The organism is Pseudoalteromonas sp. 19-MNA-CIBAN-0066, assembly GCF_040308705.1.
GTDB lineage: Bacteria > Pseudomonadota > Gammaproteobacteria > Enterobacterales > Alteromonadaceae > Pseudoalteromonas > Pseudoalteromonas nigrifaciens.
The window spans coordinates 1-57,671 of record NZ_JBEONZ010000014.1; the positions used below are offsets into that span (position 1 = coordinate 1).

The 57,671-nt window shown below is 38.8% G+C and carries 47 protein-coding genes, 5 tRNA genes, 1 other RNA gene and 1 pseudogene (1 of these 54 running past the window's edge); 11 read left to right on the forward strand and 43 right to left on the reverse strand.

Going from position 1 to position 57,671, the window contains the following annotated elements; all coding sequences use genetic code 11:
* Nucleotides 1-268 precede the first annotated feature (268 nt).
* The 11 genes and pseudogenes from AAEZ18_RS09830 to AAEZ18_RS09880 form a co-directional block, all read right to left on the reverse strand.
* The gene (locus AAEZ18_RS09830; protein ID WP_350594098.1) at nucleotides 269-2,170 is read right to left on the reverse strand and encodes a SurA N-terminal domain-containing protein; all 1,902 of its coding nucleotides are present in this window, start codon (nucleotides 2,168-2,170) and stop codon (nucleotides 269-271) included.
* A gap of 171 nt (nucleotides 2,171-2,341) precedes the next feature.
* Nucleotides 2,342-2,650, reverse strand: a pseudogene (locus AAEZ18_RS09835) (HU family DNA-binding protein); the annotation flags it as partial.
* A 170-nt stretch (nucleotides 2,651-2,820) separates the two neighbouring features.
* Nucleotides 2,821-5,181, reverse strand: a complete 2,361-nt coding sequence (gene lon / locus AAEZ18_RS09840) for an endopeptidase La (protein ID WP_350594099.1) — start codon at nucleotides 5,179-5,181, stop codon at nucleotides 2,821-2,823.
* A 149-nt stretch (nucleotides 5,182-5,330) separates the two neighbouring features.
* Complete coding sequence (gene clpX / locus AAEZ18_RS09845; protein WP_011328719.1) at nucleotides 5,331-6,614, reverse strand: ATP-dependent protease ATP-binding subunit ClpX; 1,284 nt, start codon at nucleotides 6,612-6,614, stop codon at nucleotides 5,331-5,333.
* A gap of 132 nt (nucleotides 6,615-6,746) precedes the next feature.
* Nucleotides 6,747-7,364 carry an ATP-dependent Clp endopeptidase proteolytic subunit ClpP gene (clpP, locus tag AAEZ18_RS09850; protein ID WP_011328720.1) on the reverse strand — a complete coding sequence of 206 codons (618 nt, stop codon included), beginning with the start codon at nucleotides 7,362-7,364 and terminating at the stop codon, nucleotides 6,747-6,749.
* A gap of 164 nt (nucleotides 7,365-7,528) precedes the next feature.
* Nucleotides 7,529-8,833: a trigger factor gene (tig, locus tag AAEZ18_RS09855; protein ID WP_011328721.1), complete on the reverse strand. Its 1,305-nt coding sequence runs from the start codon at nucleotides 8,831-8,833 to the stop codon at nucleotides 7,529-7,531.
* A gap of 456 nt (nucleotides 8,834-9,289) precedes the next feature.
* Nucleotides 9,290-9,366: transfer RNA gene (locus AAEZ18_RS09860), tRNA-Pro, on the reverse strand.
* Nucleotides 9,367-9,430: 64 nt separating this feature from the next.
* A tRNA-Pro gene (locus AAEZ18_RS09865) sits at nucleotides 9,431-9,507 on the reverse strand.
* 15 nt (nucleotides 9,508-9,522) lie between these two features.
* Nucleotides 9,523-9,598, reverse strand: a tRNA-His gene (locus AAEZ18_RS09870).
* 23 nt (nucleotides 9,599-9,621) lie between these two features.
* A tRNA-Arg gene (locus tag AAEZ18_RS09875) sits at nucleotides 9,622-9,698 on the reverse strand.
* Between the two features lie 116 nt (nucleotides 9,699-9,814).
* A tRNA-Pro gene (locus tag AAEZ18_RS09880) sits at nucleotides 9,815-9,891 on the reverse strand.
* A 345-nt stretch (nucleotides 9,892-10,236) separates the two neighbouring features.
* Here AAEZ18_RS09880 and folD point away from each other — a divergent pair.
* On the forward strand, nucleotides 10,237-11,091 hold the full coding sequence (gene folD, locus AAEZ18_RS09885) for a bifunctional methylenetetrahydrofolate dehydrogenase/methenyltetrahydrofolate cyclohydrolase FolD (protein WP_011328722.1): 855 nt from the start codon (nucleotides 10,237-10,239) through the stop codon (nucleotides 11,089-11,091).
* Nucleotides 11,092-11,179: 88 nt separating this feature from the next.
* On the opposite strand, the gene cysS is transcribed toward folD, so the two are convergent.
* Nucleotides 11,180-12,559 carry a cysteine--tRNA ligase gene (cysS, locus tag AAEZ18_RS09890; protein WP_309216312.1) on the reverse strand — a complete coding sequence of 460 codons (1,380 nt, stop codon included), beginning with the start codon at nucleotides 12,557-12,559 and terminating at the stop codon, nucleotides 11,180-11,182.
* Nucleotides 12,560-12,714: 155 nt separating this feature from the next.
* Here cysS and AAEZ18_RS09895 point away from each other — a divergent pair, with 155 nt between their 5' ends.
* Both AAEZ18_RS09895 and AAEZ18_RS09900 read left to right on the forward strand, forming a co-directional pair.
* Entirely contained in the window at nucleotides 12,715-13,206 is a 492-nt protein-coding gene (locus AAEZ18_RS09895; RefSeq protein ID WP_011328724.1) for a peptidylprolyl isomerase, read from the forward strand.
* 112 nt (nucleotides 13,207-13,318) lie between these two features.
* Nucleotides 13,319-14,059: a UDP-2,3-diacylglucosamine diphosphatase gene (locus tag AAEZ18_RS09900; protein ID WP_011328725.1), complete on the forward strand. Its 741-nt coding sequence runs from the start codon at nucleotides 13,319-13,321 to the stop codon at nucleotides 14,057-14,059.
* Nucleotides 14,060-14,067: 8 nt separating this feature from the next.
* Here AAEZ18_RS09900 and miaE read toward each other — a convergent pair whose 3' ends face one another.
* Entirely contained in the window at nucleotides 14,068-14,844 is a 777-nt protein-coding gene (gene miaE / locus AAEZ18_RS09905; protein WP_350549806.1) for a tRNA isopentenyl-2-thiomethyl-A-37 hydroxylase MiaE, read from the reverse strand.
* 223 nt (nucleotides 14,845-15,067) lie between these two features.
* On the opposite strand from miaE, the gene AAEZ18_RS09910 reads away from it, so the two are divergent.
* Nucleotides 15,068-15,667: a Yip1 family protein gene (locus AAEZ18_RS09910; protein ID WP_011328727.1), complete on the forward strand. Its 600-nt coding sequence runs from the start codon at nucleotides 15,068-15,070 to the stop codon at nucleotides 15,665-15,667.
* A gap of 93 nt (nucleotides 15,668-15,760) precedes the next feature.
* Here the strand turns inward: AAEZ18_RS09910 and purF are convergent, their stop codons facing one another.
* The 10 genes from purF to fabB form a co-directional block, all read right to left on the reverse strand.
* The gene (gene purF / locus AAEZ18_RS09915; protein ID WP_089368566.1) at nucleotides 15,761-17,287 is read right to left on the reverse strand and encodes an amidophosphoribosyltransferase; all 1,527 of its coding nucleotides are present in this window, start codon (nucleotides 17,285-17,287) and stop codon (nucleotides 15,761-15,763) included.
* Between the two features lie 18 nt (nucleotides 17,288-17,305).
* Entirely contained in the window at nucleotides 17,306-17,800 is a 495-nt protein-coding gene (locus AAEZ18_RS09920) for a CvpA family protein (protein ID WP_041454502.1), read from the reverse strand.
* A 195-nt stretch (nucleotides 17,801-17,995) separates the two neighbouring features.
* Nucleotides 17,996-18,625: an SPOR domain-containing protein gene (locus AAEZ18_RS09925; protein ID WP_179808016.1), complete on the reverse strand. Its 630-nt coding sequence runs from the start codon at nucleotides 18,623-18,625 to the stop codon at nucleotides 17,996-17,998.
* 11 nt (nucleotides 18,626-18,636) lie between these two features.
* Nucleotides 18,637-19,902: a bifunctional tetrahydrofolate synthase/dihydrofolate synthase gene (gene folC / locus AAEZ18_RS09930; protein ID WP_086998467.1), complete on the reverse strand. Its 1,266-nt coding sequence runs from the start codon at nucleotides 19,900-19,902 to the stop codon at nucleotides 18,637-18,639.
* Nucleotides 19,903-19,927: 25 nt separating this feature from the next.
* Entirely contained in the window at nucleotides 19,928-20,803 is an 876-nt protein-coding gene (accD, locus tag AAEZ18_RS09935; protein WP_011328732.1) for an acetyl-CoA carboxylase, carboxyltransferase subunit beta, read from the reverse strand.
* A 154-nt stretch (nucleotides 20,804-20,957) separates the two neighbouring features.
* Nucleotides 20,958-21,752 carry a tRNA pseudouridine(38-40) synthase TruA gene (gene truA / locus AAEZ18_RS09940; RefSeq protein ID WP_011328733.1) on the reverse strand — a complete coding sequence of 265 codons (795 nt, stop codon included), beginning with the start codon at nucleotides 21,750-21,752 and terminating at the stop codon, nucleotides 20,958-20,960.
* 149 nt (nucleotides 21,753-21,901) lie between these two features.
* Entirely contained in the window at nucleotides 21,902-25,906 is a 4,005-nt protein-coding gene (locus AAEZ18_RS09945; RefSeq protein WP_350549584.1) for a FimV/HubP family polar landmark protein, read from the reverse strand.
* Nucleotides 25,907-26,254: 348 nt separating this feature from the next.
* A complete protein-coding gene (locus tag AAEZ18_RS09950; protein WP_011328736.1) occupies nucleotides 26,255-27,271 on the reverse strand; it encodes an aspartate-semialdehyde dehydrogenase in 1,017 nt (338 codons plus the stop codon).
* 45 nt (nucleotides 27,272-27,316) lie between these two features.
* The gene (locus AAEZ18_RS09955; protein ID WP_179808019.1) at nucleotides 27,317-28,438 is read right to left on the reverse strand and encodes a 4-phosphoerythronate dehydrogenase; all 1,122 of its coding nucleotides are present in this window, start codon (nucleotides 28,436-28,438) and stop codon (nucleotides 27,317-27,319) included.
* 109 nt (nucleotides 28,439-28,547) lie between these two features.
* Nucleotides 28,548-29,759, reverse strand: a complete 1,212-nt coding sequence (fabB, locus tag AAEZ18_RS09960; protein ID WP_011328738.1) for a beta-ketoacyl-ACP synthase I — start codon at nucleotides 29,757-29,759, stop codon at nucleotides 28,548-28,550.
* 181 nt (nucleotides 29,760-29,940) lie between these two features.
* Here fabB and mnmC point away from each other — a divergent pair, with 181 nt between their 5' ends.
* Together mnmC and AAEZ18_RS09970 are read left to right on the forward strand one after the other, a co-directional pair.
* Nucleotides 29,941-31,950: a bifunctional tRNA (5-methylaminomethyl-2-thiouridine)(34)-methyltransferase MnmC2/FAD-dependent 5-carboxymethylaminomethyl-2-thiouridine(34) oxidoreductase MnmC1 gene (mnmC, locus tag AAEZ18_RS09965; protein ID WP_011328739.1), complete on the forward strand. Its 2,010-nt coding sequence runs from the start codon at nucleotides 29,941-29,943 to the stop codon at nucleotides 31,948-31,950.
* Nucleotides 31,951-32,032: 82 nt separating this feature from the next.
* Nucleotides 32,033-32,668: an SDR family oxidoreductase gene (locus tag AAEZ18_RS09970; RefSeq protein WP_011328740.1), complete on the forward strand. Its 636-nt coding sequence runs from the start codon at nucleotides 32,033-32,035 to the stop codon at nucleotides 32,666-32,668.
* A gap of 5 nt (nucleotides 32,669-32,673) precedes the next feature.
* Here AAEZ18_RS09970 and AAEZ18_RS09975 read toward each other — a convergent pair whose 3' ends face one another.
* A complete protein-coding gene (locus AAEZ18_RS09975) occupies nucleotides 32,674-33,432 on the reverse strand; it encodes a sulfite exporter TauE/SafE family protein (protein ID WP_089368574.1) in 759 nt (252 codons plus the stop codon).
* A gap of 595 nt (nucleotides 33,433-34,027) precedes the next feature.
* On the opposite strand from AAEZ18_RS09975, the gene gltS reads away from it, so the two are divergent.
* Nucleotides 34,028-35,242, forward strand: coding sequence for a sodium/glutamate symporter (gene gltS / locus AAEZ18_RS09980; RefSeq protein ID WP_350594103.1), 1,215 nt, complete (start codon nucleotides 34,028-34,030; stop codon nucleotides 35,240-35,242).
* Nucleotides 35,243-36,104: 862 nt separating this feature from the next.
* On the opposite strand, the gene AAEZ18_RS09985 is transcribed toward gltS, so the two are convergent.
* The 11 genes from AAEZ18_RS09985 to rnt form a co-directional block, all read right to left on the reverse strand.
* The gene (locus tag AAEZ18_RS09985) at nucleotides 36,105-36,524 is read right to left on the reverse strand and encodes a hypothetical protein (protein WP_250653644.1); all 420 of its coding nucleotides are present in this window, start codon (nucleotides 36,522-36,524) and stop codon (nucleotides 36,105-36,107) included.
* 5 nt (nucleotides 36,525-36,529) lie between these two features.
* Entirely contained in the window at nucleotides 36,530-37,798 is a 1,269-nt protein-coding gene (locus AAEZ18_RS09990; protein ID WP_250653643.1) for an AAA family ATPase, read from the reverse strand.
* Between the two features lie 268 nt (nucleotides 37,799-38,066).
* On the reverse strand, nucleotides 38,067-38,822 hold the full coding sequence (locus tag AAEZ18_RS09995) for an FRG domain-containing protein (RefSeq protein WP_250653642.1): 756 nt from the start codon (nucleotides 38,820-38,822) through the stop codon (nucleotides 38,067-38,069).
* 84 nt (nucleotides 38,823-38,906) lie between these two features.
* Complete coding sequence (locus AAEZ18_RS10000) at nucleotides 38,907-39,722, reverse strand: hypothetical protein (RefSeq protein WP_250653641.1); 816 nt, start codon at nucleotides 39,720-39,722, stop codon at nucleotides 38,907-38,909.
* Between the two features lie 314 nt (nucleotides 39,723-40,036).
* Entirely contained in the window at nucleotides 40,037-40,612 is a 576-nt protein-coding gene (locus tag AAEZ18_RS10005) for a YagK/YfjJ domain-containing protein (protein ID WP_250653640.1), read from the reverse strand.
* A gap of 280 nt (nucleotides 40,613-40,892) precedes the next feature.
* The gene (locus tag AAEZ18_RS10010) at nucleotides 40,893-41,207 is read right to left on the reverse strand and encodes a hypothetical protein (RefSeq protein WP_250653639.1); all 315 of its coding nucleotides are present in this window, start codon (nucleotides 41,205-41,207) and stop codon (nucleotides 40,893-40,895) included.
* Complete coding sequence (locus AAEZ18_RS10015; protein ID WP_008111294.1) at nucleotides 41,204-41,467, reverse strand: helix-turn-helix transcriptional regulator; 264 nt, start codon at nucleotides 41,465-41,467, stop codon at nucleotides 41,204-41,206. The genes AAEZ18_RS10010 and AAEZ18_RS10015 overlap by 4 nt, the downstream gene beginning before the upstream one ends.
* A 141-nt stretch (nucleotides 41,468-41,608) precedes the next feature.
* A complete protein-coding gene (locus tag AAEZ18_RS10020) occupies nucleotides 41,609-42,355 on the reverse strand; it encodes a hypothetical protein (protein WP_350594107.1) in 747 nt (248 codons plus the stop codon).
* Between the two features lie 7 nt (nucleotides 42,356-42,362).
* Nucleotides 42,363-43,598, reverse strand: a complete 1,236-nt coding sequence (locus tag AAEZ18_RS10025; RefSeq protein ID WP_350594109.1) for an integrase domain-containing protein — start codon at nucleotides 43,596-43,598, stop codon at nucleotides 42,363-42,365.
* Nucleotides 43,599-43,773: 175 nt separating this feature from the next.
* Nucleotides 43,774-44,130: a transfer-messenger RNA gene (gene ssrA / locus AAEZ18_RS10030) on the reverse strand.
* Nucleotides 44,131-44,305: 175 nt separating this feature from the next.
* Nucleotides 44,306-45,004 carry a ribonuclease T gene (gene rnt, locus AAEZ18_RS10035; protein ID WP_350594110.1) on the reverse strand — a complete coding sequence of 233 codons (699 nt, stop codon included), beginning with the start codon at nucleotides 45,002-45,004 and terminating at the stop codon, nucleotides 44,306-44,308.
* Nucleotides 45,005-45,211: 207 nt separating this feature from the next.
* On the opposite strand from rnt, the gene AAEZ18_RS10040 reads away from it, so the two are divergent.
* Nucleotides 45,212-46,090 carry a flagellar protein MotY gene (locus AAEZ18_RS10040; protein ID WP_086998494.1) on the forward strand — a complete coding sequence of 293 codons (879 nt, stop codon included), beginning with the start codon at nucleotides 45,212-45,214 and terminating at the stop codon, nucleotides 46,088-46,090.
* Between the two features lie 10 nt (nucleotides 46,091-46,100).
* Here the strand turns inward: AAEZ18_RS10040 and AAEZ18_RS10045 are convergent, their stop codons facing one another.
* On the reverse strand, nucleotides 46,101-46,991 hold the full coding sequence (locus tag AAEZ18_RS10045) for a DMT family transporter (protein WP_350594111.1): 891 nt from the start codon (nucleotides 46,989-46,991) through the stop codon (nucleotides 46,101-46,103).
* Between the two features lie 220 nt (nucleotides 46,992-47,211).
* Here AAEZ18_RS10045 and AAEZ18_RS10050 point away from each other — a divergent pair, with 220 nt between their 5' ends.
* Nucleotides 47,212-48,414, forward strand: a complete 1,203-nt coding sequence (locus tag AAEZ18_RS10050; protein WP_080516816.1) for an aromatic amino acid transport family protein — start codon at nucleotides 47,212-47,214, stop codon at nucleotides 48,412-48,414.
* A 195-nt stretch (nucleotides 48,415-48,609) separates the two neighbouring features.
* Nucleotides 48,610-48,975: a hypothetical protein gene (locus tag AAEZ18_RS10055; protein ID WP_041454510.1), complete on the forward strand. Its 366-nt coding sequence runs from the start codon at nucleotides 48,610-48,612 to the stop codon at nucleotides 48,973-48,975.
* 72 nt (nucleotides 48,976-49,047) lie between these two features.
* Here the strand turns inward: AAEZ18_RS10055 and AAEZ18_RS10060 are convergent, their stop codons facing one another.
* Nucleotides 49,048-51,234 (reverse strand): TonB-dependent receptor, encoded by a 2,187-nt coding sequence (locus tag AAEZ18_RS10060; RefSeq protein WP_350594113.1) that lies wholly within the window; start codon nucleotides 51,232-51,234, stop codon nucleotides 49,048-49,050.
* Between the two features lie 385 nt (nucleotides 51,235-51,619).
* Between AAEZ18_RS10060 and AAEZ18_RS10065 the strand changes: the two genes are divergently transcribed.
* Entirely contained in the window at nucleotides 51,620-52,210 is a 591-nt protein-coding gene (locus AAEZ18_RS10065; protein ID WP_011328777.1) for a LuxR C-terminal-related transcriptional regulator, read from the forward strand.
* Here AAEZ18_RS10065 and AAEZ18_RS10070 read toward each other — a convergent pair.
* The 6 genes in view from AAEZ18_RS10070 to AAEZ18_RS10095 are tightly spaced (at most 56 nt apart) and all read right to left on the reverse strand, a layout consistent with a single transcriptional unit that may run on beyond the window.
* On the reverse strand, nucleotides 52,200-53,051 hold the full coding sequence (locus AAEZ18_RS10070; RefSeq protein ID WP_179807440.1) for a hypothetical protein: 852 nt from the start codon (nucleotides 53,049-53,051) through the stop codon (nucleotides 52,200-52,202). The genes AAEZ18_RS10065 and AAEZ18_RS10070 overlap by 11 nt on opposite strands.
* The gene (locus AAEZ18_RS10075) at nucleotides 53,041-55,446 is read right to left on the reverse strand and encodes a fimbria/pilus outer membrane usher protein (RefSeq protein ID WP_179807441.1); all 2,406 of its coding nucleotides are present in this window, start codon (nucleotides 55,444-55,446) and stop codon (nucleotides 53,041-53,043) included. Before AAEZ18_RS10075 ends, AAEZ18_RS10070 begins: the two co-directional genes overlap by 11 nt.
* A gap of 5 nt (nucleotides 55,447-55,451) precedes the next feature.
* On the reverse strand, nucleotides 55,452-56,177 hold the full coding sequence (locus AAEZ18_RS10080) for a fimbrial biogenesis chaperone (RefSeq protein WP_257025467.1): 726 nt from the start codon (nucleotides 56,175-56,177) through the stop codon (nucleotides 55,452-55,454).
* Nucleotides 56,177-56,875, reverse strand: a complete 699-nt coding sequence (locus tag AAEZ18_RS10085; protein WP_179807442.1) for a fimbrial biogenesis chaperone — start codon at nucleotides 56,873-56,875, stop codon at nucleotides 56,177-56,179. The genes AAEZ18_RS10080 and AAEZ18_RS10085 overlap by 1 nt, the downstream gene beginning before the upstream one ends.
* A 56-nt stretch (nucleotides 56,876-56,931) precedes the next feature.
* Nucleotides 56,932-57,408, reverse strand: a complete 477-nt coding sequence (locus AAEZ18_RS10090; protein WP_179807443.1) for a hypothetical protein — start codon at nucleotides 57,406-57,408, stop codon at nucleotides 56,932-56,934.
* A 51-nt stretch (nucleotides 57,409-57,459) separates the two neighbouring features.
* Nucleotides 57,460-57,671, reverse strand: partial view of a hypothetical protein gene (locus AAEZ18_RS10095; RefSeq protein ID WP_179807444.1) — the end only. 259 nt of this gene lie beyond the right edge of the window; only the last 212 of its 471 coding nucleotides appear in the window; the start codon falls outside the window, past its right edge; the stop codon is at nucleotides 57,460-57,462.

Here is a 57,671-nt window from a genome sequence, read left to right on the forward strand (position 1 = left end):
GCGATAGCCATGTGACACCCTGCTTAATTATTGCACTAAAAAGAGCATAGTTAATTACACTGATATTACAAATATTAAGGTGGGTGTCTGCATTAAAAATATTTCAACTGCAAACCTAAATACCAAATTCGGTTAATCACTTACTGATATCTGGCACCTTCTTTTAGTAATAACTGCTCTTACTCATAACTACTTTTCCTAATAGCTGCTTTTTTACAAACAAAAAAGGCGCTTTAAAAAGCGCCTTTTAATTATTTTATTACGAATTTTACTCTGCGGCTTGCGCTACATTTGGTAAGTTAATTTTCGCTTGAGCTTTTAATGACTCAATAAACACCATGTAGTTTTTGTTTGCTTGTGCCATGGTAATGTTTTGCTGAATTTGTGGGTCAATATCATCTGCAACTTCAGCGTTCGTTACCGATTTAAGCGCAACAATCGCAGCATCACCATTATTTAAATTAACTAGCTCAACGATTGCTGAATCAGTTGGGTGAGCCATTTTAAATGTTTGCGTCACAATAGCTGGCGAAACAGTATAGCTCTGACGCGTTAACTGCGCTTCTTGGCGAACTGTTAGGTTTTGCTCAGCGGCAACGTCATTTAAGCTCTTGCCTGCTTGTACTTCTGCAAAGAGTGTACGGGCTTTTTCTTTAGCAAGCGCTGATGTTTTCTCGTTAACTAAGCTGGCTTTAATTTGCTCGCTTACATCGCTTAGTGCTTTAGTGGCAGCTGGCTCATGTTCATTAACACGCACCACAATAACATGCTCATTACCTAACTCAATCAGCTCTGAGTTTACTTTATCTTCAAGTAAATCAACTGATGTTAATGCTGTAATAACTGCAGGGCTGTTTAACGGCTCTGGTAGCTCATTTAGCGCTACAAGTGGAGTAGACTTAATCTCTACACCCGCGGCTTCTGCTGCATCAACTAAGCGGTCTGAAATTTCAAACGCAAGCGCGGCCATTTCTGTTTGCTTTTCGTAAAATGCATCTACTTTTTCAGCTTTTTCTAGTTCTGCACGTAAATCTGCTTTTACATCATCGTAGGCTTTTACTTGCTGTGCCTGTAGGTCGGTTAGTTTAATAATGTGGTAACCAAATTCTGATGCTATAACGTCTGAGTAGTCACCTTTATTTTCGAGCGCAAATGCTGCGTCTTCAAAAACAGGATCCATTACATCACGTTCTATCCACTCTAAATCGCCACCCATTTCGCCACTTACAATATCATCAGACGATGATTCTGCTAGCTCGGCAAAATCAGCACCTTGATTTAATTGCGCTAATAAAGACTCTGCTTTTGCTTTAGCTGCATCATCGTCTTCACTGTTATCAATTAAAATATGCGAAACACGACGCTTTTCAGGCTCAACGTATTGCGCTTTACTTTGTTCGTAATAGGCTTTTACGTCATCTTCAGTTACTGAAGCAGCTGTAATGTCTTGCGCTTTTAGCTCTATGTAATTAACCGATAAACGCTCAGGAGATAAAAACTGGCCGCTATTTAATTCATAGTAATCAGCTATTTCTTGCTCACTCACTACAACACTGTCTTGCATTGCTTCTTTATTAACTACTAGGTAGTCAATGCTGCGCGTTTGTTGTTGTAGAGCAATGGCACTCTCAAGTTCATTTTTTAGCGCAAAATCACTTCCCGCAACAGCAGATACAAGCTGGCTGCGTGTCATGTCTTTACGTAAGTACTCGCGAAATGAGTCTGGTTGAAAGTTCATTTGACGAATAACTTGCAAGTAACGGTCGTTGTTAAAGCTTTCACCAATTTTAAAATAAGGTAATTCTAAAATGGTTTGTCTTACACTTTCATCGCTTACACGAAGGCCTAACTCTGCCGCTAGTTGAGTTTGCAGTTCTTGTTGTACTAAACGGTCAATTACACCTTGGCGTATTTGCGCCATGTAATTTGGATCGGCTGCAATTTGGGTAAAGTATTCACCAAACTGTTGCTCTAATCGGCCTCGTTCATTTTGAAACGCACGATTAAATTCGGTTTGACTAATTTTAATACCATTTACTTCAGCAACAGGTTGTTCTGTGGTTTGACCTAGGTAACTACCAATTCCTGCTAAAGCAAAAGATAAAATCACGGCGCCTAAAATTACTTTGGCTATAGGTCCTTGCGAACCTTCTCTGATTTTCTCAAGCATTTGTTTATCTCTTTTCTGAGCAAGGTTTTTACCTTGTCATATGTAAAAAAAGCGTATCTTACCAGATACGCTTTTTCACTTGAAGTAACTGGCGGTAAAGTTACTTAATTCATCTTCTGTGGTCATTAAGTATTTTTACACTCGCCACAACTAATGTGTTTAAAACAGTGATTAGTTTACTGCGTCTTTTAGTGCTTTACCTGCTTTAAATGCAGGGATAGTTGCAGCAGCAATTTGAATTGTTTCGCCAGTTTGTGGGTTACGGCCTGAACGTGCAGCACGGTCACGAACTGAAAAAGTACCAAAACCAACAAGTGCAACTGAGTCGCCTTCTTTAAGTGCGCCAGTAACTGATTCGATAAATGAATCTAGTGCACGACCTGCAGCCGCTTTAGAAATGTCAGCATCAGCTGCGATTTGATCGATTAATTGAGATTTATTCACAATATCATCCTCTTTAATTGTTGTTATCAAGAGCGATTGTTTTTTACTAACATCACTGTTTTGAAAATTTAGAGCAAACTATTATGCTCATACGATTATATTTTTCTTAAGCCTAGTAACCATAAGGGCTAGGCTTGAAAACCAGTGCTTAACTTATCATACCGTTTAGATTTGAAAAGCCCCTAAAAGCACTTTTTTAGCGTTTTTTATCGGTTTTTCGGCGTTTCGACTGAAAAACTATCAACTGGGTGCACTAAAGCAAGTTTTAATACTTCATCAATCCATGTAACTGGGTGAATATCGAGGCCAGCCAATACGTTGTCTGGGATCTCTTTTAGGTCACGTTCGTTAATTTTTGGAATAATAACCGTTTTAATACCGCCGCGATGCGCTGCTAATAATTTCTCTTTTAAGCCACCAATTGGTAGTACTTCACCACGCAATGTAATTTCGCCTGTCATGGCAACATCGGCACGTACCGGATTACCCGTTAAGCTCGACACTAAACCAGTTACCATAGCAGCACCTGCACTTGGACCATCTTTAGGCGTTGCGCCTTCAGGTACGTGTACATGAATATCGCGCTTTTCATAAAAATCACTGTTAATACGAAACTCTTCCGCTCGGTTTCGTACTACTGTCATGGCTGCTTGTATCGACTCTTGCATTACATCACCTAATGAGCCGGTATAGCTAAGCTTACCTTTACCTGGTACTGCAGCGCATTCAATAGTTAGCAAGTCGCCGCCCACTTCAGTCCATGCAAGGCCGGTAACTTGGCCAATACGGTCGCCGTCTTCTGCTTTACCGTAATCAAAGCGCTGCACCCCTAAAAAGTCCTCTAGGTTGTGCTCATCGATAGTGACTGTTGTGGTGTCTTTTTCGATTAAAATATTTTTAACCGCTTTACGACATAGTTTAGATATTTCGCGCTCTAAATTACGTACACCCGCTTCACGCGTGTAATAACGAATAATACCGGTAATGGCACTATCGGCTATCTCAATTTCATGCTCTTTTAAGCCATTACGCTTAACTTGCTTGGTAATTAAGTGCTGTTTAGCAATATTTAGTTTTTCATCTTCGGTGTAACCCGACAAACGAATAACTTCCATTCGATCTAGTAACGGCCCTGGAATGTTAAAGCTGTTTGATGTAGCAACAAACATCACATCCGACAAATCGTAGTCAACTTCTAGGTAGTGATCGGAAAAATGACTATTTTGCTCAGGATCTAACACCTCAAGTAATGCAGATGCGGGATCACCACGCATGTCTGATGACATTTTGTCGATTTCATCAAGTAAAAACAATGGGTTTTTAACGCCCACTTTTGTCATATTTTGAATCATTTTACCTGGCATTGAGCCAATGTAAGTACGACGATGGCCACGAATTTCAGCTTCATCACGTACACCGCCAAGCGCCATACGAATATACCTACGGCCGGTAGAGCGTGCAATAGATTGACCTAAAGAGGTTTTACCCACACCAGGCGGCCCTACTAGACACAAAATAGGCCCTTTAAGCTTGTTAGTACGTTGTTGCACCGCTAGGTACTCTAAAATACGTTCTTTAACTTTTTCTAAGCCGTAATGGTCGCTATCAAGTATTTTTTGCGCGCCAGCTAAATCTTTTTTAACTTTTGAGCGTTTTTTCCACGGTACACTAATTAGTGTATCTATGTATGAGCGCACTACACTGGCTTCTGCCGACATTGGCGACATCATTTTTAGCTTACTTAACTCAGCCGTCGCTTTTTCTTTTGCTTCGGTTGGCATGCCCGACTCTTCAATACGCTTTTTCAGCGCTTCAAACTCGTCTGGCACATCATCAAGTTCACCGAGCTCTTTTTGAATAGCTTTCATTTGCTCATTGAGGTAATACTCGCGCTGTGATTTTTCCATCTGCTTTTTAACGCGGCTACGTATTTTTTTCTCAACTTGCAGTAAATCTATTTCGCCTTCCATTAGCGCCATTAAGTATTCTAAGCGTTCGGTAACACTTGAGGTTTCTAATACTTTTTGTTTTTCAGGCACTTTTAATGGCATATGAGCTGCCATGGTATCGGCAAGGCGCGCCGGATCGTCAATCCCCGAAACCGAAGTAAGTACTTCTGGTGGGATTTTTTTATTGAGTTTTACATAGCCTTCAAATTGGCTAATTGCGCTGCGAATAAACACATCTTGCTCATGCTCATCTATTGATTCTGATTCAATAAACTGCGCATTAGCTACAAAAAATTCTTCGCTATCAATAAATTCTTCAATTTTTGCGCGCTGCGTACCTTCTACTAAAACTTTTACTGTACCGTCTGGTAACTTTAATAACTGAAGTACAGTGGCAATAGTACCAACACGATAAATATCATCTTGCTCAGGCTCATCTACGGTTGCATCTTTTTGGGCAACCAAGAAAATTTGTTTGTCTTTATCCATTGCCGCTTCAAGGCATTTTATTGATTTTTCACGGCCTACAAAAAGCGGGATCACCATGTGCGGGTATACCACTACATCGCGCAGTGCTAATACTGGGATTTCGACTCGATCGGTTCTCTCAAGCGTCATTATATTTCTCTTTGCACTTCATTTATTTTAAAGATTACTCAAGTATATGGGGATAACCTAATTAAAGTTCAACGATTTTCCCGTACTCAATTAAATTAATTATAAAAAAAGGAGCCTTAGGCTCCTTTTTAAATCAAATAGCTTAAAAACTACTCAGATGCTGCTTTATCTTGATTATTATTTTCATAAATCAAAATTGGGTCTGATTCACCTTTAATTACGGTTTCATCTATAACCACTTTGCTTACATTATCCATAGAAGGTAGCTCATACATAGTATCAAGTAATACACCTTCAACGATTGAACGCAAACCACGAGCACCTGTTTTACGCTCCATTGCTTTGTGGGCAATTGCAGCTAAGGCATCATCGCGAAACTCAAGCTCAACATCTTCCATACCAAACAATACTGAAAACTGTTTAGTAATGGCGTTTTTAGGCTCACTTAAAATTTGTATTAGTGCAGCTTCATCAAGTTCAGTTAATGTAGCAACTACCGGTAAACGGCCGATAAACTCAGGGATCAAGCCGTACTTAACTAAATCCTCTGGCTCTACGTCTTTAAATGTATCACTTAAAGAACGGCTCGCTGCAGACTCTTTAACATCAACACCAAAACCAATACCGGTATTTTTATGGCTACGTTGCTCAATCACTTTATCAAGACCTGAGAATGCGCCACCACAAATAAACAAGATTTTAGACGTATCTACTTGTAAAAACTCTTGCTGTGGGTGCTTACGGCCACCTTGTGGTGGAACCGAAGCTATGGTGCCTTCTATCAGTTTAAGTAGTGCTTGTTGCACGCCTTCGCCTGATACATCACGCGTAATTGACGGGTTGTCTGATTTACGAGAAATTTTATCAATTTCATCTATGTAAACAATACCACGTTGTGCTTTTTCTACATCGTAATCGCATTTTTGTAACAGCTTTTGAATGATGTTTTCAACATCTTCACCCACATAACCCGCTTCGGTTAATGTGGTTGCATCGGCCATAGTAAACGGCACATCTAATAAGCGTGCTAACGTTTCTGCTAGTAATGTTTTACCACTACCTGTAGGACCAATTAATAAGATATTACTTTTACTTAGTTCAATATCTTGCTTAGTCGACTGATTACGTAGGCGTTTGTAATGGTTGTATACCGCTACAGACAATACTTTTTTAGCATGGTCTTGGCCAATAACATAGTCGTCTAAGTGTTTACGAATTTCTTTTGGTACAGGTAGTTTGTCAGAGGCATCGTGCTTAGGCGCAATGTCTTTTATTTCTTCTCTGATAATATCGTTACACAACTCTACACATTCATCACAAACATATACTGAAGGGCCTGCAATTAATTTGCGTACTTCATGTTGGCTTTTGCCGCAAAAAGAACAGTATAACAATTTACTACTTTTGTCGCCGTCTGTAGGAGTGTCAGACATTCAGCTACCTCATTTTATACGTTGGCCACCAAATTGATCGATGGCTATTTCAATACGTTTTAACTATACCAAAATTTAATTTTTTCGCATAGTAACTCAAAGTGGCAAACAGCCTAGCTGTTTGCCAAACGCTTACTTGCTAGCGCGATTTTTAAATACTGAGTCTACAATGCCGTAATCTACAGCTTGATCAGCACTCATAAAGTTATCACGATCAGTGTCTTTAGAAATCACGTCTAATGGTTGGCCTGTATGCTCAGCCATTAAGCGGTTTAGCTTGTCTTTAATAGACAGGATTTCTTTGGCATGTATTTCAAAGTCAGATGCTTGACCTTGGAAACCACCTAATGGTTGGTGGATCATTACGCGCGAGTTCGGTAGACAAAAACGTTTGCCCTTTGCCCCAGCGGTAAGTAAAAAAGCACCCATGCTAGCAGCTTGACCTACACAAATTGTACTTACATCTGGTTTAATGAAGTTCATTGTGTCGTAAATTGCCATACCCGCAGTAACCGAACCACCTGGTGAGTTTATATATAAAAAGATATCTTTATCTGGGTTTTCTGATTCTAAGAACAACATTTGCGCTAAAATCAGGTTTGCCATGTTGTCTTCAACAGGACCCGTTAAAAAGATAATACGCTCTTTTAATAATCTCGAATAAATGTCATACGAGCGCTCGCCTTTAGGTGTTTGTTCAACAACCATAGGGACCAATGCGTTTAGGGGATCTGTAATACCAATATTCATACTTATTTAATTCCTTATGCGCTTATACTTGTCCTTATTAAAGAAAAGCATAGTTATCATTTTTCGCAAATTAAGAACCACAAACTAAAATGGCCCGAGCACACTGCATAAACAGAGTAACACGAGCCATTTAATCGTTAGCGAGCACTTAAGTCAATGACTTATTAAGCACCTTGCTGTGGATTCATGATGTCGTCAAATGCTGTTTCAACGTCAGTCACAGTTGCTTTAGCTAAGATAGCCTCAACAGCTTGCTCTTCCATTGCTACATTACGCATTTGCTGCATAAGTTGATCATTCGCTTTGTAGTATTCTACTACTTCAGTTGGATCTTCGTATGCAGAAGCTACCGTTGCGATTAATGCTTCAACTTTAGCGTCGTCAACTTTAATCTCGTTAGCTTTAATCACTTCACCTAATAAAAGGCCAGTTTTAACACGTGTTACTGCTTGCTCATGGAACAATTCAGCAGGAAGCTCAGGCATGTTTTGCGCATCGCCACCAAAACGTTGAGCAGCTTGCTGACGTAATGCGTCAACTTCTTGATCAACTAGTGCTTTAGGCACTTCAATTTCGTTGTTCGCTAAAAGACCTTTAATAGCTTGATCTTTAACGTTAGCTTTAACCGCTTGGTCTAGCTCACGTGTCATGTTCTTTTTAACTTCAACTTTAAGCGCGTCAACACCACCTTCGGTAACACCGAATTTAGTTGCAAATTCTTCGCTTAATTCAGGTAACTCTTGCGCTTCAACTTTTTTCACTGTGATAGTGAATTGAGCCGCTTTACCTTTTAAGTTTTCAGCATGGTAATCATCAGGGAAAGTTACGTCAGCAATTGCTTCTTCGCCTGCTTTTTTACCTACGATATTATCTTCAAAACCTGGGATCATACGACCTTGGCCAAGTTCTAATGGGAAGTCTTCAGCTTTGCCGCCTTCAAATACTTCACCGTCGATAGTACCTACAAAATCAACCGTTACACGGTCGTTTTCGCCAGCAGCTGTATCAACTTCAGCCCAGTCTGCGTGTTGCTTACGAAGTGTTTCTAGCATGTTAGCTAAATCTTCGTCAGTTACTGTTACGGCTGGTTTTTCAACTGTAATTTTGTCTAAACCTTGAACTTCAACTTCAGGGTAAACTTCAAACGTAGCCGAAAACTCTAAATCTTTACCAGCTTCAAGTGCTTTTGGAGCAAATGTTGGTGCGCCAGCTGGGTTAATTTTTTCTGAAACAATTGCTTCATAGAAATTACGTTGCATTACTTCGCCAGCAACTTCTTGACGAACTGCTGGTCCAAAACGCTTGTTAATTACTGATGCTGGAACTTTACCAGCACGGAAGCCATCAATACGCTGCGTTTTTGACAGTTGTTGTAAGCGTTTTTTTACTTCATTCTCAACGTTCTCTGCAGGAACGGTGATGGTCAGACGGCGCTCAAGGCCTTGGGTCGTCTCAACAGAAACTTGCATGATTTACCTCAATCTTCAATTTTGGCGACTGTTCGCCTTCTTTACACACAAAGTCATCTTTAGGAGTCTTGATAAAATTTAAACCTTTGTGGCTTAAAAACATTCGTCGCTACCACCAGATACCATTGCTGCTCTGCCCTGCGGGCACTATATTAAAATAATAGACGCGGCATTATAACGTAATATTGATGATAGTCGAGTGTAGGAAACAATTTTTTGAAGCACAATTGTGTTATTAGTAATCAAGCGAATAAAAAACAGGCTAATTTAGCAGCTAATCAAAAGTATAAAGTTATAGTTTATAAGTTCTAAAATAGTTTATTAGTGAGTTTTTATTATTTATTTTCGAATATTAACAATCTCTGCTTTAACAAAGTGCTCGATAATACTGATTTTGAAGTGAGTAGTGCGTGTAATATCAAAACCATTTTCATTTATTATTGTTAATAAAGAAAATGGTCGGCGATGCAGGATTTGAACCTGCGACCCCTTGGACCCAAACCAAGTGCGCTACCAAACTGCGCTAATCGCCGATATATTTTTTATACTTAACTTTTGAATACTTAAACTTTGTATTTAAGACCATTTATAAGAAAATGGTCGGCGATGCAGGATTTGAACCTGCGACCCCTTGGACCCAAACCAAGTGCGCTACCAAACTGCGCTAATCGCCGATACTCTTTGTAAATTGGGGTGACTGATGGGGCTCGAACCCACGACAACCGGAATCACAATCCGGGGCTCTACCAACTGAGCTACAATCACCACGGTATTTACTTGTTTTCAAATGGTGCACCCAGAAGGATTCGAACCTTCGACCCACGCCTTAGAAGGGCGTTGCTCTATCCAGCTGAGCTATGGGCGCATCGAAAACTTCATAGTTTACCAATAAGCTAATTACGTAAGTACAATGGCTTTGTGCAAATGTACTATTGCATTAATACCCAAATAATATCCACTTAGCTTAATTACTTAAGAAAGTGGTCGGCGATGCAGGATTTGAACCTGCGACCCCTTGGACCCAAACCAAGTGCGCTACCAAACTGCGCTAATCGCCGATGCTTATAATTGTTAGCGAGTGACCTCGTTGACAACGGGGTGCATAATAGTGATTTGGCTGGGTTAGGTCAAACGTTTTTTTAAGAAAACAATTCAATTGCTCACTTTTAGTTCATAATAGCCAGAATAACCTAATAGCCGGCTGAAATTTAGACTATTTTGTATAATCAAATACGCTATTAGCTAAAAGCAACTTGGCGCTTTAGTGCTTTTCTGCGAAAATAGTAAACATATTAAAAATGGATTTAATAAAGTAAGTATTTCTTTATTACATTACCCCTATTTTTTGTATATCCATTTTAAGTATCTGTATCAAGTTAATTAACCCTAATTAAAGGTCACCCATGACGGCAAACATCATTGATGGTAAAGCAATAGCAAAACAAGTACGTAGCGCAGTTGCACAACGCGTTTCAGAGCGAGTAGCACAAAACCTTCGTGCGCCCGGTCTTGCAGTAGTGCTTGTAGGACTCGACCCTGCGAGTCAGGTTTATGTTGGCTCAAAACGTAAAGCCTGTGAAGAAGTTGGTTTTATCTCTAAATCTTTTGATTTACCAGCAAATACCACTGAGCAAACACTATTAGAGTTAATTGATGAATTAAACAACGATCAAGAAATTGACGGTATTTTAGTACAACTCCCTTTACCTGAAGGTCTTGATGTAGAAAAGATTCTTGAACGTATTACTCCGCATAAAGATGTAGATGGTTTTCATCCTTACAATATAGGCCGACTAGCCCAACGTATGCCAGCCCTTCGTCCTTGTACACCAAAAGGTATTATTACCTTACTTGACTCAACGGGTGTGCGTTATAAAGGATTGCATGCTGTGGTTGTAGGTGCATCCAATATTGTAGGGCGTCCTATGGCACTAGAGCTATTGTTAGCTGGTTGCACTACCACTGTTTGTCATAAATTTACACAAGACTTAGAAACCCATGTTCGTCGGGCCGATTTATTAGTGGTTGCAGTTGGTAAACCTGAATTTATTCCTGGTGACTGGGTTAAAGAAGGTGCGATTGTTATTGATGTAGGTATTAACCGCTTAGATAGCGGTAAGTTAGTGGGTGATGTTGAATATAGTGTTGCTGAGCAAAAAGCTGACTTTATTACCCCTGTACCTGGTGGTGTAGGCCCTATGACAGTGGCAAGCTTGATTGAAAACACCCTCGAAGCGTGTGAAAAATATCATAGCTAAGCGCTAACAGAATCAAAAAAGGGTTGCCACTTGGCAACCCTTTTTAATGCAACTAATAAAGTTAGTTATTATTTTTGAAATAAACCAATTACGCTTTACGCCAAGTGGTTTTACCGGCTGAATCTTCTAGTATTACGCCTAACGCACTAAGTGCATCGCGCGCTTCATCAGCAGCAGCCCAGTTTTTACTAGCACGCGCATCGTTACGCTTAACTATTAGCGCTTCAATTTGTGCTACTTCATCATCGTCTTGCCCACCTTGTAAAAAGGCTTCTGGGTCCTGCTGAGCAACACCTAGCACTTCGCTTATGCTACCTAGTATAAATGCTAACTGCCCTGCTTGCTGGCTATCAATATCTTTTACGCGGTTTAGCTCTTTAGCTAGCTCAAACAACACAGGTAATGCTTCTGGTGTATTAAAGTCATCATCCATCGCCTTTCTAAACTTAATAACATACTCGTTGTCATCAAGCTCACACGCTACTGGTTTAACCCCACGAAGTGCTGTATAAATACGTTCAAGTGATGAGCGAGCTTGATCTAAATTTTCTTGCGAATAATTTAGCTGGCTGCGGTAATGGCCCGAGATTAAAAAGTAACGTACTGATTCTGCATCGTACTGTTTTAACACTTCACGCACAGTAAAAAAGTTATCTAACGATTTAGACATTTTTTCTTTATTTACTTGCACCATACCCGTGTGGATCCAAGTATTTACATACTTGCCATTATTTGCACAGCACGATTGTGCAATTTCGTTTTCGTGATGCGGAAACTGTAAGTCAGAACCCCCACCATGAATATCAAAATGCTCACCCAAATGCTTTGAGCTCATAGCAGAACATTCAATATGCCAACCTGGACGCCCTTCGCCCCATGGAGATGACCATGATGGCTCACCCGCTTTGGCTTTTTTCCACAATACAAAATCAAGCGGATCGTCTTTATCCTGAGCAACCTCAACACGCGATCCTGATTGCAGCATGGTTAAATCTTGCTGCGATAATGCGCCGTACTGCTCAAAGGTAGAAACATCAAACAATACATCACCATCGGCAGCAACATAAGCATGGCCTTTGGTAATTAAGCGCTCAACCATTTCAATAATTTCATCCATGTGCGCAGTTACTGTTGGTTCAACATCGGGGCGTAACATGTTTAAACTATCAAAATCTTCATGCATGGCTTTCGTCATGCGCACAGTTAAGTCGTTTATTGACTCGCCATTTTCGTTAGCGCGTTTAATTATTTTGTCATCAACATCGGTAATATTACGCACATATTTTAAATCATAACCAATGTGGCGAAGGTAGCGAACAATCACATCGAAGCCAACAAAGGTACGCGCATGCCCAATATGACAGTAATCATAAATGGTGATACCACACACATACATGTCGATTTTGCCTTCGACCATTGGTTTAAATTGCTCTTTTTGTCGCGTTAGTGTGTTGTATATATTAACCATTTACTTTGAGTCCTTGACTATTAACTTGAACAGCTATGTTACCACTTGAAAAGCCCCTGCTCTAGCGCTTTATAACAAAGCAAACATCTACTTTGTTAATCTTAGCTAACTGAGATAAAATAGCGCGACTATTTAAACCAGATACAGGAAACCTCATGGTTGTTCTACACACTAATTTTGGTGACATCACCATTAAAATGTTTGATCAAGAAGCTCCAAACACAGTTAAAAACTTTTTAGAGTATGCAAATGCTGGCTTTTTCAACGGCACTATCTTTCATCGTGTAATCGATGGTTTTATGGTTCAAGGCGGTGGTTTTATCCCTGGTATGGATCAAAAAGAAGTAAATGATCCAATTAAAAATGAAGCTAACAATGGCCTATCAAATAAAGTAGGTACTTTAGCAATGGCACGTACGCCTGATCCTCATTCAGCTACAGCGCAATTTTTCATTAACGTTAACGACAACGATTTTTTAAACCACAGCAGCGAAACGTCGCAAGGCTGGGGTTACTGTGTATTTGCTGAAGTTGTTGAAGGCATGGACATAGTTAATAAAATTAAAGGCGTAGCAACTGGTAGCAACGGCTTTCATCAAGACGTACCACTTGAAGATGTAATTATCGAAAGCGTTACTGTTAACTAATAGCGTTTACTCACATTATGTGAGTATATAAGCGGGTATTAATATAAATTAAGTTTAAATATTTACTTAATTTATATAAGCCCGCTTTTATTTTATCTAAAAAGACTCATCTATGACTCGCAAAACTTATTTTATTGCCGACTTACACCTAAGTGAAAACCGCCCTGATATTAGCGCGGCATTTTTTAGCTTTTTAAATACGCACATACTTAATCAAGATGTAGATGCACTGTACATTTTAGGTGATTTTTTTGAAGTATGGGTTGGCGACGATTACATTACAACGCTGAGCGCTAATGTAGCAAAACATTTAAAAGCAGTCAGTGATGGCGGTACACCGGTTTATTTTATTCATGGTAATCGCGACTTTATTATGCGCGACAAGTATGCCGCAATGGCAGGCATGACCTTACTTGATGAGCAAACCGTAATAGATTTATACGGTACACCAACGGTTATTTTACATGGCGATGAAATGTGTACTCAAGATATAGAGTACCAAAAGTTTCGTCGTAAAAGCCGTGGATGGTGGTGGCCAAAACTAATGTTGGCTATGCCACTATGGTATCGTAAAAAAATAGCCCGTAATGCACGTGAAAAAAGTAAACTTAGCCAAGCCAATAAACCCCTTGAAATACTCGATGTGATTGATGACGCCGTACTCGCTACTTTTGCTAAGCACCAGGTCACTAATATGATCCACGGTCATACTCATCGCCCTAATGTGCATACTTACACAGTAAACCAAGAAACTTTAACGCGTACGGTTTTAGGTGACTGGTACACCCAAGGCTCATATTTAGTGGTTACACCACAGGCTCAAAAGTTAATTAGCACTCCTTTTAAGGCGTAAAATGAGTGCTACAAAAGGTAGTTTTTTAATGCAGGAATACCGCTATGAAATTTAAAGTCGGTATCGGGCGTTGCAATGAGCTCACGTTCTTTTTCTGCAAAAAACTGCACTCGCTCGGTAATATCAAAGTCGGCAATTTCTTGCGCCAGCGTTAAATAATCTTGATAATGTCGCGCTTCTGAGCGCAATAGCGATATATAAAAGTCACCTAAACGTTTATCTACATGCGGAGCAAGCTTAGCAAAACGCTCACACGATCGCGCCTCAATGTAAGCACCCACTATAAGCTTATCGACCAGAGCATCTGGCTCAAAGGTTTTTACATTACGCAGCATACCTTTAGCATAACGACATGGGGTAATACTTCTATATTCAACACCGTACTCGTCCATAATTTCTAATACTTGATAAAAATGATGCAACTCTTCTTTTATTAGCATCACCATTTTATCGATTAACTCTTGCCCATACGGCGAGTTAGATTTAGGAATAATAGCCTTGGTAAGCTTGTTTTTAGCCGCTAAGTCACGCCAATTGCCTTCACGTTTATAAATTAATGTTTCAAACGGTTTTAGCCACTCAAGCAGAGCGTCGCTACTTTCTTTATCCACCGCATACTTACGAATTAAAAACATCGCTGATTGCGCTGCTTTTAATTCACATATCAAATGGTCGATTAATATAATCGATAAATTTTCTTTTTTTATCGCTTCATCAACCCACTGCTGTGGGGTTTCGCATTTTAAAAAACTTAAAATTGGCGCTAATAATTGTTGCGTAGACACTTTTTGCATATCTCAGTATAACTTTAAACTTAATAACGATTTTACCATGAAACCTTTTTAAAAGATCACCACGGCCTACTTTTACATGGGTATCATTTACAACTTCAAAATGTTAATACAATGTTACCTTGACTTTGTATTGCAAGTGAACCATAACTGTATAGTGACTGTATAAAAATAAAACAGTAAAAAACTAATAAGTTACTTTTATGGAGTAAACACTATGATACTAAACCACCTATGGGGGCTTTACGCTCACCCACTTGAAGAATGGCAAACAATTGATAACCGCCATGAAAGCCTAACTTATAGCCTCTCGCATATTGTGTTGATAGCGCTGTTTCCCTCGGTTATGGGGTACTATTCATCGGTATATTTAGGATGGAGCATAGGTACAGGAAACCCCGTATTTTTAACCCATGACAGTGCACTACTTATTGCAATTGCAATGTATGTGGCGCTAATTGCGGGTATATTTGCTTTGGCTTATTTAGCCCACTGGATGGGAGTAACCTTTGGTGCTCAGCCCACTTTCACTCAAGCTCTCGAACTAGCAGCTTATACTGCAACCCCGGTGTTTATGTCGGCACTAGCTGCTTTTTTACCGCACTTATGGTTTGTGGTGTGCGTAGGCATGGTTGCTTTGGCTTACTCGGTTTATTTACTTTATACCGGTGTGCCAATATTAATGCATATACCAGAAGAACGAGGCTTTATTTACGCAAGCTCTGTAGTAACTTGTGGCTTAATTTTACTGGTTATTATTTTAGCGGTTACCGCTATGCTATGGACTAATGGAATAGTGAGCCCCATGTTTACATAAGCACTGCACCGCGTTGGAGTAAAAGTATTTGTGCTTTTTTGCACAAAAAAAAGGAGCTAATTAGCTCCTTTTTTATTTAAATATTTTTAACGATTAGTCTGATTCGTTTTCATCTTGATTATGAATCTCTAACCCTGCAGACATCGCATTTTCGCGAGTACTTTTTGCAGAGTCATTACGCATTTTATCAATACGATTTAAGTAATCTTGATCAATGTCGCCAGTTATATATTGGCCATCGAATACTGATGTTTCAAATTTAGTGATTTCAGGGTTTTCTTTGCCAACCGCTGCAATCAAATCTTTTAATGACTGAAAAATCAAACCGTCAGAACCAATACTTGCATTAATATCTTCCACTTCACGGCCATGAGCAATCAGCTCGGCTGCAGATGGCATATCAATACCGTACACATTAGGAAAACGTATTTCAGGAGCAGCTGATGCAAAATAAACGTTTTTAGCACCCGACTCTCTAGCCATTTCAACTATTTGCGCTGAGGTAGTACCACGCACAATTGAGTCATCAACCAGTAATACGTTTTTACCTTTAAACTCACGATCTATGGCATTTAACTTTTGACGCACTGATTTTTTACGTAACTCTTGGCCGGGCATAATAAATGTGCGACCAATGTAACGGTTTTTAACAAAACCTTGGCGGTAAGGTAAATCAAGAACACGGGCTATTTCGAGCGCAATATCACACGATGTTTCAGGAATAGGAATAACCACATCAATGTCTTTATCAGCCCACTCACGTGCTATTTTTTCACCCAATTTAGTTCCCATATTTACCCGTGCTGCATAAACAGACATACGGTCAATGGTTGAATCGGGGCGAGCAAAATAAACAAACTCAAAAATACATGGTGAATAAGATACTTTATCTGCACAGCTTAACGAGTGAAATTCACCGTTTTCGGTTACATAAATGGCTTCACCTGGTGCTACATCACGAATAAATTCAAAACCATCTTGTTTTAGTGCAACACTTTCTGAAGCAAACATGTATTCGGTGCCTTTTGCGCTTTCGCGTTTACCAAATACCAATGGACGAATACCATTAGGGTCACGAAACGCCACCACACCGTGGCCAATAATCATCGCGATAGCAGCATAGCCGCCATTCACTTTGTTATTTACTTCGGTAATAGCGGTAAAAATATCTTCTGCGCCAAGCTGTAGCTTGTTTGATTTACTTAACTCATGCGCAAGAATATTAAGCAATATTTCTGAGTCAGAGGTGGTGTTTACATGGCGTCGTGCTTCTGAAAACAATTGCTCTTTTAACTCTTCTGCATTCGTTAGGTTGCCATTATGTGCTAATGCAATACCAAAAGGAGAGTTTACATAAAATGGCTGCGCTTCTGATGAGCTTGACGAGCCTGCTGTTGGGTAACGAACATGGCCTATGCCAATTGTTCCCTGCAATCGTTTCATATGGCGAGTGTGAAATACATCTCTCACTAAACCATTTGCTTTGCGTAAGCTAAACGTATTGTTGTCAATGGTAATAATACCCGCGGCGTCTTGGCCGCGATGCTGCAAAACAGTTAAGCCATCATAAATCGCCTGATTAACTGGCGATGTTCCGACTATTCCAACGATACCACACATGTAATTTATCCTCGCCGATTAACGGTTTACTGAATTTAAAAAGCTTGAGTTGTTTTCAAGGTATGAAAAAAACCATTCAACAACAAAGCCAAATTCCGGAATCAAAATAGAGTTGCCCCACCAATGCGTATTAGGCGCACCTGTAAAAGCATCAAGAAAGAAGAGTAACGCGCTCACGACCAACACGCCTCGAAGAGCACCAAACACTATGCCAAAAACACGGTCGGTGCCTGATAAACCAGTACGCTGTACTAATTCACCTAAAATGTAGTTTAGTAAACCGCCCAACAATAGCGTCACAAAGAATAATATGGCTATGGCCGCTGCATTTCTTAAAAGGGGTTCAGAAATGGTAGTTAGGAAGGAAGCTAAATATTGATAGAACAAGCTAGAGATGATAAAAGCGCCAGCCCATACAGCTAATGACATAGCTTCTTTAACAAAGCCGCGTATTAAACCGATGACGGTAGATAGTGCAATAATGCCAAGAATGGCGTAATCAACCCAGATCATAAGAACCAATTAGTCGCTAATTTGGGGCGCATTCTATACCTAAACATCGTTAATATGCAAGTTTAAGCGGGAGATAACTGGTTGCCCAAAACAGTAAATTTTAACCTTAATTAAAATAGTTTTGACCAACATATGAGAAGTGTAATACGACTAATAAAAACACCTAACCTTGCACACAAGGCTAGGTGCAATACGTTACTTGGTTACTTCAAATTGCGTTATTTTACCATTGAGCTTAGTTAGCTCTTTAAGTGCTGGTAATTGCTTTTGTAACTCATTTTTATTAAGCGATGGGCCAACAAATACTTTAGTTAATGTACCGTTTGGCGTTTTTACTGGCTTAGTAAAGGTTTTGAACCCTTTAGCTTGCAGCTTTGCTTGCAGCGCTTTTACGTTTGCGGCATGAGAAAAACTACCTAATTGAATGACATAAGCCATGCTGGTTAGGTTCTCATTGTTTTGGCGTGGCTTGATTGATTGTACCGGCGCAGCTGCTTGTGGTTGAGCTTTAGGCGCTATTACCGCCTCTACCACTTTAGCTTCTGATGTATAGTCACTTTGAGCAATATTAGCTTGTTGTTCAAAAGCGATATCATCTGCTTGAATGTCTTCTATCTCATCTTGTTGCAACGAGTCTGCCCCGGCTACGTTTTCATCAATTTCTTGCTGCAGATCGATTGTTTTGAACTCAGAGCGTTCTGGAATCGCTTTAAAGCCTTCTTTATAGTGCACTTTTTCACCATCAAGTATGTTAGGTATAAACACAATTGCTGCTATTACCACGATACTTGTTCCGACTAAGCGATTTATAAAACTTGAGTTCACCGATATTCTCTCTATTTTTTAAAGTAATCAATAGCGCCAGCAACGGTAAAAAATGAACCAAAAACAATCAAAACTGTGTCGTTTTGTTGTGTTGGCAAAATTACATCGAGTGCTGCTGCTACGCTATTATAACTATGCTTAATATCATTATGCGGTATGCTTTGTAGCGCATTTTGTAAGTTGCTAGCGCTATCACCACGAGGGCCATTTAAACTCGCTAACGACCATTGATCAACTAAATGGCTTACTTCTTTAAGCACACCTGCTTTATCTTTATCAGCAAGCATAGCGACTAATGCATGAATTTTAAAGCCTTTATCTTTGTAGCTTAGTAATTTACTTGCTAAATATCGAGCCGATTCAGGATTATGCGCTACATCGGTATATACCAAGGGTTGGTCGCTTAACTGCTCAAAACGCCCTTCCACAACCAGGTTTGCTAAACAGGCTTTGATCACCGACTCACTCGGGAGTAAATTTAACACACTTAGCGTGGTTAACGCTGTTGCTGCATTTTGACTAGGAATTGCTGGTTTAGCTAATTCAAGGTTGTACTGTTGGTATTGCCAGCTAAAGGTATCTGCGTGTTCTTTAAATATAAAGTCACTCCCTGATAAAACCATCTTGGCATTTATTTCATCGCCATAATCAGTCATGGTATGGGGAATATTTAAATCGCCAATAATAGCCGGCGTATTTTCACGAAAAATACCCGCTTTGTCATAAGCAACGAGTTCGCGCGTATCACCTAAGTATTCTTTGTGATCTAAATCGATAGTGGTAATAACACTCGCAAAAGGCGTAACAATATTAGTGGCGTCATAACGCCCGCCTAAACCTACCTCTAAGAGTACGTAGTCAACCTCACAGCGCTTAAAAATTGCCAGCGCAGCCAAGGTGCCATATTCAAAATAAGTGAGTGCGGTATCTTTGCGCCCTTGTTCTAGTAAATGAAAGGCATCAACATGATACTGATCGCTAAGCTCTTGCCCATTTACCCGTACACGTTCGTTATAGTGCGTTAAATGTGGTGAAGCATACGTACCTACGCTAAGGCCTTGCGCTAAAAGTAACGACTCTAGGCAGCGTGCTGTGGTGCCTTTACCATTGGTACCGGCAATCAAAATAATTTTACTTGAGGTGTTTAATAGCCCAATGTTATTAGCAACACTGGCAACGCGTTCTAGCCCCATTGCAATATTTGCAGGGTGAACACTTTCTAAATAAAAAAGCCAATCATCAAGGCTTGATGATTGGCTAGGAATTGTTTTTGTCATAGCGTTAGATCAATAAAGCTTAAATTTACGCTACTCTATGCTCTTGCTCAGTAGAAGGCAAGTTCATAAACTTAGCCAAAATGCGTGCCAATGTATCGCGCATTTCACGACGGTCAATAATCATGTCTATTGCACCGTGTTCAAGCAAGAATTCACTACGCTGAAAACCTTCAGGGAGTGTTTCACGCACTGTCTGCTCAATAACACGCGGCCCTGCAAAACCAATTAATGCTTTTGGCTCGCCTACGTTAATGTCGCCCAACATAGCAAGCGATGCAGAAACACCGCCCATTGTTGGATCAGTCATAACTGAAATAAATGGTAAGCCTTTTTCTGTCATTTTAGCAAGCGCGGCACTGGTTTTAGCCATTTGCATTAATGAAATAAGTGCTTCTTGCATACGTGCGCCGCCAGAAGCCGAAAAACAAATAAGTGGCATATTATGCTCTAAGCATTGATCAACAGCGTCAACAAAACGTGCACCTACTACCGATGCCATTGAACCGCCCATAAATGAGAATTCAAATGCTACAGCAGCTACAGGAATACCTTTTAAATGTCCCTTCATTGCCACAAGCGCGTCTTTTTCACCACTTGATTTTTGCGCCGCTGTAATACGGTCAGAGTATTTTTTTGAGTCTCTAAATTTAAGCACATCTTTAGGTTCGTGCTGTGTACCAAGTTCTACACGGTCACCTTCATCTAAAAAATACTCAAGGCGCTTACGCCCACTAATACGCATATGATGATCGCACTTAGGACATACATTCAATGCTTTTTCTAATTCGGCTTTATACAAAATAGAATCACACGATGTACACTTAGCCCAAACACCTTCTGGAATTTCTTTACGACCTGATGCTTTTGTCGTTTTAGGTAAGATTTTTTCTAGCCAACTCATTTGCAACTCTCTTAATGCTGTTCTGTGTCGCGAGCTTGCATGCTTATCATGCAAACAAATTTTCTCAATTAAAACATGAATTACACTAACACGGTATCAAAAACTGGTCTTAGTAGTTGCCAGCGCTTAGATTAAACAGTTAAAAACCACCTAATTAAATACTAATATCTGGTAAAAACAAAGGTCCTAATGGCGTTTTAGGTATGTTAAATTGTTCAGGATAATCAACATCTACCAGGTATAAACCGGCAGCTTTAGCGGTTGCACTTGCCTTTGCTCGCTCTTTTAAATCTAGCAATTCTTTTAGCCAAACAGGTTGTTGTTTATGTAAGCCTATATCCATTAAACAACCCGTTATATTACGTACCATATGATGTAAAAAAGCATTGGCTTTAATATCTATAATAACGTAACTGCCTTGGCGCTGTACCGATAAATGCTGAATTGTTCTAATAGCAGTATTTGCTTGGCAGTGAATAGCGCGGAACGACGTAAAGTCGTATTTACCTATTAAATACTGACACGCTTCTTGCATTTTAGTTTCATCAAGCGTGTGATGAAAGTGCGTAACACCTTCGTTTAATACCGCACCACGAAGTGGGTTATTATAAATAACATAACGATAACGGCGTGCTGTAGCACTAAAACGAGCATGAAAATCATCAGCCACTGGCTGAGCAAAACGAATAGCAATATCTTTTGGCAACAATGTATTCATGCCTAAAGTAAATGCCACCATATCGCGTGGTGCATCTGTATCAAAGTGCACAACTTGCCCGGTACCATGCACACCGGCATCGGTACGCCCTGCGCATACAATTGCAACCGGATGATTACAAATACGCGATAACGCTGTTTCTACTTCTTGTTGTACGCTGTTTACGTGTGATTGTCGTTGCCAACCACTATAGCGTGCGCCGTTGTATTCAACTCCAAGTGCTACTCGCATAATTACTGCTTTACCTACTGTGCTAATGAACGGGGCATTTTATGCTATCTAGCGATGCAATAAAAGCAGCTGCGCTATAATCAAACCTATCCCGATTAAAAAAGCCCGTAATTAGTAAAATTACGGGCTTTAAATTTATGCTCTTTATTTTATTTAAGTTTAGCTTTTAAGCTAAGCGCTTCTTGTTGAACTTCTTCAGGGCCTTTATTAATAACGTCTTCGATAACCTTAAGCGCTGAGTCAAAATCATCTATTTCAATATAAGCGCGGGCTAAGTCTAATTTAGCAGAATAACCGCCACTTTCAGCATCAACATCTGTTGGGTTATCGCCGGCCAGTAATGAGTCAAAATCACCTAGCCCTACGTCCATATTCACATCATCGTAAGGTTCGTGCTCTGTATCTGCGTCGTCACTTTGCTCTAATAACGCATCAATATCTACAAACTCATCTTTGCTAGTTTGCTCAATAGTATTGCTGTTAACAGTTGGCTGTGGCACTAAAGCTGATTCATCAGTATCTATTTCATCACTGAGTAAGTTATTAAAATCAACGTCAAACTCACTACTGTCTGCAATATCCAGCTCATCGGCATCGGCTAATTCATTTAGTAATGCATCAAAGTCGGTCTGAGTTAAATCGGCCATAAACTCGTCATCAAGCTCATCATCCGATGCAACTTCACCGTTATGCGGTAACTCTGTTGGCATTAATGCCGCTTCACGGTCTACATTTGTTTGCTCATCAATTAACTTCTCATCTAACTCTTCATTTAATTGCTCAATTTGAATATCGTCTACTTCGTTAAGCAAATCATCACTAACGTCATCATTTAATTGCTGCTCAGACGAATTACTTGTATCAACCTCTGGTGGTGAGGTTATTGCTAATAATTCATCTTCATTTTGTTGTTCACTATCGAGCTCTGAAAAATCATTTTCAATTAATAGTTCATCGTCAAAGTCATCATTTAAACTATCTAAATTACCACCGGCTAGTAGCGAGTTTGCAAGATCTTGTTCAGCTTGACTCGAGGCCATACCTTTAGCATCACCATCTAGGTTATCGCCTTGCAGCTCTTGCGGAGTAAACGCTTGCTGTTCATCTGCTGTTAGTATTGCATCGTCATTCAGATCTAGCTCAGGGTATTCGTCTACATCAAGCTCTTCGCTTGGCGCTGCTACATCAGGCACTGACTCATCTGCTAATAATTCAGATTCATCATTTTCAATACCTAGAGGGTCGTCACCTAATTCGGCTTCTGTTACATCATTAAAATCATCAACCGACCACTGAGGGGGTTCTACATACTCTTCATCATCGGATGCTTGTTGTAGCTCATTTAAAAGCTCATCAACACTTTTTAAATTATCGTCATTATATTCTTCAAGCGCATCTTCAGGATCGAGTAACGTCTGCGATGTATCTGAGTAATCCTCTATAATTGAGTCGCCAAAATCGTCTTGCTCTTCTACTGCAAGCTCTGGTTCTGACTCAAGTGCTGACTCTGTATTTTCACTTAATGAAGAGTCAACAGATTCAGCGTCGTCACTATTTAACTCTTGCTGCGCTTTTTCTAAATCCTCTACTAACTCAGCTGTATTATTTTGCTCTTCAAGCGCTGCTTCAGGCTGCTCTTCCTCGCTTTGTTCACTAACTTCGTCGATTAAGCTGTCGATGTCGTCAATATCATCTAAGTCAAAGTCGTCGGTTTCTTCTACTAACTCAGCTGTATTATTTTGCTCCTCAAGCGCTATTTCTGGCTGTTTTTCATCGCCCTGCTCACTTTGTTCACTAACTTCGTCGATTAAGCTGTCAACATCGTCAATTTCATCTAAGTCGAAGTCATCTGTTTCTTCTACTAACTCAGCTGTATTATTTTGCTCTTCAAGCGGTGCTTCAGGCTGTTCTTCATCATCCTGCTCACTTACTTCATCGATTAAGCTGTCGATATCGTCAATATCATCTAAGTCGAAGTCATCGGCTTCTTCTACTAACTCAGCTGTATTATTTTGCTCTTCAAGCGCTGTTTCAGGCTGCTCTTCCTCGCCTTGTTCACTAACCTCGTCGATTAAGCTGTCGATGTCGTCAATATCATCTAAGTCGAAGTCATCAGTTTCTTCTACTAACTCAGCTGTATTATTTTGCTCTTCAAGCGGTGTTTCTGGCTGCTTTTCATCGCTTTGTTCGCTAACTTCATCGATTAAGCTATCGATGTCATCTAAATCAAAGTCGTCATTCTCTTCTACGAGCTCTGTAGCGCTGTTTTGCTCTTCAAGCAGATCATCGCCCTGTTCGCTTGCTTCGTCAATTAAGCTATCGATGTCATCTAAATCAAAGTCGTCATTCTCTTCTACGAGCTCTGTAGCGCTGCTTTGCTCCTCAAGCAGATCATCGCCCTGAACGTTTGCTTCGTCAATTAAGCTGTCGATATCATCTAAATCAAAGTCGTCGTTTTCTTCAACTAGCTCTGTAGCGCTGTTTTGCTCTTCAAGCAGATCATCGCCCTGAACGTTTGCTTCGTCAATTAAGCTGTCGATATCGTCTAAATCAAAGTCGTCGCTTTCTTCAACTAGCTCTGTAGCGCTGCTTTGCTTTTCAGGCAGAGCATCGTCCTGCTCACTTACTTCATCGATTAAGCTGTCGATATCATCTAAGTCAAAGTCGTCGTTTTCCTCTACCAACTCTTCTGTATTGCTTGGTATTGATGATTGCTCTGATTCTAATAAATCATCAATATCAAAATCGTCATCTTCACTTGCTAACTCTTCACTAAAGGCAGATATTTCATCGTGAGAATCCCCACTCTCTGGTGCTACTTTGTCGCTATCACTCGATTCAATTTCTGGTAATCTATCGTCTTCATCAAATAAGCTATCTAAATCATCAGCACTTAAAATATCATCACTGTTTTGTGATGTGTTTAAGTCTAAATCAATAGTGTCCTCTAAGCTGTCATCTACAGGCTCATCAAAGCCTTGCTGCATAAAAATATCGAGCTCATCATCGTCTTGGCCGTCTTCATCATCAAAAATGATGTCATCGCTCAGTAAGCTTTCTAACTCATCTTGATCTAATAAATTGCTATCGTCTAATGAGTCGTCAAACGCTACATCGTCATCTAACAGCGCGTCATCCGAAATACCGTCATCTAATTGAACACTTAAATCATCCAACGGATCAGGAATAATGGGATCGTCGTGGCTAGCTGCACTTACAACATCATCGCTGTCATCACTGCTATAAACGGGAGTTTGCGGTAAAAACTCTTCATCTTCTTGGTTATTTTGCTCGGTGTTATTTGCGCGTTTACGTAACAACATTACAACGGCAAAAATAATTAATAATGCAGGTATAGTCATTAACAAAATTAAAACCAGCGGATTAGATAGCAAGGCTCCTAAGTCAAATTCGGCATCTTGTTTGGCGTCTTTGATTTTTTGTTGCGCTATTATTTCATTTTGTTTAACTATTAATTCTTTAAGTTGCAGCTGTATTTCGCTGTCTTGCCCTAGTTGCTCGCGTAAGTTTTTTAGCTCTTGTGAAATACCTGTGAGTTGTTTTTTAAGCTTGTTATTCTCTACTAATATTTCTTCAACATTGTTTACCGAACTTTTAAATTGCTGTTGCAGCTCAACTAATCTATTACTTTGATCCGTTTTTATGTCATTTAATTCTTTTTGTAATTCTTTTTTAGCTTCGTCTACGTCAACTTTACGCGCTTGCGTTACTTTGGTTTGAGCTGTATTAATTTCGCTTTGCGTTAGCGTGCCGTTTTTCTTTTTTTCCCATAACTTGTCGTCTTGTTCAGAGCGCTGTCTTGCTAGCTCAGAGCTAACACTTTTAATTTCAGCTAAGGTGGGTATGTTTAAATAGGCACCACTTTGCATGTGGTTAAGGTTTTGTTCTAAAAATGAATTTGGATTTTTGTTATACAAGGCCTGCATAACTTGATAAATGCTTACAGAGTTATCAGGACGAACTTTAACAGCAATACGCCAGAGTGTATCGGTCGGTTTTATTGGCCCTATTGCTCGTCCTTGCACACCATAGTCAACGCCTTTAGGCCCCTTTAGTTGGGTACTGTCTTGAGAGTAAACAGAAGTGACTATCAATGCAGACGCCAATATAATAAGTGAAGCTAAACCGCGCATGCTGATCCTTTAATGTTTAAATGTTAACGTAGCGCCACAAAGTGGGCGCATAAACATTGATTATTCTTGCCGTCATCAACCAAATGGCTGACTCACATTTTTTATTACAATCTATTTTTATTGCAAGCTCTATTCCAGTTACAAACTATAAACCAGTTAGCCACTAATATCCATCGCAACACTTTGAAAATAAATACCTTAAATTTATAATTAAAAGTATTTAAATCTGTTATATCAACATCTTTATACGCTTTTAAATTATATGCGGCAATTAATTGACAGCCATATAAACAAAAAGCGGCAAACAAATAATGTTTACCGCTTTTTTTGCTTTAAAGCTATAAGTAATTACATGTAGTTAGCAATAAGCTCTTCTGCAATTTGTATGCTATTTGTTGCTGCACCTTTGCGGGTATTATCGCTTACAACCCACATATTTAAACCATGTGGATGTGAAATATCGGCGCGTAAACGACCAATGTAAACTGTGTCATTACCGCTGGCATCAGATACCGCTGTTGGGTAATCGCCCGCGTCATCAATAAGCTCAACACCTGGCGCGTCGTTTAATAACTGTTTTACGTGTTCAAGGTCATATGGCATACGTGTTTCTATATTGATTGACTCTGAATGACCAAAAAACACCGGTACTCTTACACACGTTGGGTTTACTGCAATGGTAGTATCGCCTAATATTTTATGCGTTTCGTTAACCATTTTCATTTCTTCACGGGTGTAGCCGTTATCTTCAAATGCATCTATTTGTGGGATCACGTTAAACGCAATTTGCTTAGGAAATATATCGCTGTCAACTGGGCGGGCATTCATTAAGTTAGCGGTTTGCTTTGCTAACTCATCAACCGCTTTTTTACCTGCGCCCGACACTGCTTGATATGTTGATACATTAATACGGTCAATTCCGTAAGCATCGTATATTGGTTTTAGTGCCAACATCATCTGAATAGTTGAACAGTTAGGGTTGGCAATTATGTTACGGTTTCTAAAATCGGCTAAGCTTGCTGCGTTAACTTCTGGTACGATTAGAGGGACTTCAAAATCATTTCTAAAAAATGATGTATTGTCGATTACTACACAACCAGCATCTGCAGCAATTGGCGCGTACTGCTCTGACACACTACCACCAGCAGAGAAGAAGCCTATGTGCGCTTGGCTAAAGTCAAAGCCTTCAACATCTAGTACTTCAATGGTCTCACCACAAAACTTAATGTCTTCGCCTGCGCTGCGGCTGCTAGCAAGTAAAAAAAGTTGATCCACTGGAAATTTACGATCTGCTAATGTTTCAATGATTTGACGACCAACTAAACCTGTAGCACCAAGTACCACAACGTTATATTTTTGCGACATATTTATTCCTCTTTAAGCGATATTAAAACAACATCGCTAGTTAAATTAGTTTGCAACAGTAAACCCAAGCTGGGCTAAAGCGGCTAGCTGCGAGCTATCACCTTGTATTGTTAAAGTGCTAAATTCTCGTCTTACAGGGTAGTTTTTACGTAAACTATCAAAACCGTTATTCGCTAAATCACGCAGTAAAATACCGTCATCACGGCGTACGTCGTAAATTAAATGCACCAAACGCGCAATATCAGCTTCATTAAAACTTTGTCCTAATGTAGCTTGCGTAATTGCAGGCACGGGTAAAAACTCGTCGAGCGACTTTGTTGCTTCTATCCCTTTGAGTTCACAAAACTTTTGATACAATATTTGTGTACCACGGGCTTTCCCTTCAAGGGTGTGCCCTGCAATGTGAACGCTTGCATAGCGCACATGCTCCAATAGCTCAGTTAAAATAGTGGGTTCGTTTTCCCATACATCAAGCACTAAATCTAAATCGGCACCCGCTTGCATCACTTCTAATAATGCTTGATTGTCAATCACATCACCACGGCTTGCATTAATTAACGTAAGCCCGGGTTTGAGCGCTTTTAATCTGGCTTTATCCATCATATGTAGCGTTTTATGCTCGCCACTTTTTATAAGCGGAACATGAAAAGTTACAATATCTGACTGCGCAAGTAATTGATCAAGTGCTACGTGCTCGTTTAATAAGCCTTGCGCATGTTTTATTGGATCACATAAAAGTACGGTTAAATTCAGCGCTTGTAATTTTTTCGCCAAACAACTGCCAATACTGCCTACGCCAACTATACCTATTGTTTGATTATTAAGTGGGCGGGCGTTTTCTTGGCTTAAGGCATATAAACTGCTTATTACATACTCGGCTACCGCAATTGCGTTGCAGCCTGGCGCGCTACTAAAGGCAATATTTTTATCATTTAATAATTGCGTATCAATATGATCAACACCAATTGTTGCGGTGCCAACAAAGCTTAGTTTGTTAGCGTGTGCTAAAAGCTCATTATTAACCTGAGTGACTGAGCGAGTAAGCAGCACATCTACGTCTATTAGTTGATCGGCTGTTAATTGTCGCCCATCAAAACGCTCAACTTCACCAATGTCTGCAAAGTACTGCTCAACTAAAGGCATATTCTGATCGGCAAGAATTTTCATACAGAGTCCGTTTGGCAATTAAGGGTCGCTATTGTAACGAACAACCTAGGCTTTGCACAAACTAAAAAGCCGAGCAATGCTCGGCTTTGGGTATTTAGTAAGAAACTAATTAACCTTTATATTTACTCATAACTAAAGTGGCATTTGTACCACCAAAGCCAAAGCTGTTCGACATTACAGTATTTAACTCAACATCACGACGTTCAGTAACAATATCAAGGCCTGCAGCTTGCTCGTCTAATTCATCAATATTAATTGATGGTGCAACAAAGCCATGCTCTAGCATTAATAAAGAGAAAATAGCCTCGTGAACACCCGCCGCACCTAGGGCATGGCCTGTCATTGCTTTAGTTGCGCTGATCATTGGTGAATTACCACCAAATACGTCTTGAATAGCGCCAAGCTCTTTAACATCGCCCACTGGAGTAGATGTGCCATGCGTATTTAAATAATCAATACTTTCTACGTCTTGCATAGCTTGGCGCATACAGCGTGCAGCACCTTCGCCTGAAGGAGCAACCATGTCGTAACCATCAGACGTTGCACCATAGCCAACAATTTCTGCGTAAATATGTGCGCCACGAGCAAGAGCATGTTCAAGCTCTTCAACCACAACAATACCGCCACCACCAGATATAACAAAACCATCGCGGTTTGCATCGTACGTACGCGATGCTTTTTCTGGTGTTTCGTTGTACTTAGTAGAAAGTGCGCCCATAGCGTCAAATTCCATTGCTAAAGTCCAGTGCAGCTCCTCACCACCACCAGCAAAAACAACATCTTGCTTGCCAAGTTGAATTTGTTCTACTGCATTACCAATACAGTGCGCTGATGTAGCACATGCAGAACTAATAGAGTAGTTAACACCTTTAATTTTAAACGGTGTTGCTAAACATGCAGACGTGGTGCTTGCCATAGTACGTGGCACCATATAAGGACCTACACGCTTTACGCCTTTTTCGCGTAAAATATCAGCCGCTTCTACTTGCCATTTAGATGAACCACCACCAGAACCAACTATAATACCCGTACGCTCGTTTGACACTTGCTCGTCAGATAAACCTGAGTCTGCAATCGCTTGCGTCATTGAAATATAAGAATAGGCAGCAGCATCACCCATAAAACGCATTGCTTTGCGGTCAACATGTTCTTTAACGTCAATATCAATTTTGCCCGACACGTTGCTACGTAGCTTGTAATCGGCAAATTCTTGGTTAAACGCAATGCCACTACGGCCTGTTTTTAACGATTCTAATACTTCTTCTTTGTTGTTACCAATACTTGATACAACACCGATACCTGTAATTACGGCTCTTCTCATGGGTAATTCCCTTAGCTTAATACTTAATTGCGTTCTATTTTACGCGAATTTAATCACCTAAGTGGTCAGCTTTCTAGCGTACACTTGTACTCTGAACTGCTAGCTTATAAATAACGCCAGACTATTTCAAAGAAAACACGTAAAATAATTAAAAAATTTCATCTCTAAAATTAAATGGGTCATGATAAAAAACGCCAACATTCACTTTAACCACCAAGGCACACCTGTTGCCAATGACTTCGATGATATTTATTATTCTGACGATAATGGCTTAGCTGAATCTTATTATGTGTTTTATCAGCAAAACAATATAGATACACGGTTACAAAGCCATGACCAAGCACATTTTGTTATAGCCGAAACCGGTTTTGGTACTGGCCTTAACTTTTTAAATACATGCCAGCACTTTACTGACCACCTTGCACGCCAACAAGTTCAAAAGCAACTAAACTATGGTGTAAAGCGACTACACTTTATTGCCTTTGAAAAACACCCATTAAGTGTAAGCGACTTAAGCAAAATATTAACAGCATGGCCTGAACTTAATTTATTAAGTGAGCAACTTATCAGCCAGTATCCCATTAATTTAGCAGGCTGCCATCGACTTGAATTTAATAATGGGACAATCGTGCTCGATTTATATTTTGGTGATGCACTGGAATCGATTAAAACAATGAGCTATCCGCGCTCAGGTATAGTAGATGCTTGGTTTTTAGATGGTTTTGCACCGAGTAAAAACCCTGACATGTGGCAACAAAGCCTGTTTAATGCCATGGTTAACATTTCAAAAGTAGGAGCCACCCTTGCTACCTTTACCGCTGCCGGCTTTGTTCGTCGTGGGTTAAGTGATGCAGGCTTTACCATGCAAAAAGTTAAAGGATTTGCGCACAAACGTAGCATGCTAATTGGCACATTAAAACACACTAACGATACGCAATCGGCGCCAAGTTATTTTAATCACGATGTAAGCCCGCTTAGTAATGTGGCGGTAATTGGTGGTGGTATTGCCAGCAGCTGTATTTTATACAGCCTAGCTAAGCGAGGTATTAGCAGCCAATTATTTTGCCAAGATGCTGCACCCGCTATGGGGGCATCGCACAACGTGCAAGGGGCGGTATACCCTCATTTACAAGCAAAAAACTCCCCACACAGCGAGTTATTTGCGCATAGCTTTTTATATGCCAAACGGCTTTATAAACAGTTACTCAATGATGGCTTTAGTTTTGATCATAGCTGGTGCGGTGTATTGCAGCATGCAGTAAAACAGCCACTCGTTGATCGCCATGAAAATTTAGCCCAGCAGCAATTATGGCCACAAACATTAATGCGTAACGTAACCGCAGAGCAAGGAGATACTATAGCCGGAGTTACTACTGGTTATTCTGGCGTATATTTTGAACAAGGTGGCTGGGTAAACCCACCACAACTAGTTAATGCTATGTTGAGCGCCGCCCATTGTTTATCGCCTTATAAAAGTACTTTTAACTGCCATATAGAACAATTAAAAAAAACCAGCAACGGCTGGCTACTTTTTAGTAACGGCAAACAGTTTGGCCCCTTTAGCGATGTAATTATATGTGCAGGTGAGCACAGCGATGCATTTGCACAAACTAAAGCACTACCAATCGTAGGTGTACGCGGGCAAGTATCGCATGTGCAGGCAAGTGAGCAGTCAACTAAACTAAAAACGGTGCTGTGCCATAAAGGCTATTTTACACCCGCTTATTTAGATCATCATTGTATGGGTGCAACGTTTGAAAAAAACACCAAAAGCCGACAAGTAACTGAGCAAGACAACCTTAGTAATCGCGAGCAATTACTCAACTTTTACGGCCACTGTAATTTTGCAACTAGCTTAGGCAATATAACCGCAGCAAAAGCCGCAGTGCGTTGTAGTTTTATTGATCACTTACCTATGGCAGGAGAGTGGGTAGAGCAAAGCGATTACCTAACTGCCTTTGCTAATTTACGTTTAGGTAAACGCTATCAGTACCAAGCCCTAAGTAAAAAACAACAAGGGCTACATATTTTCACCGGCTTTGGTGCACGTGCTTTATGCAGTGCGCCACTTTGCAGTGAACACTTAATTAGCAGTTTAAACAACGAGCCGCGCCCGCTCAGCGAGCGTGTAAGCCAAGCTATTCACCCTGCTCGTTTTATAGTGCGTGATTTAATTCGTAATAAAATTTAATCAGTTAGCTATACTTGAAAGGTATACCAACGAGTCACGATCTACTGTAAGCTGAAATAGCAAACAAATTTAGGAGTTAATGATGAGTAAAACCTTAATTATTGGCGCAAGCGGGCAAATTGGTAAAATGACTACCGAGTTATTACTCCAGCATGAGCATAATGTAATCGCTTTAGTGCGCAATAAAAATAAACTAAGTGATTTAAATAGCGTACATTTAACTATTATCGAACAAGATTTAGAAAGCGATTTTAGTGACGTAGTAAAAGACTGTGAGCAAGTTATATTTGTTGCTGGCTCAGGCGGCGGTACAGGTGCTGATAAAACCTTATTAATTGATCTGTGGGCTGCTACTAAGGCAATTAACTTTTCAAAAGAGCACGGTGTTAAACACTTTATTATGGTGAGCTCGTTAGGTGCTGACGACCCTGATGCAATTCAAAGTGATCTAAAACCTTACCTAGTAGCTAAACACATGGCAGACAGATACCTAATAAATAGCGGCCTTAGTTATACCATTGTACGACCGGGTGCATTAACCAACGAAGCTGCATCAATGCTTATTAGCACAACACGACCAAGCGATCGTTCAAATGCAAAAATAAGCAGAGAAAACGTTGCTCATGTTTTATTTAACATTGCGCAAAACCAATGTAATAGCAGTTGTATTTTTGAGCTTTTTGATGGCGACAGCCCTATTAAAGCTGCGGTAAAATAATCTGCTTATAGCAATATTTCACTTATGCCTTGCCAAGCCAATTGGCAAGCCATAAGTGTTAATATAACCTTAAAAATAGCTTTAAAACGTGCTGTAGGCATGCGTTTAAGTAAATAAATACCTAACCAAGTGCCTAGCGCACCACTGGCAATCATACCTATCACCAATGGCAACCATTGCCAAAAGCTAAACCCAATAACAGTATAAACAAACGCCTTTAACACATGCTGTAGGGTCATAATGCTAGAAAACGTTGCAGTGAACTTTAATTTGTCATAATTATTAATATGCAAATAACTCGCTACTAGCGGTCCACTTGCGCCAACAAACATAGAAATAAATGCCGTTATTAAACCCGCAACTAAACGCCCCAGCTTTGAGTCGTTTTTAAATTTAGGCGTTTTACCCCACAATAAATAAACCACAAATACCGCAACCGCCAACTTCATACCATCTAACTGAATATCATTAACTACAGTGCTAGAGATGCCAGCGCCAACCAACCCACCAAGCGTAAAGTAAATAAACATACTTTTATCTATATGTTTAATGCTCAACACTAGTCTATTTGCATTCGATCCTAATTGTACTAAGCCATGCACTGGCACCACGACCGTCATTGGCATAATTGATGCCATAACAACTAATAACATCAGCCCGCCACCGGCACCAAACGCGGCAGATACAAACGATGTAAAGCCTGCAAGTACAATAAGTAACAGCGCTATACAGGGAGTAACAAACTCTGTAGCCAATAAATCCATATTTATGCTCTAGGGTGAATAACACCTTATATTGAGGCTTATTTTAGTGATTTTGTATAACCATTAGGTATAACACGCATAGTTTAAATTGCGTTCAAAAAATATAAGCATTGTGTAAAGCCACAGCACATTAAAGCTCAGCATTAAGTTAAAAATATGCTTACAACAATTAATTATAGATTCTATTTTAAAGTTAATAACCCGCTATAAATTAGCCCAAACACGTAACTAATAAAAATGAACTGTCCCTTTATCTATTCAACTTTTAACAATTACACCCAACTTTGTTTGTTGTAAAAAAATACAACCACATTAAAACTAATAAATAAGGATTACTTTATGGCTGTGTTTGCTGCAAAATAGTATACAAACTTAAAATATGCATCTTGATCGGTAACCGGTATATGCTAAGCTCCTGCCCTCAAAATTAAACTTTGCCTGTTTTTAATTAATGATTTGCTAAGTTGCAAGGTACTGCTTTTGCTTATGGCGCTCTAAAGTTTTGAACTGCTAATCTGTTGATTACCTCTTCACGGTCAAACTTTGGTTCATGTGCAAACAAAAATATACCGTATTAAAAAGGTTAAATGCGCTTATGAATATTGAAATTTCTATTATAGAAACCTTGTTAGTTTCTTTGTTAATACTTTTTGCAGGCTATTATCTCAATAGCAAAATTGCTTTTCTTAAAGACAACAACATTCCTGAACCCGTTGTGGGTGGTATTGCCTTTTCTATTATTGCGGCCATTCTGCACGTTTACTTTGATATTAACTTTCAATTCGATATGACTTTTAAAACCCCATTAATGACCATGTTTTTTACCACTGTTGGTTTGGGTGCGAGTTTTAGCTTATTAATTAAAGGTGGCCCTAAAGTCGCACTGTTTTTGGGCGTCGCAACAATTTATTTATTGGTACAAAATGCCTTAGGCATATCTATTGCGGTAGCAACCGGTATGGAGCCTTTAATGGGCTTAATTGGCGGCTCTGTAACACTCTCTGGTGGCCATGGTAGTGGTGCTACGTACGCTGATTTATTTATTAATGAATATGGTATGCAAAGTAGCGTATTTGAACTGGCAATGGCAGCCGCTACGCTCGGGCTTATTCTTGGTGGCTTAGTTGGCGGCCCTGTCAGCAGGCGCCTCATTAATAAATACAACTTAAAAGCAGACACTTCATACCATGAAGAGCGCGATGACACAGTTACCTTCGATCCAGATGATCACGACCTAGTAACACCGCGTAAAATGATGGAAACCTTGTTTGTTATATTATTATGTATGTACTTAGGCCGCATGGGCTACGACGCATTAAAAGCAATTGACGTTATTTTACCAGCATTTTTAATCCCATTATTATTTGGTGTTTTTATTACTAACCTTACTGAATTTTCTAAAATTTATAAGGTAAGCCGCGCCTGTATAGACTTATGGGGCACTATGGCGCTATCAATGTTTTTAGCCATGGCTTTAATGTCGTTAAAAATATGGGAGCTGCTGAGCTTAGCCGGCCCAATGATATTTATGATTTTAGTACAAGCCGTTATGCTAATGCTGTTTGCTTACTTTATTACCTTTAGAGTAATGGGTAAAAACTACAACGCCGCAATAATAGCGGGCGGTCATTGTGGTTTTGGTTTAGGCGCAACGCCTACCGCAGTTGCAAATATGGAATCTTTAGTATCTCGTTACGGCCCCTCACCACAGGCATTTTTAGTAGTACCTTTAGTGGGCGCATTCTTCATTGATATAACCAACGCATTAATTATCCAGCTGTACTTAAGCATTCCCTTTATTAGCGGTTAATAGCCACTTAAGCTATTGTAGTAAACATTAAGCCAGCCCTAGCGCTGGCTTAATGTTTACTTCGTATCTACTTACTGCTTTATCTCATCGCTAAGCAGCAACCTTACAAACGTATCAAATCTCAACTTACTTTCAATAATCTAAAGCAATACAAGTTTAGTATTATTTACTAAGGTAGATCCCCCCATAAAAGCCCTTCACAGCCTGCTACAGCGCTTTATAAGAAGTTATCTATCGTTGTGGTTAAACCTTGTTAAAATCTCTTACAAGCTATTGGTTTTTTGAGCATTAGGTATTAAGTTGCCAATAACCCGTTTTTTAGCGCCAATTCGCTTCACCAGCCCAGCTTCTTTTAAAACCTTAATCCGCCTTTAGATGGCGCTCAACGACGTTTCGCTAGCGACAACTAACTGTGCGTTTGTAATATGAGGATCGTTGCTAATAAGGTTGATTATTAATTTATCTACATCAGACAGTTTTAAACTCTCAGTTACTCCCCTCATTTAAACCTTCATTTTTTAAAAGCTTAGCTTCGGTTACTGCATCAACACTCAATAAAGAGCGCTACCGGCTTGGTGGGTACTTTGGCGAGTAGCTTAATGGGTCTGTGATCTTAATTAACCTTTAGCCATAAAAAAACCCGCAAGCTTGATTTCTCAAGCGTTGCGGGTTTTTTAGGGTTTTTAGACAAACGAATCTAAAAACCGATATTGGGCTGGGGTCATCTTAACCAACAACCTAATCACTTGAATAAAAATAAAAAAAATAAAATAAGACACATGAAGTACTACCTACGGTACTACTTGCATTAAAACTCAAATACATATTTTAGCTGCATGAACCTAAGTACGATTTAGATAATTTAAGCAACGATAGATGTATTCAGATTTTTTATGCTTAAAGTAGCTTTAGTCTCTTTATGAAAATCTATACATTTTTTTCGAGTTGATGCACCATGCTTTGGTATACGAGTAGTTACAGCGAAACACTCTTTACTGTAATCCTTGTATTTATTCCTAGTATGCACAAGTGTTGATTTTAATTGTGAAATAGCTTTATCAACGTCACACCCCTTAAGCTCTATGAATAATGCACGCTTATTAAGGTTATTAACTTCGATGATCCAATCACATTTTTCTCTGTGGTCATTTATGAGACACCCATCAACCTGAACTTTTTTTAAACTTTCACGCCTGCGATTATTAACTTCAAATCGGCTTCTATTCTCTTGAACGACAACCTTAGAATCTGTTGTTTCTGTACTACATAAATCATAATCCATTGATATTAATCCTTACTACAAGATAATAGCTTGTTCATAACCTCTTCGAAGTGCTCAGATATATTATCTAGTATATCTCCACCTATCATACGATAGCTTTCATCAGCAATGTTCTCAGTTTTTCCCTCAATAATAGTATAAGCAGATACATCCTCAAATTTAATCGGAGATCCAGTACCGTTGATCTTTTTAAATTCATCTACGGTTATTGCTTCTTTATCAAGAGTATCTCCAGCTAAAATAAAGTTGTTTAGCGCAGATAAAATATATGGACTATGCGTAGTTATAAAGAATTTTGTATCTAGAGATTCATGTAATAACGAAAGTATCGAAATAATATGACCTTGCGAAGTAGGAAATAGGTGAGCTTCAGGCTCTTCTATAAAGCATAAACCATTATCTTGCCCAGAAAGAATAGGCCAAACAGCTAGAACAAGTAACATAGGCAATGACTCTTGTTGTCCAGATGAGGCGTTAGCTAGGTTTATCTTTCTTCCTTTAGATATTAACCAATCTTGCTCGTCATGATACTCATATTCACCTTGAACTATTAATTCAATCAGTTTGTACAACTCATTTAATAAATTTTTATGATGGCGAACAAACATTTCATCCTTGTACCAGAATTTAGAGTTTTCATACATTTGACCAAACTCTTTCAGATAAGGGTCAATATCTAAGTTACTGGCTAAGAATGTAAAAATATTTTTTTGTAGATTTGCAAAAAAAGACCTAGACGCTGGTATGAAGAAAGAGTCAGAGAAAAAGCAAGGGTACAACTCTTTCAAAGGCTCATTTATATGCTCTCGCAATATTTGCCTTTCAACATGTCTAATACTAGGATTTTTTTTTCGAAGTTCTTTTTCTTCTTGTAGTTTTTTCTTAAATGCGATTTTTTTACTTTTAAACTTATTAGCTAAATCACTCGAATATTCGAGTGATATTAATGTTTTATTTTTTTGATTCTTTTTACCAGTAATTGAAAATTCTAAAGAGTCAACTTTATAAGTAATAGTAAAACTAGTACCCTCCCAAGAATACCTTGGAAATCGAGCTTCAAATTTTAAGATTATACTCCTGTCCAAGGCTCGCTTAGTATCACCTGTTCTAACTCCTTCAATAAACTCATGTGATAGGCTATTAAAAAAAGAAATTAGCTTAGCAATTAAGCTTTTACCATTGGCTTGAGGCCCAATAACCACGTTTATTTTTTTTAATTCGACTTCAGCATCTTTTATTACTAAGAAATTTTTAATTGTTAAACATTCACTCATATGAAAATCCCATTTTCTGATTGACCCCTTAAAACTATTAACAAAGTATATTCTCTTTATAATACATTACATTATAAAACTATTTATTATTAGCCCCAACTAATAATAAAAGTTATTAGCTACAATCATTATTTTTAAGTTAGGCTGTTTTTTTATGAATAAAGAAAAAACTCCCTCATGGTGTTACTTGGAAGTCTATCCTTAGAGCTACAACAACTGTAAAATTTAATTAGAGTGGCACTATTACCAACAGAAATAGCTTAATCACTTATAAGCCATTTAATTGCGACTTCATGTATCCCGGCGCTTTTTTCAAATCTAAAGGTCGAGTTGTTTGATTATAGAAGTCAGTTTTCAATGACTTTGCAATACCATCAAGTCCTGGGTAAATGGTTGATTCATTGATACCTAATAAGCTTAGTTTTATTTGGATTTGTGATTTAAGCTCGCCCGGAATTACAAACTTGTGAAGTTCACTTGTATCAAAGGCATTTCTAGGTTTATGGTGAACTGTGAACAAACCAGTTTGATTAACTACACGCTCAGATATACTAGGTCCATAGAACTCTAACGTTTCGGTCAAAGCAAACGGATTAGTGTGATAACTAGAATCGATATGTATATGGCTAATCAAACCGTAAACCGCACAATTACTAAGAACTGAAGAGCCATATAACTCCTCCGGTGAGTGCGCTGTTGCAAAGTAAAGTGCAACTAAGGGATTTACACTCCAATCGAGAAGGCGCGTTGGTAAACCATAGTGTTGAGCTAAGCTCAACCACTCCCAATCGTTTGATGGTAAGCACTGCACTCGAAGCGAACTTTTCATTTTGAACTGCTTCAGTAATGCCTTTTCTCTATCTAATTCTTCATCTAAGCTCTCAAGCTCTGGGAGACGACCCACAGATGGAATGAGTTCATATTCAGAGTTGATTACTCCTCTGAAAACCATATGATTATGAGGAACAAACTGAGTAGCGAAATTAAAAACTTTTTCAATCGAGTCAAGACTATAATTTTTCATTTAACCTCCATGGCTTATGATGCCTTTGGTGTGAACAATCATTAGCTAAATTGCAGAAAAACAATATGTTAACAGCTATAAATCTTACTCAATAACCTTTATCTGTTTAAATTTACACAATTGATTGTCTATCGAAAACAAAATAATTTGAACCCCTAATTCACATAAACAATTTATTGTTGCCTCATTTTCTAAGGGCTCTGGTAACACGACTATTCTATTAATGTCAGGTATACCGATACCATGCATGAATAGTTGACCAACTGCTGTATAGATTGATTGTGTATCGACTGATGTTTTAACTTCAAAAATTGATGTAATTCTGCCATTAAATTCAATTGCCAGGTCAATTTTTTGAGTATTAAAAACAGCCGAATATTTAAAGTTTTTTTCAACAAATTGTTTTAACTGGTCGACAACATACCCATGCATAACATTTGATTCAATAGGAGCTTTAGACTTTATTATTTTCTTACCGCTAAATTCTGAAGAAAAATATCTAGATCCAGACTCTTTAACTTTATTTATCTTCTTTTTTTCTATTTTGGAATCATATGATTTAATTGCTAAAGGTCTTATACGATTCCAGATTTCTGTATCAGTCAATCTTTGGAGGCGGTCAAATACTTCTTGATTAGCAGCAGAAAGTTTTTGTGGATGACTATCTTCACTCATCCAACCTGTGCGTTTATTATCTAGATGGCTATCAAAATGATCTCGAATGTTTTTTAAACTATTCTTAAATTCAACTTCAGTTTTATCACTACCAAAAGTAGCATAGAATTTCGAGTATGCTTCTTTCCATGAAGAAGCTTCAAGAATTGAGGGCGGCTCTTTGACTCCATACCTCGATAAAAAATAACCAACCTCAATTAGTCGTATATCAAGAATACTACTCATAACGTCCCTATTGACCTAACAGTTTACTCTACCCCATGCTGTAATTTATAACATACCAAAACGTCGGTTAATAATATTATTGAGGATAATTTCGAATTTTAATAATGTTCAATAATATTGTGGGTATGTACTTATGCGCCTCACAACTTATAGAAAAACTACAATACCTTGACTTAAAGAGCAAATCGTTAAAATGTGCTGTATGCGTTCCAAAAAATAAAAAATAAGCAAACAATATCAGTAACTTAACTTTCCACATTTGTTCCGAATTGTTCCGCGTTGTTCCTTTTTTTCTTAGCATATTTACTACTCTATTATGAAACTAACTTACTCTTAATACGGCTCGTCCCATAGTTTTTTGTCTGTGGTGGTTTGTTGCTTTTGCTTCTTACTTTAGCCAAATAAGAAATACGCCATATAGCCTCTTGGAGTGAATCGAAATCACCTCGCATAATGTTGTAGTAGCAGTGCTTTGGGGTATATTGTGAACCTTGTAGCTGGTACTCCCAGATAGCTTTTACCTTAATCAAAATATCGTGCGGATGACGTACTTTATGACCATCGAGCATCAAAACGTAGTGGTAATGTTGTTGCTTAGCGGTTTCAATTTCACGGCACCAAATGAAGCCTATGCGCTTTAATTGATAAGAGCGTTTGAGCCATTTAAATAGAATTCGATTAAATTTAGTGATCACTTGGTTATTCGGCGAGTACTCGTAAAGGCGAAGATCAAAGCGAATTAGGTGTACTTTGCTATGGTGCTCTAATATCGTATCAACTTGGTTTATCATCCTCTTAGCCATAGTTAAGTAAATACCACTATGCTGACCGTTAACCCAAAATACCTGATTATTTACCTCAATAGCCCTAACCTTAACCTTATAAGACATACAACACTCAAGAGATATTATTAATTACCTAGTAGCATGTTAGTCACTACTAACGCTAATCAATAAGTGTGAATTTATAGCACCAGCGTTTTGCTAATAATTTATGGGGTTAAAAACCTATAATTAGCGACCAGTAAGCGTTTTTTAAATCCATACATAGCACCCAAAGTAAGCGAGCACTAACATTGTTTAGGCAGGTAATTAGCGTTATGCTTAAAAGTGCTGGTGGTTTAACTTCCACATTGCGCCACCAGCACACCATTTATAAGTCGCATTGAAATTAACTTTCTTTGCGGCTTTCCTCGTTTTTATACAATGCTTGCTGCTCTTTTGTCATCGACAAAACCAATACCGGAAATGCTGTTAACCGCCCCGTTGAAGGGCACTCGGCCTCTTTATCTTCTACGGTAAATAAGTAGCCTTTTCGTTTAAGTGCATATACCACATCTTTCAGGTCATCAATTCCAATATAACGAGCCATGTTAGTATTTATTGTTAGCCCTTGGCTTATTACACTCAACACATAATTCGACTCTTTTTGGCAATCGCTTGGCTCTGGCAAGCCTAGCTCTAAGCATTTATTTCTACGGATCATAACTGCAACTCCTTTATGCCACGATTACTAATAATACTTTGTACTAATGCTTTTAATTGTTGCTCTGTGTAACCTGCAATCATCGCTTGGACTACTTTGTCACATTCGCTTTCCACAAAGCCAACAGCTCTTACTCCCAAGCTTATGGGCGTAGGAAATAGACCATCATTAATGCGGTTATAGAGTGTCGATTTTGACCAGCCAGTTTTATTTAAAACTTCAGGTCTGCGGATAATTTTAGAAAAACTTTTAATATTCATTTTTAATTGCCTTAGTACGTTATGAAATGGTTCAGGCATATTAAAAACCATTAACATGGGGGTAAGGCAATACGGTCCGGCAACTAAATTTTAGGGGGGATGGAGGGGGTAATGGAGGTCCCCCGCTAAAAATATGACCTTTTATTTCGATTTTACTATGGAAGCTATAACTTCAGCCTTTTTTCGACTTAAACCTGGAATATATTCCGAACCATCCAGTTGAACAATAGTACGATGCAAGGCCTCTCCTATTAACCAATCTTCAATTACTTTATTTTTAGGCAAAGTCATTTCATCTTTACAGAATTTATCATAAGCATCTATTGCTAATTGAAGCTCTAATGGATATTGAGGTTCTTGCTGGTAAGGCGCTTTAAAATCCATATCACCGTTTTCCCCATCAAGATTTTCATTTCCTATGTCCTCATCAAAAGTTCCATTTAATGTGTTATCCCAAAAATCACCTTTTTCAGCTATACCTTTAATTGGTAATCTTAGCTGAGCACAATAATCGACAAAGTCTTGATAGTAATAATAAATAGTTGCGTAGTTTATATTGAAAAAACAATCGGGAGTCAGATCTTCATTGTTACTTAACTCAGGTCTAGAACAATAAGTACCACATTTATATACATAGGAGTAAACAAGCTGTTCTTCACCTCTATCATCAATATAGGTATCAAGAACGAATGGCTTTATTTTAATAAAGCCAGTCACATATAAATCTTCATTACGCGCTGAATCTGTTAAAATCCCATCGTAATAAATGTAGTTATCTAGTTTAGTAATAATAGATCTTATATTTATATCGATGCACTCTTGCAACTGCTCTTTGGTAAAAAAGTCATTTTTAAAATCATTTTCCTTATTCATTTTTTTATTATCCATAATAACCTCAACCCACTATTTTTAAAGTAGTGTTAGAACCGCCTACCTGTCCGTGTTTAGCTAACTCTATATATTCAGACCACCAGATCATCATTACTCGTCTACGTTCTAAATAATCTGCGCGGTTGTATGCTCGCCTTACTTCATTTTTATCAACATGAGCTAGTGCCGCCTCAACTACATCACCTTCAAAGCCATGTTGATTTAATGCGGTACTGGCAATAGACCGCATGCCGTGAGCAACTAATCGATTTTCATACCCCATGCGCTTTAAAGCCATGTTAGCAGTTTGTTCATGAAGATGAGTTCGAGGGTTTCTATCACCCGGAAATATATGCTCTCGATGACCACTTATTGATTTTAACCTATTTAGTAACTCTATTGTTTGATCGGTTAGTGGAACATTATGCCCGCTTTTCATCTTCATTCGGTCTGCTGGAATCTCCCACAACTTATTGTCAAAATTGATTTCTCGCCATGTTGCACCAGCGGCTTCGCTTGGTCTAACCATCGTGTGAAGCTGCCACTCGATTAAAAGACGAGTAACAAGCTTAATACTCGCATAACTAAGGTCTTTCATTAACTCAGGGAGTTCTTCAGGTGGGATAGTAGGCATGTTTTCTTTAACCGGCTTTTGAAAAGCCGCTCTTAAGCCAGATAACGGGTTGGCATGTATTAGCCCTGTATTGACCGCATAGGTCATAATTTCATTTAACCTCTGGCATAATCGCTTGACCGTTTCCAAAACCCCTTTAGCGGCTATAGGCTTAATTACATCAATAACTTTTGGTGCAGTTATTTTGCTTATAGGTAACTTTCCTAACTCTGGAAATAAATGATTTTCTAGCGAGCGCCATAAATCAATTCCGTAATTTTCGCTAACTTGCGTCTTCTTTATTTCAAACCAGTTAGTAGCAACATGCTTGAAGGTATTTGATACAGCCTCTAACTGTATGCGGTTATGATCTTCTTTGTATTCTTTAGGGTCGATGTCTTTAGCCAGTAACTCTCTAAACTTTGATTTTAGTTTACGGGCATCCGCTAAAGATATTGCAGGGTAACCTCCTAAACCAATACTGGTCCGCTTTTTTGTGTAAGGTTTGTAATAATCCAGCAACCAAGATTTATTGCCGTTAGGTTTAACTCTAAGTTGTAAGCCGTCGCCATCAGATAGTTTATATACTTTCTCTTTTCCTTTGGCTTGCTTAACTTCCGTATTGGTTAGTGGTTTTGTTTTTGCCATAAAGTAGTACCCGATTTACTTAAACTGAAGTAGTACTACCAAATGTACTACTTTAAAATCTGGATGTCACTGTTCATTAAAAATCCTACTTGGAATCGTAACCTGGCGGAAGGTGAGCTATATGGGGAATTTAAGGCAAAAAAAAGACGCCTATTGGCGTCTTAGTTCTTTGAATTGGTGGAGCTGGGGGGATTTGAACCCCCGTCCGAAAAGCCTCGACCGTCGGTACTACATGCTTAGTATTGTCATTTAATTAACCTTTAAGTCCCGGACAAACACGGTAAATAAAGGCGAGGCCGCTTAGTTTTAACGCTTCAACCCCGGCCAGGGTTTCCGTCGCGATCAGGTGTTAGGGTGACACTCCAAAATCTAGTCCACAAGAATACATAGAAGGAGCGCTAGCTGGCCTAAGCCGCTAGAGAGTAGTTATCGTCGTTTGCGATTACTTTAGGTTGCGGCTGTTTAACGAGGCAAACCGCACCTCGACATGCACCTTGGGCTTCTTGAATTCCGTCGAATCCTAATCAGCCCCTGAATTAGTAACTCATTCAGAGCGTACGGCTAGTATAACCGAGTAACATGCTGATACTCAAGGCCCTTCGATGCTTTATTTTTACTTACTAGGCACTATTGTTCATTAAACGGGCAAAACTATACAAACAACCCAAGTAGAATGTTACATTGAGTCAGACTAAGCGAAGGTAAAATTACTCAGACGTTTTAGCATCATCGCTGTCAATATCATCTACTTGTAACTCAGTATCGGTGTTTTCTAATGCCGCTAGTGGCCAACCGCCTAGTTGTTGCCAGCGATTCACTATTAAACAATAAAGCTCAGCGGTACGCTCTGTATCGTAAAGTGCTGAGTGTGCTTGGCTATTATCAAATTCAATACCCGCTGCTCTACATGCTTTGGCAAGTACAGTTTGCCCTAAAGCAAGCCCTGCTAACGATGTAGTATCAAAACTTACAAATGGATGGAACGGCGTGCGCTTTATATTATTGCGCTCTATTGCTGCATTTAAAAAACCATGATCGAATGCTGCATTATGCGCAACCACAACTGAACGTTGGCAGCCGGCTGCTTTTTGCGCTTTGCGCACAACTTTGCAAATTTCTTTAATTGCATGCTCTTCAGGCACGGCACCGCGCAGTGCTGAAAATGGATCAATACCATTGAACTCAATGGCCGCTTGTTCAATGTTAGCGTCTGCAAACGGTTCTACATGAAAGTGCACCGTGTGATCTATGCTAAGCAATCCTTCGTCATCCATTTTTAAAACAGATACTGCAATTTCTAATAAAGCGTCGGTATCTTTATTAAACCCGCCAGTTTCAACATCAATTACCACTGGAAAAAAGCCACGAAAGCGTTTTGCGAAAAGTGTTTGCTCAGTATTTGCCATAGTCTTCTTGGTTTGTAGGTGTAAGCCATCTATTATGTCAAAATTGAGGGCCTTTCGGCTAGGGGATTTATTGATTAATTATAGCTAAAACTATAGGCATGTAATTTGCTTTACAGTTAGAGCTTACTCAGTATTGTTTACTATTAAGTGCTATTACACGGTATTTTGCCAAATTATTGGCAATACTGATTTACTGGAGAATTCCCGATGAAGTTTAAGTTGTTATTTATTAGCCTTGGTATTACCAGCGCACTTTGCAGTTATAGCAGCTATGGTGCTATGCGCCAATACATTGCCGATCAAGACAACTCTAATTGGCAAGTAGTTAAAACCACTCGTTTACAATGCCAGTTAAATCATGAAGTTCCATATTATGGCGAAGCCATATTTAATGTTAATGCAAGTAAAAACAAAGACCTTACTTTTAATTTAGATATGGTTGTTCGCCCTGATAATTATGCTATTGCGGGCTTAAAAGCAGTGCCACCAGCATGGCGAGCCGGTACGCCAGTTCGCGATATAGCTGACATGAAGTTACTTAAAAAGTTTGACGGCGAACTGGGTAATAAAACCGCATGGGAAATGCTCACCGAACTTGAAAAAGGTAATCAGCCTACTTTTTATTATCAAGACTGGCAAAATAGTGCCGATAAAATTGCCGTAGGCATGTCGGGGGTTAATTTTAAACAAGCCTATTGGGCCTTTTTACAATGCCGCGATGAATTACTGCCATATAGCTTTGAAGATATTTCGTTTACGGTAATGAACTATCAGTCTAACAGCAGTAAATTAACTAAATCTTCGCAGCAACGTTTAGATAAAATTGCTGAATACTTAAAAAATGATCCAAGTATTGAGTCAATTAATATAGCGTCTTATACCGATAGCTATGGCGGTCGATGGAATAACCTAGACCTTTCTAAAACACGCGCTAAAGCAATTAAAGATTATATGATTAGTTTAGGTGTTGATGAAACTAAAGTGCATACCGATGGGTTAGGTGAAAAACGTTTTGTAGACACTAACGATACTATTTTAGGGCGCAACAAAAACCGTAGATTAGTAATTCAAATAGCGAAAATATGATGCTTTAACATCATATTTTTTGCTTATTTCGATTAACTATTTGCTCGCCAAACTGAAACACACCTAAGCTTAGTAAAATAATAACCGCACCACTAATAAGCTCCTTGCTAAGCGGTTCATTATTAAGCCATGCGCCAAGCCCTAATGCAAAACTTGGGGTAATAAGCGTGGTAAGTGCAACAGTACTGGCATTTAAGTTTTGTAATACATGAAAATACGCCAGCGCTCCTAATAATGAGCCAAATACTCCTAAATAACCAATAGCCCATATTGATTTAGCACTCCAATTTTGTATATTTAATTCACCGTCTAGCAGCAACCAAGCAATAAAAAATAAAGGTGTTACAAACACCAGAGCACCAAATGTAGTTGCCATAGGATGAATAGCAATTTTAACCCGCTTGATCATCACTCCACTTAAACTAAAAAAACACACCGCTATAAACACATATAACAAACCAAGCCCCTGAGTTTGCGAGTGCTTAATTTGGTTATAGCTGACAAAATATAATCCGATTAGGGCACATGCAAGTGCGATTAGCTTAATTACACTAAACTTAGGCTCGTTAAGGAGTTGCTGGGCAAGTAAGCCCGATAAAATAGGCGCTAAGCCAAAAATTAATGAAATAATGCCTGAGGGCACTGTTTTAGCCACCATATAACTAAGTAACATGCCACCAAAAATACCTATGCTAGAGTAAAAATAAAGTAAGCAGGCATTTTTATTCCACGGCACCCTAATACGCGTAATAGCTATAATTACAGCACCTAAAGTAAGCCCTACCAACATACGTAATAAAACCGCTAATGTTGGCGATACTGTATCGCTGCTCCACACTATACCTAATGGTGTGGTTGACCATATAAGAACCATTATAAAGTACGATACTTTAATTGGCACATGCCGCTCCTTAGCCATTAACAATAAAACTCAAAAAACTTCAAATAAACTATACGCTTAAAGCACTTTTTTAATAGTTAATATTAATAAAAGATGCATTTAAATTACAGTTGTAAATAGATAATTACACTTTATTTTATTTCTTTTATAACAAAACTATTTAAGTTTTGGTTAACTAGTTATATCTTGCGTACCTCTCAAGATTGATCAGGATCATTAAGTGCTTAAAAATAAAACAATAGGTAGCATGTTAATTGTTGCAGGTACTACCATAGGTGCAGGTATGCTGGCCTTACCAATTGCATCAGCCGGACTAGGGTTTAGTACTGCGCTGACATTAATTGTCGGTTGTTGGTTATTAATGACCTACACTGCACTGCTAATGCTTGAGCTCCATCAATATGCTCCTCGCGATGCGACGCTAAATACCTTAGCTAAACTTTGGCTTGGCAAACGCGGGCAATATGTAGCTAACTTTTCGGTGATATTTTTATTTTACGCTTTGTGTGCAGCTTATATTGCTGGTGGTGGCGCACAACTTCAAGATCGCATAAACACGGGGTTTAACGTGAGTATTGCACCGCAACTGGCCTCTGTTTTACTGGCGGTTTTAATTGCTGGTGTCGTAACTCTGGGTACCAGTAAGGTCGATAAATTTAATAGAGTGCTGTTTTCAATAAAAATTGTGGTACTTGCCAGCCTGTTTTATATGTTAACGCCTTATGTACATGGCCAACATTTACTTGAAATGCCAGTAGAGCAAGGCTTAATACTCTCGGCTATTCCGGTGGTATTTACCTCATTTGGCTTTCATGGCTCTATTCCTTCAATTGTTAAATACGTAGGATTAGACATAAAAACACTGCGTAAAGTAATGATAGCGGGTGCAACGCTACCGTTAGGTATTTATATTTTTTGGCAAATATTAAGCCAGGGTATTATGAGTCAAAATGATTTGCTCAATAGCCAAGGTTTAAGTGGCTTTGTACAAAGCATGGCGAGCATTGCGCACAACCCAAACGTTGCCACTGCCGTTAAGTTATTTGCTGATCTTGCATTGGCCACTTCATTTTTGGGTGTAAGTTTAGGCTTGTTTGACTTTTTTGCCGACACTTTCAAAAAAGCAGATACAAAAGCGGATCGAATTAAAACGGCATTAATTACCTTTATACCTCCTCTTGGTTTTGCCATATTTTATCCGCAAGGGTTTATTATGGCGCTTGGCTACGCAGCGATTGCCTTAGTGATTTTGGCCGTTTTTTTACCTGTAGCTATGGTTTATAAGCAACGTAAAAGTACACAAAACACAGGTTATAAAGTACGCAGCGGTAATATTGGCTTAGCCATTGCAGCATTATGCGGTTTAACTATTATTAGTGCCCAAGGCCTACAAATGGCCGGATTAATACCCGCAATAGGCTAATTCTAATAACTCCCGAGCTTAATGCTCGGGGCTCAATAAACCGTAGTTACACCCAAGTATTGAGCCAATTTAAACAGCTTAGGGCAATCACTTTTATCCATTAATTTAAAATTTAATCGTTTTGTTACGGGTATGTTCATTTTCGTTACTTATAATGGTGTTAAATATTATTTTATATCGATGGAAAAATTACACATGAATAAATTAGCAGGTTTAGCATTATTAGGCACTTTACTTACATTAACCGCGTGTGAAGATGCCAAAGAGATCAAAGAAGACGCTAAAGACACCGGTGCTCAAGTGCAGCAAGAGCTAGATAAAGCGTGGACTAAAGTAAAAGAAACCACTCACGAAATTAAACATGACGAGTCGCTAAATCAGTTATTACAGCAAAGTAAAGCAATGGGTTTAGATATGTACGATGACGGCAAAGAAGTTGCTGTTGATGCGTGGATAAAAAGTAAAGAAACGGCAGGCGAGCTAACCGAAAAAACCAAACAAAAAGCACGTGAAATTGCCGAAGAAATTGAGCAAGCACGTAAAGATCTAAACAAAGATTAATTTTGCCCTACTAATATTAAAAAAGGTAAGCCGCGGCTTACCTTTTTGTTTAAATGCGTTAGCTAAATTAGTTTACAGCTCGAAGTCTTTTTTGAACTTTAAACCAAATTCACTGCGGTCATTACTGCGCATAACGCCAACAAAACCAGTTTGTTGTAGGCGTCCTACATCGTACACTTCGTTTAATACGTTTTCACCATATAGCGTTACTTCCATATCGCCGTACGGGTTAGTGTAAGAAATATTAAAGCCAACTAACTCACGAGAATCAATTGTTTCGCTATAGTTAAATACTGACTGACCTTGCATTTCACTGCGGTACGAGTAGTTTGCATTAAAAGCCAGAGTGCCACCGTTATTTAAATCCATAAAATATGAAGGCGCAATCATCACAGTCCAGCGTGGTGTTAATGCAGGCGAATCGCCTTTACCAATTCCTTGTACGCCTGCTGCTACTTCACTAATTTCTGAATCTAAGTAACCCACTGCACTGCGAATAGTAAAGTCGTCAGTAATGGCTACTGTTGTTTCAAGCTCAATACCTTGCGCTTTTGATTGACCAGCATTTTCAACGATAGTTACAAAACCACCGCCCGAAGTAGGGTCTGAAAATGGCAGCGCTAAATCTGTGTAGTCAGTTACAAATACAGCCAACATCATAGATACATTTTCGTGTACTTGGCCTTTTAAGCCAATTTCGTAGTTAATTGCTTTTGTTTCATCAAATGATGAAAACTGATCAGGCCCGCCAAATGGACGCGGTGGAAAGCCACCTGTTTGGTAACCTTTTTGAACTTGACCATACACATTCATATTATTACTAAGCTGGTACGAAGCATTTATATCCCATGTCACAGCATCAAAGTCTGCAGATACATATTTACGTTCGGCAAAAGATGGAAAAATCGCATTCGCTTCTTTTTTATCTTTTGAGTAGCGCAGGCCACCACCAATGCTTAAATCGTCGGTTAAATCGTAGCCGGCATTAAAGTAAGCAGCATAAGAGTTGGTTTCTTGATTTATTTCGAAGAAGCCAAAACTGTCAGGCGTATTGTATGGGCTAAATACAAAGTCTTCTGAACGGGTAAAGCCATCTTCATTAAAGAAGTATAAGCCAGATACAAAGTCCATGTTGTCAAACGTTGCGTTTAACTGAACTTCAAATGAGTATTGATCAGCACCACCTTGCTCTGGAAACTCAGATAAATTAAGCGCTGATGCATCATCATCTAAACCACCTTCATACTCAGAGGTACGGTAGCTTGAGATAAACTTACTTGTATAAGTGTCGTTAATTGCCCAATCAGCAGCAAATGAAGTTCCCCAACCTGAGTAAGAAGTTGATTCAATACCCGCAACGGTTGTGCCTAAATCATCTGGATTTGCCGGAATTAAATCTGGTGTTAATAATGGGAAATCGCCATTGTTCTGATCATTTGGATCAAGTGGTGCGGTAAGCTCAATTGTATAAGGCGATTGGCCCGATTCGTTATCAACGCCATCTATAGAAAAAGTAAATGCAAGGTCGCTAGTTGCTTGGTATTTAAATGCAACACGGCCACTAAACTCTTGCTCTTCACCAATTTCCTTTTCTGGGTTAGCTAAATTAACTGCTGTACCCACCCCATCACGCTGCTTGTAAGACGCACTTGCCGACATACTCAAATCATCAGTTAATGCGTTATTAAAGTAAATATCGCCTGCTACACGACCTCGGCTACCCACTTTTGCAGTCGTTGTTAAAATGCCTTCATCACCTGGTTGCTTGGTTATTACATTAACCGCGCCACCTAAAGTATTACGGCCATATAAAGTACCTTGAGGGCCACGTAATACTTCTACACGCTCAACATTCGGTAGCGATAAATTTGACCCCATTTGACGGCCTAAATACACACCATCTAAGTAAACCCCAACACCAGGATCGGTAGTAATAACATGATCTTGAAGGCCTATACCGCGAATAAACACAGATGCATGTGCAGAGTTCCCCACGCCATAACGAGTAATATTTAAATTAGGTACATACTTACCAATATCTTCTAAATTACTCATATTGGCTTTATCAATGAGGTTTGCACCAATTGATGTAATTGCGGTTGGAGACTCAAATAAGCTTTCTGTACGTTTACGAGCGGTTACTTCTATTTTTTCAAATGCGTCTTGCTTTGCTGTTGTTTTGGTTTCTTCTGCATTTACTGAGGTAGTGAGTGCAGCAATAATTGCTAAGCTTAACGGTGAGAGGTTGCGTAATTTCAAAAATAATCTCCAAAGGGTATAGGTTTTGTTATGCGTTACATTTTTATAAAATATAAATTGTAGGCATAAAAAAAGATGCGTTGTAGCATCTTTCCTCTGGATGTAAATTATATGATATAAACAAGATGATATGTATCATTTTCTAATATTTTATTAATAAAAACCCTGCCGCGCCACAACTCCTCGCTAATAGTTATTCAGTAAAACGCCATTCACCTTAAATTATTAAAATGAGGAAGTAAATAAACCCACAGAGCCTATTGCGTATACTACAATTAAACAAGCGATTTAAGTTAAATAACAAACGATTTGTACATTATTTCACCATTGATATTAACTGAACTTAGGAATATAGTAGTAATACTTAAGTATATGGAATAAATTTATGGCAATTGAAAATATAACGAATAAACAGATAAAGTGTTTAAATACTTCCGGGTATACTTCTTTATTTTGTGTGGCGACACAATACAATATACTGCTGGTAAATTATCAAGCACTTAACGTTATCACTAACTATGAACTAATTAATCAGTTTATGTTAAAAAATGAGCACCAAGGGCTTGTTATTTTTGACGTGCCTAAAGACAGTGATGTTATTCCATTAAAAGAATGGCCTAACTTAAAGGGCTTATTTTATGCTAATACAGACGAAGCTCTTTTTCACCAAGGGTTAGAAGCGATTAATAAGGGAGAACTTTGGTTTCCTCGCGCAGTTACTGATTGTTGGATGAGGCAAATGCTGGCTAGCGAGCAACAAACAACACTGCAGTCGAATAACCTTACCTGTAAAGAAATTAAAGTTTTAAACTTACTGTTTTCAGGAATGCACTCCAGTGCTATTGCCGATAGCCTGTTTATCAGCGAAGCAACTGTGCGAGTTCATTTACATAAAGTGTATCAAAAAATTGCCGTTAAAAATAAGCAGCAAGCACTTGCATGGTGTCAAAAAAACTTAAACAAAGTTAATAGTTAAGTGGGCTAATTTGAAACCTTATAGTATCTGTATACTCACCAGCGGCTTGCTCTTTAAAGTCAGCTAACTGTATTTTAAGTGGCAATAAAAACACAGTTTGCCCAGCGTATGAAAACGTTTTATTTGTATCTTGACTCAATCCTAACCAATTACCCGCCAAATCTAAATTATAATCTATCGCATATTGTTGCTGATACATACTGTGCACTAACTTACCTTTATTATCAGAGCTAACACGCAGCCGAACATCTGAATTAGTCACTACTTGCAGGCTAGGTAACATAGCGTATTCTTGCAGAGGTATTAACTCTCCTAAGTTAATGATATTTGCAAAAGTATTATAACCAAGCACCGACAGGCTGGTTCTTGGGGCAATATCTGTTTCAATGTCAAGTTGACGCTCATCGAGCAGCTGATTATTTTGATCATAAAGTTTTATTTGCAATCTATCTGTGTATAACCCTGCCTTTACCGGTGTACCCGATGGGATCAAAAGTTCAACTTCAGCCGCTGACTCTACTAGTTGTAAACGACTAATTGATGAGCTGACTAATTGCTGAGTATCGCTGCGAAATTGATAAGCAATACTTTGAAAAGCGCCTTTTAGCTGCGCTTGGTTTTCACTGGTTAGTATAATATGTAGCTGGCACTGTTCGTCATTTATTACATTAATGCGCAGCTGCTTTTTTGCATCTACTTTTTGTAATGCATGGTACTGATCAAAGTCATCAAATAAGTGGTCAATATTATTTAACCTTGCATCACACTGTGCGTAGCTAATATAAGGTAAAAGTAATAAAGCTAAGCCGCTAATAAAGGTAACCGTTTGTTTAGTGTACATAAATCTTTCCTTTTCTTTGTAGTTGCTCACCTTCTTTTACATCTAAAATAAATTGCGATTTTTCGCTATTATTTAATGTCACTTCATAGCTACAAGGGGTAAGCCCAGTTAATGCAAAACGACCCGATTTATTTGTAAAAAACTTATATTGTTTTTCAGTATTATCTGAACATACAGCAACACCCACTTGTAATGCTAACGGCTGTTGTTGTTGATCTAGTAAAGTGGCGATAACCGATATATTTGCAGCAGTACCAATCATTACACTATACCCACTGCGATAAGATGGGAAAAACACCACTAAACCCGCCCCAATATCATACCCAGGCTCCAAATCTTCTACATCTACTGAAATAGCCGAATTATCGTATGAGCTAATATCATGTAATAAAATAGTATCAAAATCTGCATTGTTTGCTCTGTATTGATCTTTGTATTGGCCCAAGGTTATTTTTTTATCTTTTAGGCTCGAGTGGGGTTTAATTAAAGCAAAGCTGTCGTATATAGGCTTACCTATTGCCCAATCATCTTCTGCAAATGCTACGCTGGATGCAAAACTAACCCGACTTTGATGATAAGCTGAACTTGCATTTAATTGCTCATAAAAGCTAGCATGGTCTAAACTAGCTAAAAATCGGTTGCCATTATATTGTGTGTTTAAGTCAAATAATGCTTCATTTTGGTCATTATGTTCAATTCCCGTTCTTAAACTAAAGGCACCTACATAGCGTTGATTAGCATCTTGGGTATACTCTAAACGTGTTTTGTTTCTACGTGATTGGTGAGATAACTTTAAACGTCGATCATTACTAAACTTATAGGTTAAAGAGAGCCTAATTCCCCACTCTGCATTATCTGCTATTTCATCCCATTGAGCGCCTAGGCTATAACGCCAACGGTTGTTACTTAAATCACCAGATAAACTTAACCCTACTGATTTATCAAACTGAGCTTCATTATGTGCTCTTGATAGGTTGGCAAAAAAAGAAGTACGTAAAGTAGGGCTATTAAAAAAGCTATAGTTTGCCTGAATAAAGTGTTCTCGTAGTCGAGCACTACCTTGTAGATCAGGTCGATAGCCTACAGCACGGAAGTTTTCAGTAGAGTACTCATAACCAAAACTAATATCTTGTAGTAATTCACTTCTGTCTGTAAAGCTACTATATACCAATCGGTAAGCGTGTCCTGTTTCGTCGCCAAAACTCACTGCATTTTCAAATGCAAATTGGCCAATATTGGCAGCATAAATACTTTTAAAGCCTGCTTGTTGTATAAATTCATCTGCCTGCGCTGTAAAGCCAATAGTCCAACTAGGCGATACCCCATAATCAAGATAGGTACTTATCAATGGGCTGTCATTATCGTAATTTAGCTGATCGGTTAATGTCGATGGCACTCCAATATGAATCTCATATTCTAGCTGTCCCTCTGCAAATAAATCTAAGCCCGTGGTTACATCAAAATTAACGTATCGTACTACCCCTGCAATATCAGTGATCCGCAAACTTATATTATTACTTCCCTCATTCAACGGTATATCATCTAATGAATATATGCCTGCAGTTAAATTTAATCGCTTTACAATCCTATCGTCAACCAATACTTCTACAGAAGATGGGCTTTCTAAAGTAAAGCTTCTAGAGGCACTGGGTCTTATTGGCCTATCGGATACTAGCGAGAAGTCATGAGCAAGCGAAATTCCCAAAATACGTGATGTAGATTGAAAGTAACTTCCTGAGCTGTAGTTATCGCCTATTGATACACGCATGCCTTTTAACGGTAAGTCATGCACTAAGCGTGTGCCTAAACGTTTAACATTTGATGATGTTGCCTCAACATCTGATAAATACTCAAGTTCATTTTCTACTACCCAGCCCCCCCAATTCATCACCATTTCAGCACGAAAGGCTAGCTGTTTGTCTGTCGTATCTGTATTGTTATTTTGTTGATATAAGTAGCTAGAATACAGGTTAACAAAGCCACTTAAATTAGCCACTTCTGAAGCTTTTAGTCGCCTAGAGTCTGATTTTAAACTTAATGTTTGCGGGCGGGTTAAATTAAGAGGGGCATTTATTTTTAAACTAAAATCGCTTAGGTCAAAGTTAACCACAAAGCCAAACTTTTCTAATGCTTGCTTGCTAAGCAAACCATCAACAACCTTAGCTTTTAATATGGCAAGGCCTTCAGGGTATAACACTTCCTTTAATACTGTTTCAACTTCGTTCCACTTAAGTAATAAATTATCACCTGGCTCCACAGCAAGTGTTACTCTGCCAATATCTGTTTTATTAAGCTCAGCCTCAACACTTAGCTCAATGGTTCGGTTAGATGGATTTATTTTTGCTAGGCTTACTTGAGTGAATACAATTAATAATAAACAAATAAATATACGCATATTTATTACCTCATCAATTCTAAGCGTAAGCTTTTAAAACTATCCTCTTTTATCGATTTTGGTTTAGGTATTTTTATATAGTGGCTACTATTAGGTGCAAAAAACACGTCATACCCTTGTGCCTTTAATTGCTGCTTTAAAATGCGCTCTATTAATACTCCAGAACTTTCATCAGTTAACTTGATCTCATAATCACTTAATCGACTCGCACCTGGGCCTTTATTTATTATATTTACCATAATGTCTGTTCCCTCAATATGAGACTCTCCAATGGCTAAATCTGCTGTTAACTGTGGTTGATCTACATGCACAATTAAGTTCACATTAAGCAGCATGGTCAATTGCGATGTTTTGTCTGCTAAATGAGCGTTTAATGGTTGCTCAATCAAGCTAACTTGGTAACTTTTATCTGTGGTTGGCAGTACTTTATCTAGCCATCTAAATTGAATACGCTGACTTTGCCCTGCTTGTAGCAATAATGACGGCGGAAACACCCACAATGGCGAATCTTCTAACGGCACTAATTGTGGTTCATCTTGTGTAAATTGAATTTCGTATACCTGTATATCAAAGGCAATATCACGTGGTAACTGGTTATGTATTAAACTAGATGCACCATTTGACACGCCATTTGGTGAAAAAGTAACTACCATGGGCGTTACTTCTAAAGCGTAGGCGGGCAAAGCTAACATTACAAATAATAATAAGTAATAATTCAGCAGCCTACACATTAAAACAGCACCTCCAACTCACTTTGCTCTGCATTAAATTGCGCTGGTATTTTTATTGTTACTTCTCGACTTGAGTTAGGTAAAAGCAGCTTTCCACTTAACGCTTTACTTAAGCTTTCTCCTTCAAGCACAAATTTTTCATTATTACCCTTAATTACCCACTGTGCTTGCGATAAGCGAATATATTTATTGCCGGTATTTTCTAATAATACTTTCCACTCACCAGTTGCTGCTTGTGCTTTACTTTTAATCATTAACTTGGCTTCTGCTCCTTGCGGAACCACATTAAGTAACGTTCTAAAGCTCAAGCTCATACCAACACCTGATGTATTATCATCTTGTAAATTAACTTTTACTTGATCAATCATTAAACGATAAGCTTTTGAAGCGGAAAGTACAGGCTCACCAATATACCTAACAATAACTGACTGGCTTTTTCCTGCAGGAATAATAGTTGTCATAGGTATAATTAAAAAGTCATCTTCATTTTCACGTAACGACTCATCTCCTTGATCCGTTATTAATAAATCATATGCTGTAATTTCAATAGTTAAAGGATTTACTGATGTATTTGCTATGCGTATTGTTTGTTGCGATTGGCTCCCCATAGGTTGTACCTCTGCAACCATAGGTTGTACTTGAAAAGACAATGCCGAGTAAGAAGCTGTAAATAAAATAAAAATTATAAATAAACGCATAAAATTCCCTCTAAATAATAAAAAGGCAGTTAATAACTGCCTTTTAAAGTGACGAATTAATTAGCTGTTATACCTAGTGTAAGCGTATCCGCATACGTCCCTGACCATGTAGGTGTTTGTGTAACAGTAACTAAAATTGTCCCCGCTAGACCACCTGCAGCAAGTGCAGCTGTGCCTGCTTGGCTTTGAGATGCTGACTGATCATTTGCACCATCATCTGCAGTTAAAGTAAACGCAAATGGACCTGCACTTAATGCTGCAGTATAACCAACGCCCATATCTTCATTATCTGAATTTTGTAAATGCCCTTCAGAAGTTGTTAGCGATATTGTTGCGCCGTCAACATCATTACACTGAAGATCAAAATTAACAGTAGCACTATTACCGAGCGCTAAAGCTGGAAAATATTTAACAGTATCCGTGTTGCTAACTCCACACACAGACTGTACAGCCGCACCTAAGTTTATGCTGTCTGCTAGTGCTGCACCTGATGTAAGTGCTGCGATTGCTGATAATACGATTAACTTTTTCATTGTTATATTCCTTTTCCATGTGATATATGTTTATGTTTAATAATTAATGGTTTACCGCACGCCACCAGAGACTGCAGATGGCGTCATTTCTATGCGAATAACATCCTGGTAATTTCCTGCATAAATTAAAGGGTCTACTAGCTCTAACTGTAGTTTTGCTACGCTGTTAAATAAAATTTTATCAACATTAAATGTTTGTGATACTGTTAGGGTCTGTGACGAAACAGACATACTTTGATTAGCATCTGCAATTGACAAGTTAA

Excerpts from the sequence above, each read along its gene's own strand:
- accD (WP_011328732.1), bottom strand. The coding sequence starts at position 20,803 with ATGAGTTGGCTAGAAAAAATCTTACCTAAAACGACAAAAGCATCAGGT.
- gltS (WP_350594103.1), top strand. The coding sequence starts at position 34,028 with ATGAATATTGAAATTTCTATTATAGAAACCTTGTTAGTTTCTTTGTTA.
- clpP (WP_011328720.1), bottom strand. The coding sequence starts at position 7,364 with ATGAATATTGGTATTACAGATCCCCTAAACGCATTGGTCCCTATGGTT.
- AAEZ18_RS09900 (WP_011328725.1), top strand. The coding sequence starts at position 13,319 with ATGACTCGCAAAACTTATTTTATTGCCGACTTACACCTAAGTGAAAAC.
- AAEZ18_RS09970 (WP_011328740.1), top strand. The coding sequence starts at position 32,033 with ATGAGTAAAACCTTAATTATTGGCGCAAGCGGGCAAATTGGTAAAATG.
- clpX (WP_011328719.1), bottom strand. The coding sequence starts at position 6,614 with ATGTCTGACACTCCTACAGACGGCGACAAAAGTAGTAAATTGTTATAC.
- AAEZ18_RS10085 (WP_179807442.1), bottom strand. The coding sequence starts at position 56,875 with ATGCGTTTATTTATAATTTTTATTTTATTTACAGCTTCTTACTCGGCA.
- AAEZ18_RS10070 (WP_179807440.1), bottom strand. The coding sequence starts at position 53,051 with ATGTACACTAAACAAACGGTTACCTTTATTAGCGGCTTAGCTTTATTA.
- rnt (WP_350594110.1), bottom strand. The coding sequence starts at position 45,004 with ATGGCAAATACTGAGCAAACACTTTTCGCAAAACGCTTTCGTGGCTTT.
- AAEZ18_RS09975 (WP_089368574.1), bottom strand. The coding sequence starts at position 33,432 with ATGGATTTATTGGCTACAGAGTTTGTTACTCCCTGTATAGCGCTGTTA.
- AAEZ18_RS10015 (WP_008111294.1), bottom strand. The coding sequence starts at position 41,467 with ATGAATATTAAAAGTTTTTCTAAAATTATCCGCAGACCTGAAGTTTTA.
- lon (WP_350594099.1), bottom strand. The coding sequence starts at position 5,181 with ATGACGCTTGAGAGAACCGATCGAGTCGAAATCCCAGTATTAGCACTG.
- AAEZ18_RS10010 (WP_250653639.1), bottom strand. The coding sequence starts at position 41,207 with ATGATCCGTAGAAATAAATGCTTAGAGCTAGGCTTGCCAGAGCCAAGC.
- AAEZ18_RS09895 (WP_011328724.1), top strand. The coding sequence starts at position 12,715 with ATGGTTGTTCTACACACTAATTTTGGTGACATCACCATTAAAATGTTT.
- folC (WP_086998467.1), bottom strand. The coding sequence starts at position 19,902 with ATGACAAAAACAATTCCTAGCCAATCATCAAGCCTTGATGATTGGCTT.
- AAEZ18_RS09910 (WP_011328727.1), top strand. The coding sequence starts at position 15,068 with ATGATACTAAACCACCTATGGGGGCTTTACGCTCACCCACTTGAAGAA.
- AAEZ18_RS10080 (WP_257025467.1), bottom strand. The coding sequence starts at position 56,177 with ATGTGTAGGCTGCTGAATTATTACTTATTATTATTTGTAATGTTAGCT.
- AAEZ18_RS09950 (WP_011328736.1), bottom strand. The coding sequence starts at position 27,271 with ATGTCGCAAAAATATAACGTTGTGGTACTTGGTGCTACAGGTTTAGTT.
- truA (WP_011328733.1), bottom strand. The coding sequence starts at position 21,752 with ATGCGAGTAGCACTTGGAGTTGAATACAACGGCGCACGCTATAGTGGT.
- cysS (WP_309216312.1), bottom strand. The coding sequence starts at position 12,559 with ATGGTTAATATATACAACACACTAACGCGACAAAAAGAGCAATTTAAA.
- AAEZ18_RS09945 (WP_350549584.1), bottom strand. The coding sequence starts at position 25,906 with ATGCGCGGTTTAGCTTCACTTATTATATTGGCGTCTGCATTGATAGTC.
- AAEZ18_RS09995 (WP_250653642.1), bottom strand. The coding sequence starts at position 38,822 with ATGAAAAATTATAGTCTTGACTCGATTGAAAAAGTTTTTAATTTCGCT.
- AAEZ18_RS09955 (WP_179808019.1), bottom strand. The coding sequence starts at position 28,438 with ATGAAAATTCTTGCCGATCAGAATATGCCTTTAGTTGAGCAGTACTTT.
- fabB (WP_011328738.1), bottom strand. The coding sequence starts at position 29,759 with ATGAGAAGAGCCGTAATTACAGGTATCGGTGTTGTATCAAGTATTGGT.
- AAEZ18_RS10055 (WP_041454510.1), top strand. The coding sequence starts at position 48,610 with ATGAATAAATTAGCAGGTTTAGCATTATTAGGCACTTTACTTACATTA.
- AAEZ18_RS10005 (WP_250653640.1), bottom strand. The coding sequence starts at position 40,612 with ATGTCTTATAAGGTTAAGGTTAGGGCTATTGAGGTAAATAATCAGGTA.
- AAEZ18_RS09990 (WP_250653643.1), bottom strand. The coding sequence starts at position 37,798 with ATGAGTGAATGTTTAACAATTAAAAATTTCTTAGTAATAAAAGATGCT.
- AAEZ18_RS10020 (WP_350594107.1), bottom strand. The coding sequence starts at position 42,355 with ATGGATAATAAAAAAATGAATAAGGAAAATGATTTTAAAAATGACTTT.
- AAEZ18_RS09920 (WP_041454502.1), bottom strand. The coding sequence starts at position 17,800 with ATGATCTGGGTTGATTACGCCATTCTTGGCATTATTGCACTATCTACC.
- purF (WP_089368566.1), bottom strand. The coding sequence starts at position 17,287 with ATGTGTGGTATCGTTGGAATAGTCGGAACATCGCCAGTTAATCAGGCG.
- AAEZ18_RS10025 (WP_350594109.1), bottom strand. The coding sequence starts at position 43,598 with ATGGCAAAAACAAAACCACTAACCAATACGGAAGTTAAGCAAGCCAAA.
- tig (WP_011328721.1), bottom strand. The coding sequence starts at position 8,833 with ATGCAAGTTTCTGTTGAGACGACCCAAGGCCTTGAGCGCCGTCTGACC.
- AAEZ18_RS10065 (WP_011328777.1), top strand. The coding sequence starts at position 51,620 with ATGGCAATTGAAAATATAACGAATAAACAGATAAAGTGTTTAAATACT.
- AAEZ18_RS10040 (WP_086998494.1), top strand. The coding sequence starts at position 45,212 with ATGAAGTTTAAGTTGTTATTTATTAGCCTTGGTATTACCAGCGCACTT.
- AAEZ18_RS09830 (WP_350594098.1), bottom strand. The coding sequence starts at position 2,170 with ATGCTTGAGAAAATCAGAGAAGGTTCGCAAGGACCTATAGCCAAAGTA.
- AAEZ18_RS10090 (WP_179807443.1), bottom strand. The coding sequence starts at position 57,408 with ATGAAAAAGTTAATCGTATTATCAGCAATCGCAGCACTTACATCAGGT.
- folD (WP_011328722.1), top strand. The coding sequence starts at position 10,237 with ATGACGGCAAACATCATTGATGGTAAAGCAATAGCAAAACAAGTACGT.
- AAEZ18_RS10000 (WP_250653641.1), bottom strand. The coding sequence starts at position 39,722 with ATGAGTAGTATTCTTGATATACGACTAATTGAGGTTGGTTATTTTTTA.
- AAEZ18_RS09985 (WP_250653644.1), bottom strand. The coding sequence starts at position 36,524 with ATGGATTATGATTTATGTAGTACAGAAACAACAGATTCTAAGGTTGTC.
- mnmC (WP_011328739.1), top strand. The coding sequence starts at position 29,941 with ATGATAAAAAACGCCAACATTCACTTTAACCACCAAGGCACACCTGTT.
- AAEZ18_RS10075 (WP_179807441.1), bottom strand. The coding sequence starts at position 55,446 with ATGCGTATATTTATTTGTTTATTATTAATTGTATTCACTCAAGTAAGC.